At 61.6% G+C, this 55,516-nt stretch carries 61 protein-coding genes and 3 pseudogenes (2 of these 64 running past the window's edge); 57 read left to right on the plus strand and 7 right to left on the minus strand.

The features are described 5' to 3' along the window. Positions 1-234: the final stretch of a helix-turn-helix transcriptional regulator gene (locus FXB38_RS04640; RefSeq protein ID WP_246229668.1), read on the plus strand. The gene continues 285 nt to the left of window position 1, outside the view; the window shows 234 of its 519 coding nt (coding positions 286-519); its start codon lies beyond the left edge, outside the window; its stop codon occupies positions 232-234. Between the two features lie 291 nt (positions 235-525). After that, positions 526-1,404, plus strand: coding sequence for a DUF1194 domain-containing protein (locus FXB38_RS04645; protein ID WP_148749591.1), 879 nt, complete (start codon positions 526-528; stop codon positions 1,402-1,404). Positions 1,405-1,681: 277 nt separating this feature from the next. Here FXB38_RS04645 and FXB38_RS04650 read toward each other — a convergent pair whose 3' ends face one another. Both FXB38_RS04650 and FXB38_RS04655 read right to left on the minus strand, forming a co-directional pair. Continuing rightward, positions 1,682-2,068 (minus strand): hypothetical protein, encoded by a 387-nt coding sequence (locus tag FXB38_RS04650; RefSeq protein WP_148749592.1) that lies wholly within the window; start codon positions 2,066-2,068, stop codon positions 1,682-1,684. Between the two features lie 53 nt (positions 2,069-2,121). After that, positions 2,122-2,475 carry a hypothetical protein gene (locus tag FXB38_RS04655; protein ID WP_246229663.1) on the minus strand — a complete coding sequence of 118 codons (354 nt, stop codon included), beginning with the start codon at positions 2,473-2,475 and terminating at the stop codon, positions 2,122-2,124. A 280-nt stretch (positions 2,476-2,755) separates the two neighbouring features. Between FXB38_RS04655 and FXB38_RS04660 the strand changes: the two genes are divergently transcribed. The 3 genes and pseudogenes from FXB38_RS04660 (at position 2,756) to FXB38_RS04670 (ending at position 6,563) form a co-directional block, all read left to right on the plus strand. Continuing rightward, the gene (locus tag FXB38_RS04660) at positions 2,756-4,369 is read left to right on the plus strand and encodes a winged helix-turn-helix domain-containing tetratricopeptide repeat protein (protein WP_187434658.1); all 1,614 of its coding nucleotides are present in this window, start codon (positions 2,756-2,758) and stop codon (positions 4,367-4,369) included. A 570-nt stretch (positions 4,370-4,939) separates the two neighbouring features. After that, positions 4,940-5,334 (plus strand): annotated as a pseudogene (locus FXB38_RS04665) (rhodanese-like domain-containing protein). Positions 5,335-5,558: 224 nt separating this feature from the next. Continuing rightward, positions 5,559-6,563 carry an ABC transporter substrate-binding protein gene (locus FXB38_RS04670; protein WP_148749595.1) on the plus strand — a complete coding sequence of 335 codons (1,005 nt, stop codon included), beginning with the start codon at positions 5,559-5,561 and terminating at the stop codon, positions 6,561-6,563. Between the two features lie 201 nt (positions 6,564-6,764). On the opposite strand, the gene FXB38_RS04675 is transcribed toward FXB38_RS04670, so the two are convergent. After that, positions 6,765-8,210, minus strand: coding sequence for a DUF1254 domain-containing protein (locus tag FXB38_RS04675; RefSeq protein WP_210250861.1), 1,446 nt, complete (start codon positions 8,208-8,210; stop codon positions 6,765-6,767). 355 nt (positions 8,211-8,565) lie between these two features. On the opposite strand from FXB38_RS04675, the gene FXB38_RS04680 reads away from it, so the two are divergent. From FXB38_RS04680 to FXB38_RS04695, 4 genes are all read left to right on the plus strand, one after another. After that, a complete protein-coding gene (locus FXB38_RS04680) occupies positions 8,566-9,177 on the plus strand; it encodes a hypothetical protein (RefSeq protein ID WP_148749596.1) in 612 nt (203 codons plus the stop codon). A gap of 122 nt (positions 9,178-9,299) precedes the next feature. Beyond that, entirely contained in the window at positions 9,300-9,950 is a 651-nt protein-coding gene (locus tag FXB38_RS04685) for an N-acetylmuramoyl-L-alanine amidase (RefSeq protein WP_148749597.1), read from the plus strand. Between the two features lie 7 nt (positions 9,951-9,957). Continuing rightward, positions 9,958-10,143: a hypothetical protein gene (locus FXB38_RS04690; protein WP_148749598.1), complete on the plus strand. Its 186-nt coding sequence runs from the start codon at positions 9,958-9,960 to the stop codon at positions 10,141-10,143. Further along, positions 10,140-10,358 (plus strand): hypothetical protein, encoded by a 219-nt coding sequence (locus FXB38_RS04695; RefSeq protein ID WP_148749599.1) that lies wholly within the window; start codon positions 10,140-10,142, stop codon positions 10,356-10,358. The genes FXB38_RS04690 and FXB38_RS04695 overlap by 4 nt, the downstream gene beginning before the upstream one ends. A gap of 262 nt (positions 10,359-10,620) precedes the next feature. On the opposite strand, the gene FXB38_RS42565 is transcribed toward FXB38_RS04695, so the two are convergent. Further along, positions 10,621-10,770 (minus strand): hypothetical protein, encoded by a 150-nt coding sequence (locus FXB38_RS42565; protein ID WP_187434659.1) that lies wholly within the window; start codon positions 10,768-10,770, stop codon positions 10,621-10,623. Between the two features lie 694 nt (positions 10,771-11,464). On the opposite strand from FXB38_RS42565, the gene FXB38_RS04700 reads away from it, so the two are divergent. The 17 genes from FXB38_RS04700 (at position 11,465) to FXB38_RS04780 (ending at position 25,718) form a co-directional block, all read left to right on the plus strand. Then, the gene (locus FXB38_RS04700; RefSeq protein ID WP_148749600.1) at positions 11,465-12,163 is read left to right on the plus strand and encodes a ParB/Srx family N-terminal domain-containing protein; all 699 of its coding nucleotides are present in this window, start codon (positions 11,465-11,467) and stop codon (positions 12,161-12,163) included. Further along, entirely contained in the window at positions 12,160-13,014 is an 855-nt protein-coding gene (locus FXB38_RS04705) for a Mom family adenine methylcarbamoylation protein (RefSeq protein ID WP_187434660.1), read from the plus strand. Before FXB38_RS04700 ends, FXB38_RS04705 begins: the two co-directional genes overlap by 4 nt. Further along, positions 12,932-13,402, plus strand: a complete 471-nt coding sequence (locus FXB38_RS04710) for a phage terminase small subunit P27 family (RefSeq protein ID WP_187434661.1) — start codon at positions 12,932-12,934, stop codon at positions 13,400-13,402. Before FXB38_RS04705 ends, FXB38_RS04710 begins: the two co-directional genes overlap by 83 nt. Then, complete coding sequence (locus tag FXB38_RS04715; RefSeq protein ID WP_246229664.1) at positions 13,380-14,966, plus strand: terminase large subunit; 1,587 nt, start codon at positions 13,380-13,382, stop codon at positions 14,964-14,966. The genes FXB38_RS04710 and FXB38_RS04715 overlap by 23 nt, the downstream gene beginning before the upstream one ends. Positions 14,967-15,056: 90 nt before the next feature. Beyond that, positions 15,057-15,365: an HNH endonuclease gene (locus FXB38_RS04720; RefSeq protein WP_148749602.1), complete on the plus strand. Its 309-nt coding sequence runs from the start codon at positions 15,057-15,059 to the stop codon at positions 15,363-15,365. A gap of 12 nt (positions 15,366-15,377) precedes the next feature. Beyond that, positions 15,378-15,773 carry a hypothetical protein gene (locus FXB38_RS04725; RefSeq protein WP_148749603.1) on the plus strand — a complete coding sequence of 132 codons (396 nt, stop codon included), beginning with the start codon at positions 15,378-15,380 and terminating at the stop codon, positions 15,771-15,773. 4 nt (positions 15,774-15,777) lie between these two features. Further along, complete coding sequence (locus FXB38_RS04730) at positions 15,778-16,176, plus strand: hypothetical protein (protein ID WP_148749604.1); 399 nt, start codon at positions 15,778-15,780, stop codon at positions 16,174-16,176. Positions 16,177-16,227: 51 nt separating this feature from the next. After that, complete coding sequence (locus FXB38_RS04735; protein WP_148749605.1) at positions 16,228-18,345, plus strand: phage major capsid protein; 2,118 nt, start codon at positions 16,228-16,230, stop codon at positions 18,343-18,345. A 28-nt stretch (positions 18,346-18,373) separates the two neighbouring features. Then, positions 18,374-18,712, plus strand: coding sequence for a hypothetical protein (locus FXB38_RS04740; RefSeq protein ID WP_148749606.1), 339 nt, complete (start codon positions 18,374-18,376; stop codon positions 18,710-18,712). A 1-nt stretch (position 18,713) separates the two neighbouring features. Then, the gene (locus FXB38_RS04745) at positions 18,714-20,165 is read left to right on the plus strand and encodes a phage portal protein (RefSeq protein ID WP_148749607.1); all 1,452 of its coding nucleotides are present in this window, start codon (positions 18,714-18,716) and stop codon (positions 20,163-20,165) included. Continuing rightward, positions 20,122-21,750 (plus strand): collagen-like domain-containing protein, encoded by a 1,629-nt coding sequence (locus FXB38_RS04750; protein ID WP_187434662.1) that lies wholly within the window; start codon positions 20,122-20,124, stop codon positions 21,748-21,750. The genes FXB38_RS04745 and FXB38_RS04750 overlap by 44 nt, the downstream gene beginning before the upstream one ends. Then, positions 21,750-22,391, plus strand: a complete 642-nt coding sequence (locus FXB38_RS04755; protein ID WP_148749609.1) for a hypothetical protein — start codon at positions 21,750-21,752, stop codon at positions 22,389-22,391. Before FXB38_RS04750 ends, FXB38_RS04755 begins: the two co-directional genes overlap by 1 nt. Beyond that, positions 22,384-22,758, plus strand: a complete 375-nt coding sequence (locus FXB38_RS04760) for a hypothetical protein (protein WP_148749610.1) — start codon at positions 22,384-22,386, stop codon at positions 22,756-22,758. Before FXB38_RS04755 ends, FXB38_RS04760 begins: the two co-directional genes overlap by 8 nt. Beyond that, positions 22,749-23,105 carry a head-tail joining protein gene (locus FXB38_RS04765; protein WP_148749611.1) on the plus strand — a complete coding sequence of 119 codons (357 nt, stop codon included), beginning with the start codon at positions 22,749-22,751 and terminating at the stop codon, positions 23,103-23,105. The genes FXB38_RS04760 and FXB38_RS04765 overlap by 10 nt, the downstream gene beginning before the upstream one ends. A 3-nt stretch (positions 23,106-23,108) precedes the next feature. Beyond that, positions 23,109-23,762 (plus strand): hypothetical protein, encoded by a 654-nt coding sequence (locus FXB38_RS04770; protein ID WP_148749612.1) that lies wholly within the window; start codon positions 23,109-23,111, stop codon positions 23,760-23,762. Further along, positions 23,759-24,109 (plus strand): hypothetical protein, encoded by a 351-nt coding sequence (locus FXB38_RS04775; RefSeq protein ID WP_148749613.1) that lies wholly within the window; start codon positions 23,759-23,761, stop codon positions 24,107-24,109. The genes FXB38_RS04770 and FXB38_RS04775 overlap by 4 nt, the downstream gene beginning before the upstream one ends. A gap of 34 nt (positions 24,110-24,143) precedes the next feature. After that, positions 24,144-25,718 carry a phage tail sheath C-terminal domain-containing protein gene (locus FXB38_RS04780; RefSeq protein WP_148749614.1) on the plus strand — a complete coding sequence of 525 codons (1,575 nt, stop codon included), beginning with the start codon at positions 24,144-24,146 and terminating at the stop codon, positions 25,716-25,718. 212 nt (positions 25,719-25,930) lie between these two features. On the opposite strand, the gene FXB38_RS04785 is transcribed toward FXB38_RS04780, so the two are convergent. After that, on the minus strand, positions 25,931-26,728 hold the full coding sequence (locus FXB38_RS04785; protein ID WP_148749615.1) for a response regulator: 798 nt from the start codon (positions 26,726-26,728) through the stop codon (positions 25,931-25,933). A gap of 4 nt (positions 26,729-26,732) precedes the next feature. After that, positions 26,733-27,449 carry an alpha/beta fold hydrolase gene (locus tag FXB38_RS04790; RefSeq protein ID WP_148749616.1) on the minus strand — a complete coding sequence of 239 codons (717 nt, stop codon included), beginning with the start codon at positions 27,447-27,449 and terminating at the stop codon, positions 26,733-26,735. Positions 27,450-27,617: 168 nt separating this feature from the next. On the opposite strand from FXB38_RS04790, the gene FXB38_RS04795 reads away from it, so the two are divergent. The 30 genes and pseudogenes from FXB38_RS04795 to FXB38_RS43620 form a co-directional block, all read left to right on the plus strand. Further along, positions 27,618-28,454 (plus strand): winged helix-turn-helix transcriptional regulator, encoded by an 837-nt coding sequence (locus FXB38_RS04795; RefSeq protein ID WP_187434663.1) that lies wholly within the window; start codon positions 27,618-27,620, stop codon positions 28,452-28,454. A gap of 1,258 nt (positions 28,455-29,712) precedes the next feature. Then, positions 29,713-30,078 (plus strand): phage tail tube protein, encoded by a 366-nt coding sequence (locus tag FXB38_RS04805; protein ID WP_128941060.1) that lies wholly within the window; start codon positions 29,713-29,715, stop codon positions 30,076-30,078. After that, positions 30,075-30,509, plus strand: coding sequence for a phage tail assembly protein (locus tag FXB38_RS04810; RefSeq protein ID WP_148749619.1), 435 nt, complete (start codon positions 30,075-30,077; stop codon positions 30,507-30,509). The genes FXB38_RS04805 and FXB38_RS04810 overlap by 4 nt, the downstream gene beginning before the upstream one ends. A gap of 163 nt (positions 30,510-30,672) precedes the next feature. Beyond that, positions 30,673-33,189 carry a CHAP domain-containing protein gene (locus FXB38_RS04815; RefSeq protein ID WP_148749620.1) on the plus strand — a complete coding sequence of 839 codons (2,517 nt, stop codon included), beginning with the start codon at positions 30,673-30,675 and terminating at the stop codon, positions 33,187-33,189. Beyond that, complete coding sequence (locus FXB38_RS04820) at positions 33,186-33,737, plus strand: DNA circularization N-terminal domain-containing protein (RefSeq protein ID WP_148749621.1); 552 nt, start codon at positions 33,186-33,188, stop codon at positions 33,735-33,737. Before FXB38_RS04815 ends, FXB38_RS04820 begins: the two co-directional genes overlap by 4 nt. Then, on the plus strand, positions 33,734-34,402 hold the full coding sequence (locus FXB38_RS04825; protein WP_148749622.1) for a hypothetical protein: 669 nt from the start codon (positions 33,734-33,736) through the stop codon (positions 34,400-34,402). Before FXB38_RS04820 ends, FXB38_RS04825 begins: the two co-directional genes overlap by 4 nt. Before the next feature lie 2 nt (positions 34,403-34,404). After that, entirely contained in the window at positions 34,405-34,944 is a 540-nt protein-coding gene (locus tag FXB38_RS04830) for a hypothetical protein (protein WP_148749623.1), read from the plus strand. Positions 34,945-34,950: 6 nt separating this feature from the next. Next, positions 34,951-36,018, plus strand: a complete 1,068-nt coding sequence (locus tag FXB38_RS04835) for a phage baseplate assembly protein (RefSeq protein WP_148749624.1) — start codon at positions 34,951-34,953, stop codon at positions 36,016-36,018. Between the two features lie 11 nt (positions 36,019-36,029). Continuing rightward, complete coding sequence (locus tag FXB38_RS04840) at positions 36,030-36,830, plus strand: phage baseplate assembly protein domain-containing protein (RefSeq protein WP_148749625.1); 801 nt, start codon at positions 36,030-36,032, stop codon at positions 36,828-36,830. 4 nt (positions 36,831-36,834) lie between these two features. After that, positions 36,835-37,350 (plus strand): phage GP46 family protein, encoded by a 516-nt coding sequence (locus FXB38_RS04845; RefSeq protein ID WP_148749626.1) that lies wholly within the window; start codon positions 36,835-36,837, stop codon positions 37,348-37,350. 3 nt (positions 37,351-37,353) lie between these two features. Then, positions 37,354-38,481 carry a baseplate J/gp47 family protein gene (locus FXB38_RS04850; RefSeq protein WP_148749627.1) on the plus strand — a complete coding sequence of 376 codons (1,128 nt, stop codon included), beginning with the start codon at positions 37,354-37,356 and terminating at the stop codon, positions 38,479-38,481. Further along, positions 38,478-39,254 carry a YmfQ family protein gene (locus FXB38_RS04855; RefSeq protein ID WP_187434664.1) on the plus strand — a complete coding sequence of 259 codons (777 nt, stop codon included), beginning with the start codon at positions 38,478-38,480 and terminating at the stop codon, positions 39,252-39,254. Before FXB38_RS04850 ends, FXB38_RS04855 begins: the two co-directional genes overlap by 4 nt. Before the next feature lie 12 nt (positions 39,255-39,266). Further along, positions 39,267-40,571 (plus strand): hypothetical protein, encoded by a 1,305-nt coding sequence (locus FXB38_RS04860; protein ID WP_148749629.1) that lies wholly within the window; start codon positions 39,267-39,269, stop codon positions 40,569-40,571. Positions 40,572-40,585: 14 nt separating this feature from the next. After that, complete coding sequence (locus tag FXB38_RS04865) at positions 40,586-41,209, plus strand: DUF4376 domain-containing protein (protein WP_148749630.1); 624 nt, start codon at positions 40,586-40,588, stop codon at positions 41,207-41,209. A 3-nt stretch (positions 41,210-41,212) separates the two neighbouring features. Further along, on the plus strand, positions 41,213-41,557 hold the full coding sequence (locus FXB38_RS04870; RefSeq protein ID WP_148749631.1) for a hypothetical protein: 345 nt from the start codon (positions 41,213-41,215) through the stop codon (positions 41,555-41,557). Positions 41,558-41,613: 56 nt separating this feature from the next. Next, entirely contained in the window at positions 41,614-43,200 is a 1,587-nt protein-coding gene (locus tag FXB38_RS04880) for a hypothetical protein (RefSeq protein WP_187434665.1), read from the plus strand. A 2-nt stretch (positions 43,201-43,202) separates the two neighbouring features. Next, complete coding sequence (locus tag FXB38_RS42570; protein ID WP_187434666.1) at positions 43,203-43,412, plus strand: hypothetical protein; 210 nt, start codon at positions 43,203-43,205, stop codon at positions 43,410-43,412. Further along, on the plus strand, positions 43,412-43,747 hold the full coding sequence (locus FXB38_RS04890; protein ID WP_148749634.1) for a hypothetical protein: 336 nt from the start codon (positions 43,412-43,414) through the stop codon (positions 43,745-43,747). The genes FXB38_RS42570 and FXB38_RS04890 overlap by 1 nt, the downstream gene beginning before the upstream one ends. A gap of 219 nt (positions 43,748-43,966) precedes the next feature. After that, entirely contained in the window at positions 43,967-45,631 is a 1,665-nt protein-coding gene (locus FXB38_RS04895; RefSeq protein WP_210250863.1) for a P-loop ATPase, Sll1717 family, read from the plus strand. Positions 45,632-46,226: 595 nt separating this feature from the next. Continuing rightward, on the plus strand, positions 46,227-46,883 hold the full coding sequence (locus FXB38_RS04900; RefSeq protein WP_148749635.1) for a helix-turn-helix domain-containing protein: 657 nt from the start codon (positions 46,227-46,229) through the stop codon (positions 46,881-46,883). Then, entirely contained in the window at positions 46,876-47,247 is a 372-nt protein-coding gene (locus tag FXB38_RS04905; protein ID WP_148749636.1) for a hypothetical protein, read from the plus strand. The genes FXB38_RS04900 and FXB38_RS04905 overlap by 8 nt, the downstream gene beginning before the upstream one ends. Next, entirely contained in the window at positions 47,244-47,486 is a 243-nt protein-coding gene (locus tag FXB38_RS04910) for a hypothetical protein (protein ID WP_148749637.1), read from the plus strand. The genes FXB38_RS04905 and FXB38_RS04910 overlap by 4 nt, the downstream gene beginning before the upstream one ends. Further along, positions 47,486-47,995: a hypothetical protein gene (locus FXB38_RS04915; RefSeq protein ID WP_148749638.1), complete on the plus strand. Its 510-nt coding sequence runs from the start codon at positions 47,486-47,488 to the stop codon at positions 47,993-47,995. The genes FXB38_RS04910 and FXB38_RS04915 overlap by 1 nt, the downstream gene beginning before the upstream one ends. Next, positions 47,992-48,405: a hypothetical protein gene (locus FXB38_RS04920; RefSeq protein WP_148749639.1), complete on the plus strand. Its 414-nt coding sequence runs from the start codon at positions 47,992-47,994 to the stop codon at positions 48,403-48,405. Before FXB38_RS04915 ends, FXB38_RS04920 begins: the two co-directional genes overlap by 4 nt. Further along, positions 48,398-49,039, plus strand: a complete 642-nt coding sequence (locus tag FXB38_RS04925; protein WP_148749640.1) for a hypothetical protein — start codon at positions 48,398-48,400, stop codon at positions 49,037-49,039. Before FXB38_RS04920 ends, FXB38_RS04925 begins: the two co-directional genes overlap by 8 nt. After that, positions 49,036-49,305, plus strand: a complete 270-nt coding sequence (locus FXB38_RS04930; RefSeq protein ID WP_148749641.1) for a hypothetical protein — start codon at positions 49,036-49,038, stop codon at positions 49,303-49,305. Before FXB38_RS04925 ends, FXB38_RS04930 begins: the two co-directional genes overlap by 4 nt. A gap of 468 nt (positions 49,306-49,773) precedes the next feature. Then, entirely contained in the window at positions 49,774-50,430 is a 657-nt protein-coding gene (locus tag FXB38_RS04935) for a DNA methyltransferase (protein WP_148749642.1), read from the plus strand. Further along, entirely contained in the window at positions 50,427-52,025 is a 1,599-nt protein-coding gene (locus tag FXB38_RS04940) for an Eco57I restriction-modification methylase domain-containing protein (RefSeq protein WP_148749643.1), read from the plus strand. Before FXB38_RS04935 ends, FXB38_RS04940 begins: the two co-directional genes overlap by 4 nt. Then, positions 52,018-54,555, plus strand: a complete 2,538-nt coding sequence (locus FXB38_RS04945; RefSeq protein WP_148749644.1) for a DEAD/DEAH box helicase family protein — start codon at positions 52,018-52,020, stop codon at positions 54,553-54,555. Before FXB38_RS04940 ends, FXB38_RS04945 begins: the two co-directional genes overlap by 8 nt. Positions 54,556-54,630: 75 nt before the next feature. Continuing rightward, positions 54,631-54,836, plus strand: a pseudogene (locus FXB38_RS43620) (SOS response-associated peptidase); the annotation flags it as partial. A 2-nt stretch (positions 54,837-54,838) separates the two neighbouring features. Here the strand turns inward: FXB38_RS43620 and FXB38_RS04955 are convergent. Next, positions 54,839-55,361: pseudogene (locus FXB38_RS04955) on the minus strand (IS1 family transposase); the annotation flags it as partial. Positions 55,362-55,466: 105 nt separating this feature from the next. On the opposite strand from FXB38_RS04955, the gene FXB38_RS04960 reads away from it, so the two are divergent. Further along, positions 55,467-55,516, plus strand: partial view of a type II toxin-antitoxin system RelE/ParE family toxin gene (locus tag FXB38_RS04960; protein ID WP_148749645.1) — the 5' end (the start) only. It continues 250 nt past the right edge of the window; 50 of the gene's 300 nt are visible here — the first part of the coding sequence; the start codon lies at positions 55,467-55,469; its stop codon lies off the right edge, out of view.

Here is a 55,516-nt window from a genome sequence, read left to right on the forward strand (position 1 = left end):
TGGCACCTGGGGGATTTCTCGCGCGTTTACCGTCGCGTCTTTGGTGAGCTGCCTTCGCAAACGCGCGCACGGGCGAAGCAATGCAAACAATTGGACTTGTCGCCGCCACCCTGCCCAGACGAAAGCAAACTGACGCTGGTCTCGCTGTCGTCTCCGTCCTTTCCGAGACAGCATAGTCGGTCTTTTTGTCCATTATGGCCCATCGCTCCAGTTTGCGTCAGGAGCGGGAATTAGACCGGAAGTCGTTGCCCGAGGCGTAAATCTACGCAATTGACCCATCGCTGACCTATGACGTTTGGTCAGCAATTGGATGTGAAGTGGCCATTGACAAACGGAACAAAACGGGGCGTTTCGCCGCACCACCGAACCTAAGCAGCAACTGGGAGCACAGATAGAACGACCTGAAGAGTTTTTCAGGGGCCATCGTGCAGCCTTTGTCCGAGCAACGCGGCCCCTGAAAAACTATCGACGACGCCTTCGATTGAATGAGTTCCTTTCGGCATCTCACAAGCCAAAGGAGATGACATGAGGTTTCGAACTCTCAGGCTGTTAGATCGGATCGGCAGCTCCTCGGTTCCACTTGTTGCCGCTGCCCTGCTGGTCGTGGGAGCGATAGCTGGTGGCGAAGTCGCCAGTACTGCCGCCCGGAATCTCAGCTATCAATTAGTCAACGAAGATGGCCTGCCATCCGTCGATATTGAGCTCGCTATCGCTGTTGATGTCTCCTATTCGGTAGATATCGACGAACTTCTCGTTCAGCGCATAGGTTATGCGGAAGCCATCGTCTCCAAGGAATTTCTCCAGGCACTCAATGCCGGCCCGAACAGAAGATTGGCCGTGACCTATTTTGAGTGGTCTGCATCGAATGACCAGAAGATCATCACGCGTTGGAGGCTGATCGACGGTCTGGAATCTGCAGAAGCAATGGCCGCCGAGATCATGGAGACGCCGGTTCGCCAGGGCTCCCGCACTTCGATTTCAGGCGCGATCAATTTCGCAATGCTGCTGTTCGATAAAGACCCGTATCGCGGGCCGAGGCGTGTGGTCGACATTTCCGGTGATGGAGCGAACAACGAGGGAAGCCCTGTTACTGGCGCGCGCGATGCGGCGCTGGAGAAGGGGATCACCATCAACGGCCTGCCGATCATGATGAAACCAAACTCTTCTATGATGGACATCGATGACCTGGATTTATATTACGAGGATTGCGTGATTGGAGGGCCAGGGTCGTTTGTGGTGGCGGTCAGGGACCGCGATCAACTCAAACAGGCGATTCGGACCAAGCTAATACTGGAGGTCGCAGGCCGAACGATGGAGCACCGGATCATCCCGGCGGTCGAAAGAGAGCCGCGGGTGCCCTGTCTCATCGGTGAGAAAATATGGCAGAGCCGCAGCCGTTGGTGAGCGCCGGCATCGTCCTTCAGATGGTGCTCACGTAAATCCTCTCGGCGTCGAATTGCCTGATGTTCGGGTTCGCAGATGGAGCGGACCGTGAGTGGAGCGGGTCTATACGTCTGCTTCTGGCCCCGTCTGAGACCTTCCGGTCGGCACTAAAGATGTCCGCTCACCGGGGTTAACCAGAAATCACTGCGCCGGGACCAAACCGACGCGATTGCTACCCATTGCGGACCCCCGCCTAACGCCAATTAGGAGCGCAGGATCGCAAAACAAACCGCGCGCTTCACGTCATCGTTCCCGGCACGAAGCAGCGAACGCTCACGCCCATCGGGCCGTAGAGCGGCCAGACCAGCGTCACGTTAGCCCTGTTCGGCTCGGCGATGACGGCGTCGTCGGGCACGTGAACCCACTCGGTTTCCACGTTGGGGGCGCCGGCCATCGCGCGCTGGAAGCCCCCAGATGTTGTCGGCACGCGGACGCGGTAACGGTTGCCGTTAATCTCCCAATCTACCTCGGACAAATGCATCGATTCGCTACCATCGCAGCACAGATCCCCCTTTCGGTCATGAAGCTTCTCAAACCACTTCGACAGATCGGCCCGATTGTGATCGTGCGCGAGCACGGGGCCGGTCCATACCATCAGTGCGACGGTGAACAGATTACGGAACACTGGGGATCGCCTATGGCCCATGGAACAGGCTTTCGTTCGAAAACGCGAACCGGTCACATCATAACCCCGGGCATGAAACAGCGAATGTCGATCCGCAGCTGGTTGTCGAGCACCCGATAGTAGACGGGCCAGACCATCGTGCGACCGGCGCGGTTCGGCTCCTTGATCAGGGCCTCGTTTGGCACGTCCCACCATTGGCTCTCGATGTGCACGCGGTAGTGGCCGCCCGTCACCTCCCAGTCGGTGTCGGATAGCGCCTTGCCGTCGGCATCGGAACAGCATGGCCCCTTGCCACTTTTGAGGCTCTCGAACCAGCTATTGAGTTCGGGGCGACTATGATCGTGCGCGTGCGCCACGGAGTGCCAGACCGGCAGCACGATAAGCGTCGCCGCCGTGATGGCGGCCATCGAAAATATCTTCCTCATTTGCAGTCTCCTTAAAAACAAAAGAGATTTACCACTGCGGTTGCGCTCCGGAGACACTCCGCGCCTCTTAGTTGCGTTGCAGCTCCTTTGTTCTTGGGGTACCGCTGGTTCAAGGCAGCGGCTCTCCAATTGTCAACGTAGCGCAGGTCTGTGGTGAGACAGGACGAAAAGGGACGATAAAAGACGAAATCAGGCTATGCCCCCTGCCTTGAGGCGCACTCACCGGTCCGCTAAGCTAAGATGAATGGTGGGAGGCATGCTCATGGCCTGCCTGCGGCTGAACGGATATACGCTTGATTTGGATCAGGCGCAGTTGTTTGACCTGTACGGCCAAGCCGTTGAGCTGCGGCCTCAGGCTCTGGCAGTCCTGCTCGAATTGGGGCGCCGGCACGGAGAGCTGGTTACAAAGCGCGATCTAAGTGCGCGAGTCTGGCCGGGCGTTTCGGTGACCGACGACTCGCTTGTGCAATGCGTCGTCGAGATCCGGCGCGCACTCGGTGACACCCGGCAGCAAGTCGTGCGAACGATGCCACGACGTGGTTACCTTCTGATCGTCGACGCGGCGGATACGGCACCACGCGATGTGCAAAGCTTCTATCGCGTGGCCGCCGCCCTTGCGATGATCGCAGTCGCGATCGTGCTGGTCTGGCAATTTTCATTCCCCGGCGCCGCCCCCGGGCGCCGCGAGGCACACGACAGGATGGTGGTCGATGTTGCAGTTCTGCCCTTGCGCGTGCTCAACGCCTCTCGCGAAAGCAGTCCGGACGGCAACGGATTAGCCTACATGATTGCCAGCGAACTTGCGCGCAACCCCGACCTGCACATCGTCTCACCCCTCGCCACAGCTGAACTTCGCGGTAAGAACCTATCGCCGTCGCAGATCGCTGCGATGACCCACGCTCGCTACCTTGTGGACGGCAGCGCGGAGAGGCGCGGCGACCGGCTGCAGCTCCACATGCAACTGATCGATTCCAGCAACAGTCGCATCGTCTGGAGCGGCCGGTTCGAACCCACCGCGCAAGACCTCCCCGAGGTTACTGAGGCGTTGATCTCACGGATCAGCGCGTCACTTGGTGCAACCGTGCGCGAGTCGGACCGGGCCGTGTTACGAAACCGTGCGCCAGCCTCGCTTGATGCGCACTCGCGCGTGCTGCGCGCGATCGCGTTGACTATCGCGCCGAGTCCTGAGGGCCTTCGCGATGCGCGGCAAGAACTGGAACAGGCGGTCCGCCTTGATCCAAACTACGCCCCGGCATGGGCGCATCTCGGACAGGCGAAGACACTGTTGATCTTTGGCCATCACGATCCTGGGCTCGGTCGTCAGGACTTGCCGCAGGCGATCGCCGACATCGAGCACGCGACTGCGCTAGACCCGCTGCTTGCCAGCTCGTGGCGAATGCTGTCCATCGCAATCGACTCGAGCCAGAACCCTGAGGCAGCAGTGACTGCGGCCGAGCGGGCGACTGAACTCGGCCCTGGCGATCCGGACAATTGGGTCGCCCTCGCCGTCGCTCAGCACCATGCCGGTCGAACCCAAGTAGCGATTGAAGCCTTCGAGAAGGCGATCTCCTGGAGCCCGCTACGCCCACCGAATTACGCCATCGTAGCGGCAAGGCTGCGCTATTCCGTGCAGGATTACGAAAATGCGCTGCGATTCGCGCGCGAATGCATGGATCGAACGCCAGCGCTTGGCGTCTGCAAGGCGATTTGGCTGTCGTCACTGGTCCGTACCGGCCACGCCGTCGAGGCGCAGGCGGCGTGGCCCGCTCTGGTTGCGGCCGCACCATCTTTGCAGACGTATCGGATGACGCCGTACAATACGCCCATGGCTCTATCGGTTGACCAGGACCTCGACAGACTGCGCATGGCCCAGTGAAGCTCCAGGCGGATGAACCTGATGTGATCACTCCAAGTCGGCTTTTCTCGGCGCGGAAGCGGCCTTCGCGCGCATTGCATCTTCTTTGAACTTACGGGCTTTCCGATCACTCGGCATCAATTAGCAGTGCTGGGCGCGACCCAAGTGGCGGAGAATACGGTTGCGCCAACGCTAATGTTAGCTGGTATGCCGGCTTCTCCTCATCAGATTGCAGCTCTGAAGCCGCGGGCGAACACGCTGAAAATAGCTCTGGCTTCGGCGGATCTCGAGGGGCCGAGCGGATCGTCGACGGATCGACGCGTTACCACACAAGTTTCGGTGGATTGTCTGCCTTTGTGCCCATCGGCGAAGTGGCGGCACCCTCCACGAGGTCCGCTCACCGAGGCATGGCGGACCAGATTTGCTCACGTTGAGTTCTTCGCATTTTTGACCCGAAGTGGTCATTGTCCGGTCCTCGCCGCTTCTTCGATGCCTCTGCCGCACCAACGTGAGGTGTGATATCTTGGCGTACCCTGAGGCTCGGGGTATGTCCGCAGTCTGAGGGTCGTGAATTCTAGAGAGGAGGACGCCATGGCATTAACCGTCAAGCTGATGATGGAAGCTGCCAACGCCACTGTGCGCGGATAACGCCGGCGCAGGCAAGCGAGATGATCGCCAAGGGCAATACGCTGGTGGTCGACGTACGCGACGCTCCGGAAGTGGAAAAAAGCGGCAAGGTCGCCGGCGCCCTACACGTTTCGCGCGGCATGCTGGAATTCCGCGCCGATCCCGAGTCGCCCTACCATGATAAGAACTTCGCCAAGGACAAAACCGTTATCCTTTATTGTGCCTCTGGCGGGCGCTCGGCCTTGAGCGGCAATGTGCTCAAAGAAATGGGCTATGATCAGGTCTACAATCTCGGCGCCTTCAAGGATTGGGCTGAAGGCGGGGGCGCAGTCGACAAGCCTATCGAGCCTGGCATGTGAGGGCTCAGCAGTTTACGGCGGAGCGACTGGCGAGTCGGCTCTTGGCCCGTTTGAGACATACCAACGAGCACCGCGAATGTCTGCTCTCTGGGACACTTCGGAAGTCCCGTTTCAACGCTGTCAGGGCCGTTGTTGACCCCACACAGACATCGCCAAACCACCTTTAGTCTCCAAAGTGCCTGTTTTAGCCAGTAAGATGCCTTGATCTAAGCTAGGGACTGGACATGAGGCGGCGGGCTTTTCTCGGTGTCGTGTGTAGTGCGGTGGCATGGCCGCTCGCTGCGGCGGCACAGCAGAACATCAATAAGAAACGTCTTGCTATCTCCGTCCCATCGGAGCTGGGTGCGGACTGGCATGAGCGCAGCGGAAACAGATATTCTCGAGCCTTCTTCGCCGAGCTTCGACGGTTGGGGCAGATCGAGGGACAGAACCTCTCGGTCGACAGTTACGGCCGAGAGCAAAATACATCGGGCTTCGAAGCCCTGGCGGCGGAAATCGTTCGGAGCAACCCGGATGTCATCCTCGCCACTGGCCCTGGCGTAGTTATCTTCAAAAAACTGACATCGCGGATTCCGATCGTAGTAGTCACTGCCGACCCCGTTAAAGCAGGGATCGCCGAAAGTCTGGCTCATCCCGGCAGCAATTTCACGGGAGCCAGCGTTGACCCCGGCCCGTCCATTCATGGAAAACGGATTGCGCTGTTGCGCGAGATGTTTCCGGCGTTATCGAAACTTGGCTGTCTCGCGCTTCGCATTCAAAACAGCGGTCCTTTCACGGGTTCTCCAATCGCGGCGGCGGCCGAGGCAGCGGGTCTGCCTATTGCAGTGTCTTTACTGGAAATTGGTTCCAAAGAAACGGACTGGCGGGCGGCGGTCGAGAGCATCTCCCGGGACGGTGCAAATGCGGTCATGGTCGTCGATTCACCTGAGACCTTTCAAAACCGCACCATGATCGTCAAGTTGCTCGGCGACGCGAACCTCCCGTCGATTTCCGGATTTACTGAAGCCGTCGAGGCCGGGGGCTTAATGGCATATTCTTTCGACCTGATCGAACTGTATAAGCGCGTCGCCAACAATATCGACGCAATTCTCCGAGGAGCAAAGCCCGGCGATATCCCGATCTACCAAGTGACCAAATTTGAGTTGTCCATCAACCTCAAGACTGCCAAGCAGCTGGGCCTTTCCGTACCTCCAGCACTTCTCGCGAGCGCCGACAAAGTAATTGAGTAAACAAGCAAAGGTCCGGTTATGGCCCGTTTGAGACCTGCCCATCGGTTTGGTGATCGTCCGCTTCTCCGGAGGCGACCGGAAGCGCCGGTTACGCTGTCAAAACGACGAGAATGACCCAACTCGGACGTTGAACTTGTCTCCGATTTAACTGCGCAGTTGGGAAATACCGCACCGGTGCGTTTGCGCCGGCGCGGTACAAGTTTAGCTCGCTTTTTGCACCGCCGGGGGCTTCCACGAGCCGTTCAGGATCGAAGGCGACTCATCCTTCGGCCAGTACATCCTCAGCATCGGAATGAACTCGCCCTTCGGAGCCGGAAGCCAGTTCGCCTCCTTGTCCTTACCCGGCGATTCATCCTGGAGGTAAAGCGTCAGCGAACCATCGGCACTGAACTTTGGATTGTCGCGCAGGCTGACGGTAAATTTGTTCAGCGGGTTGGGAACGAACCACCAGCCCTGGTCGATCATGTACATGGTGATCGACCAGAAGCCGTTGACCGGCGGCGTCGCGTCCTTGGCGAAGGTCAAGGTGTACTTGTTTGCGCCCGTCAGCTTCTGTCCCGTCGAATCGGTCTCCGTGTAGGGATAGACCGCATCCCGCTGCTGGTTGGCGGGCCAACCGAATGCCGCCACCACAGCGCGCATCATGTAGCTGTCGGGGCCGTAGGTACCTAGTCCCTTTGTCACCACCCAGCCGTCGATGATCCCGCCCAAGGCTGCCTTGTTGTCTTCAATCTTCTTCAGGGCTGATTGCGGAATGTCCTTCAATGCAGCCTGCACAGCGGGATCGAGTTTGCTCATCTCAAACGGCTTGCCGGGTACGATACCGATCTTCGCCATGCTCGCGAGGATGGGGCCATCTCCCGCTGCTGGCGGTGCATCCCCACCCATTAGCTTCGCCAAGAGATTGAAATATCCCTCCGTTCCCATAGCTATGATGACCGGTTGCGGCTTATCGGTCATGCTGAAGCCGGGATTCGGATTCACCGGCGGCGCGACAGGTGTATACGACTTGCCCCATGAGGAAAGCGGCGTGATCTTGTACTGTGCCTGCAACTCGTTAACTGCCTTGTAATCCTGTTCGGTGCCATCGGCATAAGTTCGGCCCAGAATGACCATGTAGCGCGTCGCCATGGGGAACTGCTTCATGCCTGCCGGTACCTCGCCCTTCCAGCCAGGGCCGGTGAACAGGTAGTTGGCGGCCTTGCCGTCAGCCGTGCGTCTGCTCGGCGATGACTCGGAGTCCGACATCCAAAGGTCGGTCACCTCGAACAAATAGAAACGATTGCCCATATCTGGGTGACTGAACACCTGCGGTTCAGTGAGGTCGAGCCAACCCAGAGAATAAAGTGTGTCCGCATTTGGCGCCGAAACGCCACGATAATCCGCCGGCGGATACCGCGGAATGTTGATGAACTGTCCGGTCGGCGCCGTAAGCCCTTCAACCTTTGGCACATTGCTCATCTGAACCCGGGTGACTTCGGTCGTGATGAGCGAATAGCCGTAGATATAGGCGTCCTCAGCGATTTGCTGCGCTTCCTCAGGAGTGACTGCTTGTGCGTTTGCAGGCAGGGGCATTCCGTTGAGGATTGTGAATGCCAAGCTGGCCGCAGCCGCGCCGTTTACGAATGATCGTCGGGTCGATTTCATGGCGAACTCCGCACTTTGGTTCAAAGGGGAGACAAGCGCTCGTCGAACCTAAGGAAAATTCAGCGGCTCAACACGACGCCTAGTTGACCTTAATCTTTGAAGCATACCATTAATTGCACTCTAAAGCCAAGCGTGCCATGACCGCTGTTGGCCCAGGCGAAGTCGCCCAGAGGCTCGCCGTGGTCCGCTGTCACTAGTGAAGCGGACTCACCTGCTATGATCCTTCGACCGCCGCTGGTGGACCTTCTCGGACATCAGCGCACTGCTCTGCGTCACTTGGGGCCAGGTCCGCGCCCTATCGCCAAGGCAAGGACTGAAATAGTCTTGGTCGTGCGCGAGTTGGAGCGGAACAGCCATGGCGCTCAAATTGCCAAGGGGTGCAGAGCGTGAATATCTCGCAATCTATGGCATCGTCGCGGTCTATGTCGGCGCGCTGCCAAGCGACGAAAGCGTCGTCGGCTTCTCGCGCGATCTGCTGCACAGCCTGCTCACGCTGCGGCGACAATGGCGCGGGCTGCGCATCAGCTGCGCATACTGGGCCAGGGATCGCAGCGAGGCCCGCCTGATTGCCACCGAGGTCAACGCCAGACTGTTGCGGCATCCCGAGCGGCGCGTGCTGCTGGCCGACGCCAAGACCGCGCAGCGCCAGATCGAGAACACCGCCGCGCACATGGGCATCCCGCTCACGGACCACCAGACGGTGCTGATGCGCACGCGCAGCGCGGTCGCTTTCATCGAGGAAAGGATCGCCCAGGCGCAGGCTGCCGGCGAACTGCACGAGTTCAACCGCAGCTTTCGCGCGTGGCGGCTCGAAGCCAAGCAGCTCGGTCGCGGGATGAGCTACAGCGAGGCCCGAGCCCGCCTTCGCAAAAATTTATTTCGACAGATATTGACCAGCGAGGTCCAGATCGGCTCAGAACGGATCTTCCCCCCGTTGCCGGGAATTGATTTCTCGGTTCCGGGGTGATCTCTTCACGCGCGCTGGCGCGGCCACAGTTGTGACTGTTCAGCACCCCACTACACCGCAATGGAAAGTCTTCAACCGGCCCTCGCCCCCATCGAGGCCGGTTTTTTCGTGGAGCCCGAGCGATGAGCTACGACCGCGTCGTGATCTCGTCAGGCCATGGCAAATACGTCCGCGGTGCCTCTGGCGTGCTTGATGAAGTCGATGAGGCCGGCCGCGCGGTCGAGCAAGTGGCCGATGAGTTGCGCCAGCGCGATGCCGAGGTCACCACCTACCACGACGATGTCAGCCAGAGCCAAAGCGAGAACCTGAATCGCATCGTGGACTTTCACAATTCCAAGCAGCGCGATCTCGATGTCTCGGTGCACTTCAACGCCTATGTCGAGACCGACAAGCCGATGGGCACCGAGGTGCTGTTCGTGACGCAGAGCGCGCTTGCGGGCGAAATGTCGAGCGCTATCGCCGAGGCTGGCGATCTAATCGACCGAGGCGCGAAGAAACGCACCGATCTGTTCTTCCTCAACAACACCGAGATGCCCTCGATCCTGATCGAGACCTGCTTTGTCGATAGCGAAGCCGACGCTGCCACCTATCAGGCGCAGTTCAGCTCGATCTGTGACGCCATCGCCAGCGTGCTCGGCGGATCGCAAGAGGTTGTCGAGCCGCCGCCTGGACAGACCGAGCCGCCACCCGACAAGGCACCGCCAACGCTTCGGCTTGATGTCGAAGTGACCGGCGAGATCGCGATCATCATCAACGGCGTTCCGGTCACGTAGGCCAGCAATGACCAGTGGAGAGCTTGCGCGGCAGGTGGTCGAGCAGCTCAAGGGCACGCCCTTCGTCCTCGCTCTGCTGGTGATCAACGTCATCGTGCTCGCAGGCTTTGCCTACACGCTGCACCAAGTCAGCAATGCAATGGAGCGACGCGAAACCATCTTGCAAAGCTGCATCGAGAGGAGCCGGTCATGATCGCAGGTTTGATCTATCTGGTTGTCTGCATCATCGTCGTCGGCCTGATCCTCTGGCTGCTGAGCTATCTGGTCGATGTCGTGCCGCTGCAGGAGCCTTTCCGCCGCGTGGCCAAGGTCGCGATTCTGGTGATCGGCGTGCTGATCATCATCTTGCTGCTGCTCAACTTCGTCGGCGTGCTCGACGGCGGGCCGCCCCGGCTGGGAAGGCCATAGGCGACAGCCAAGTCGCACCGCTGGGTACTGTCCTAAGTAGGACACCATTTCGGGAAATTAGGATACCCAAGTTCCGGTACGGGAACACCGGAGTTGCCCGGACTCCACATTCGCGCCGCTCTCAGTTGAATTACGCAGGCCGGGGCTGGCATTTCATCCCGAACAAGATTTCAACCGGCAAGGGGCTACCGCGAGGTGGCCCCTTTCGATTCCGACACTCGCGGAGGGGAATTAAGACAGTGAACTTTGTCCGCGAGCGGCCTTACTCCTCGTGAAGACGGTCCCATTTATCGGTCTTCTTAGGCGTCGGGATCAAATCTTCAACTCGCTTCAGCCCAGCGGCTTTAAAGAGAACGAGAGTGATGACGATCATCATCAACACGGTCCCGGCCAGTACCAGCAGCGTCAACATGGGATGTCTCCATGTCCGCCCCGCGAATAAACACCGTCGGTCAGGTTGCCGTTCCCAAAAGCAAAATAGGACAGTCGCGAATTCAACTTAGGACACCTCGGGGTCAAATACGGACAGCACCCACCGCTGCCGCCCTATCCACCGCCGCCACCATCGATCTGCACGGGCTGCTGATGAGGGCCAAAGCGGAACACTCGCCGTCAAGCCATTGGAAACGCCACCGAATTAGGGTGGCATTTCCTTCTCTTGCGGATGAACTTGGTACAAAAGGAGCTCACATGGGGCCGTTTTGAGCCGGTTCTGACCTTGCGATAGTCCGAAATTGACCAAGCAGACGCATGGGTCGGGCCTCCGAGGCCCCCTAACCCACTGATGACATGGAGGAATATCCTTCTACGGGGCGGGGGGCTACCTGCGAACTGTTGGCGCGAAGCATCCGAGCGCTGGCGGCGCTCCAAAATTAGCGGCTGCAAATTGGAAAAATGGTTAGAGACGAAAGTTCTCGACCGTTAAAATCCAGCAATTTCAAAAGCTTCACCCGAATTGCCCGCTTCGGCCCGAACAGCTAGCCGGGACCCGCTCCACTAACTTGTACATCAGAACGGCCCTATTTTCCGCATCAAGATACCGCGTAGAACTTCCTTCTCAACGCCAAAAGCGCTGCATTTTCAGGGGCTTGACCACAGGAGCCGAAATGGCGCTCGCGCACAAAAGGCCTGTTTTCCCCAACGAAAACAGCTCATTCGCGGAGTCCGAAATCGCCAAATACTGGCCTGCCGATGCCGTCGAGCGCCGCCCCCTTGCGGAGCTGATCCCGAGCGCACGCAACGCTCGCCAGCATTCCGACGAGCAGATCGAGGAGATCGCGGCCTCGATGGCCGAGTTCGGCTGGACCATGCCGGTCCTGATAGACGAGGAAGGGTCTGTCATAGCTGGGCACGGGAGGTTGCTGGCTGCGGCGCTGTTAGGCTTCGATCAGGCGCCGACGATGGTAGCTCGCGGCTGGTCGGACGCGCAGAAGCGGGCCTATCTGATCGCCGATAACAAGCTCACCATGAACGCGAGCTGGGATGAGGCGCTGCTGCGCGTCGAGCTGGGCGATCTGGCGCAGTTGGGCATGGCCGATCTGACCGGCTTCAGCGAGACCGAGCTGCGCGAGTTCGGCATCGGCGTCGAAGGCCTCGGCGGCATGCCGGTGCTTGCGGATGGCGAGCGCTCGCCCTTTCAGCAGATGACCTTCATCCTGCATTCGGCGCAGGCCGACACTGTATCGACGGCGATTGAGCGCGCATCGGCGGCGCTCGGGCCGCCTGCGGAGGATGCAGAGAACAAAAACCAGAACGGCAATGCGCTCGCAGAAATTTGCCGCTGCTACCTGGGCGCTCTCCATTGACCAGCGCGAAAGAGATCGAGGTCCGCCCCATCGCCAAGCGCGATGCAGATGCGCTGATCAAGCGCGTGCATTACAGCGGCAAGGTGGTCCGCAATTCGACGCTATCGCTCGGCGTCTTTCTGCGCGGCCAGCTCGAAGGCGCAATGCAATTCGGCCCGAGCCTGCAGAAGTCGAACATCGTCGGGCTGGTGCGCGAGACCGGATGGAACGGTTTCCTCGAATTGAACCGGCTGGCCTTCACCGACATCCTGCCGCGCAATTCGGAGAGCCGCGCGCTCGGCATCGCGCTGCGCATGATCCGCAAGCACTACCCGCATATCGAGTGGATCGTGAGCTTCGCCGATGCCTGCCAATGCGGCGACGGCACGATCTATCGCGCGGCGGGCTTTATCCTGACCGCGATCAAGGTCAACAAGGACCTGCACATCGCCGAGGACGGCAGCGTCGTCCACAAGATGAGCCAGATCACGGGCAAGGACCGGCTGAAGCATTTCGCGGCAACGGGCGGCAGATGGCGCGGCACCGGCAAGACGCTCGAAGGCTACACGCTGCGCTACATCTACTTTCTGAACCCTGCCGCGCGCTCTCGGCTTGTCGGCGAAGAGCTGCCCTTCAGCGCGATCCAGTCGAAGGGCGCGGCCATGTATCGCGGCGTGCGTGGGAAGCAGGCGATGGCTGGGTACCACCCAGTACAGCGACGGAGCAGCACCGATCCCCACGCTCCGGCGACCGAAGAGAGGACTGACGATGAAACCCGGAAAGCGTCCGTTGCCGACGCATCTGAAATTGCTTCGCGGGAATCCAGGCCAGCGCCGGCTGCCAGACGAGCCGCAGCCCGAGCAGCTTCCTGATGTCCCCGAGCCGCCGCCCTTCATCACCGGGTATGCCGCCGATGAATGGTGGAGCACCGGCACCGAGCTGCATCGCCTCGGCCTGCTCACCAAGGTCGATGTGCCCGCGCTCGCCGCCTATTGCTACAGCTATGGGCAGTGGCGCATGGCCGCCGAGGCGCTCGGGCGGATGCAGGCTGGCGATCCGGTGATGCATTCCATGATCGTCAAATCGAAGTTCGGCGAGGCCGTGCAGAATCCGCTGGTCTCGATCGTGCGCAAGCACGCTGGCGATGTCGTCCGCTTCGCAGCGGAGTTCGGCCTGACGCCTGCCGCGCGCAGCCGCATCAGCGCGGGCATCCACGGCGACAATTCGCAGAGCAAGTTTGCCGGACTCCTCGCAGGTTAAGCGGACGCCTGACGGCAGACGCCGCGCCCTGGCGGTCATCAAATTCATCGAACGCCTGACCGTGCCCAGCGGGCACGGCATGGGCAAGCCGTTCAAGCTGGAGCCGTTCCAGAAGCTCTTCATCCGCGCAATCTATGAGCCGCATCTCGGGCTGCGCCGCGCAGTGCGCCGCGCGATCCTCTCGATGGCGCGGAAGAACGGCAAGACCGCCTTGATCGCCGCCATCGTGCTCGCGCATCTGGTCGGCCCCGAGGCCGTCGTGCATGGCGAGATATACTCGGCGGCGAATGATCGCGATCAGGCCGCCATCGTCTACAAATTCGCCCGCCAGATGGTCGAGCTGGAGCCCGAGCTGGCGAGCGAGATCGATCTGGTGCCATCGACCAAGACCATGGTGGCGCGGCGCACCGGCTCGGTCTATCGCGCGATCAGCGCCGAGGCAGGCACCAAGCACGGCTATCTGCCGAGCCTCGTGATCTATGACGAGCTGGCGCAGGCGAAAAACCGCGATCTCTATGACGTGCTCGATACCAGCTTTGGCGCTCGCGACGAGCCGCTCTTTATCGTGATCTCGACGCAGAGCAACGATCCCGAGCACATCATGAGCAAGCTGATCGATGACGGGATCAGCGGCATCGATCCGGCTATCGTCTGCAATCTTTACGCCGCCGATGAGGATTGCGAGCTGGGCGACGAGGCGCAATGGAAGAAGGCAAACCCGGCGCTCGGCAAATTCCGCGATCATGAGGACCTCGCCACCGCGATCCGCAAGGCGATCCGCATGCCCGCCGAGGAGCCGAAGGTCCGCAACCTGTTCCTCAATCAGCGCGTCTCGCCGCACGCCTCGCTGATCAGCCGCGCCGAGTGGATGGCCTGCGCGGGCGGCATCGAGCTGCAGGATGACGAGGAGGTCTATCTCGCGCTCGATCTCTCCAGCGTGGCCGATCTCACCGCGCTGTTGGTCGGCACAGTCGCCGATCCCTGCCGCGTGCTGCCGTTCTTCTGGAAGCCGCGCGAGCATCTGATCGAGCATTCGAGCCGCGACTTTGGATCGGGATCGCATCGCTACAGCGAGTGGGCCGATGCCGGTCATCTCAAGATCAGTCCAGGCAAGAGCATCAACCCGGAAGTGATCGCCCTCTTCATCGCCGAGCTGACGCAGCGCTTCAAGGTCAAGGGCATGGCCTATGACCGCTGGCGCATCAACGACATCCTGCGCGAGTTCGACCGCATCGGCCTGCAGGCTTATGAGGACAACGAAAAAGGCGGCGATGGCCTGCGGCTGGTGCCTTGGGGCCAAGGCTTCAAGGATATGGGGCCCGCTATCGATGCGCTGGAGCTGGCCGTGATGGATCGCCAGCTGGTGCATCCGAACAATCCGGTGATGAACTGGAATATGGCAAACGCGGTCGCGACGATGGACCCTGCTGGCAATCGCAAGCTGGACAAGGACAAGGCGCGCTTCCGCATCGATGGCGCGCAGGCGCTCGGCATGCTGCTCGGGCTGCGCTCGCGGGATCGCAACAAGAACAAGCCCATCGATATCGAAGCGCTGATCGGATGAGCCTCTTCAATGGCGGCAGCAACCGGCCGTGGATTGTGAGCTTCGCGCTGGCCTCGCTGCTTCTGGCAATCCTGATCGTGGTGCTGATTCATGCGTGAGGCATGGGCTCATTTTTACGACACCGCCTTCTGGCAGCGCCGCAGGCGGCAGCAGCTACTCGCGCATCCGCTCTGCAAATACTGCGCGAGCGACGGCGCGGTGACGCCCGCCAGCCATGCCGATCATGTCGAGCCGCACCGCGGCGACTGGAATCTGTTCTGCCTCGGCGAGCTGCAGAGCCTCTGCGCCAGCTGCCACAACTCGAAGAAGCAGAGCGACGAAGCGCGCGGTTACACCACGCTGGTCGACGACGACGGCTGGCCGACCGATCCGAAGCATCCTGCAAATCGCCATCGCTGAAGGGAGAGCATCATGCCGCTGATCATTGTAGACGGGCCGACCATTGCCGCCGGCGAATCGCTTTCAGATGGCGCGGACTGCTCCTCGGGCACCATCGTGCGCATCACCGTGCCGCAGGAGTTCACCCCCGCCAATCTGACTTTTCAGGTCTCCTCGGACGGCAACTTCTACAATGATCTGTTCGCCGCCAACGGCGAGGAAATCACCGTCGTCGCCAAGGGCTCAACCGGCATCGTCGTTGCCGAGGCTTGGACCAAATCGATCAACTTCATCAAACTCAGATCGGGCACGCGCAACCATCCCGTCGCGCAACAGGTCGATTGCAAATTTGCGATAGCGGTCGAAGCCGAGGGCGCGGCTGTTGCCGCCGCAGGCCATAACGAGCCGACGCGGGAAGCCGGGAGATGAGGCATTGCCGATTCTGCAGTGGCGTTGCGCGCATGGCGAGGCACCAGCTGTCACGCTGGCTTGCGCGGAAACCGTCGAGCTTGCTCCCGTTGATGAGAGTGTCGACTCGAATGTCGTCCACATCACAGGCAAGGGCAGCATCTTCTCCTTCGGCAAAGCGCCGCCCGTCCTGAAGCGCGTTCTCTTCGAGGCCGGCATCACGCTGGAGCACTCGCCCGGGCTGCAGCTGCTCTGCTGCGTCCGCCGCAGGATCACCGTGCCGTCCATCGGCCTCTATGCCAGCGACGGCTTTGGCCATTGGAGCGAAGTGCATTTCACCGAGACCGGCGCGCGGGAGCTATCGCGGCGGCTCGACAAGATCGAGCAGCGCCTGGACGAGATCGAGCGCCGCCTAGAGCTCTGAAGCAATGGACCATCAAACGCACCCAATCTGCGCCCTGCGGGAGGAGCTGTCATGCGCCCACGCACCAAGCAATCTGCACAGCGCCAAGACATCGAGCCGGAGGATGACGAGAGCTATTCCGACTTCATGGACCGTTGCACCGATGAGATCGGCGACGAGGACGTCTGCCAGATCATCTGGGACAACCGCGCTGCTGAAGGTGTCAGGCACAAGACCCATGCGGCAAAGGTCAACGGCTTCGAGTTCGTGCTGTCGGATGAGACGCCGGATCGCATGGACGACATCATCATGTCCGATGGCTGGCAGCTCTCCAACTTCAAGAAAAATCCAATCGCGCTGTTCGGTCACCAAAGCAGCTTCCCGATTGGCACGTGGAAAACTGTCCGCGTCGTAGACAAGCAGCTGCGCGGTGTTCTTGAGCTGGCCCCGCTGGGGACTTCGGAGCGCATCGACGAAATCAGGCGTCTGGTCGAGGCTGACATCCTGCGTGCCGTCAGCGTGGGCTTCCGGCCCATCGAGACCAAGCCGCGCGAGGAAACTGACTGGGGCGTGTTCTTCACCAAAGCCGAGCTGGTGGAAACCAGCGTGGTGTCGGTGCCAGCAAATCCGAACGCGCTGGCAGTGGCCAAGTCTCTGAACATCTCACCTGCGACCATCGATCTCGTCTTTGCCGGGAAAGGCACCAAGGGCGGCATCCAACGGCGTGGGCTCACTGGCGGGCAAGCCTCCACATCATCGCTAGTTCGAAAGGGCACGACTATGTCGTTTGCTCAGAGGATCACTGCTGCCGAGCAGCGGCTCGTCGCATTCCGCGACCAGCTCGCCGCACATTGGGAAACGACCGACGAAACGGACGTCAGCGACGAAGCGATCAAGATCGCCGACGAGATCAACCAGAACATCGCGCGTGAAGAGCGCACGCTTGCGGCGCTGCGCGACACCGAGAGGCATCTCGGCGCAACGTCCGACGACGCAGGCTCCCGCGCCGTCGTAATTGCTCGCACAAACAACGGTCAGCTGGTCAGGCCTCACGCCGAGCCGGTTCGCCCGTTCGCGCTGCCGAAGAAGAAGATCGAGCCGCAGGAGCTGCTCGTTCGCATGGGCGTGGTGCAGCTGCTCCAGCATCAGACCAAGAAGCCGCTCGATGTCGTGATCCGCGAAGTCTATGGCGACGATGAAACCCTCCCCGCCATGTTCGATTGGATGAGCAAGGCGGCGACTGCGCCAGCTGCGACCAACGTGGTCGGCTGGGCTCAGGAGCTGGTCCAGCAAATCTATGTCGCGTTCATGGAAACCCTGATGCCGAAGTCGGTCTATCCCCGGCTTTCCGGCTACGGGCTCAGCCTGTCCTTCGGCACCAGCGGCAAGATCGTGATCCCGACGCGCTCACTGACGCCGACCATTGCGGGCTCCTTCGTCGGTGAAGGCCTGCCGATCCCCGTTCGTCAGGGCGCATTCACGTCGCAGACCCTCACGCCAAAAAAGATGGCCGTGATCACCACTTGGACCCGAGAGATCAACGAGCACAGCGTGCCCGCCATTGAGGGCCTGCTGCGCACGGCGATCCAAGAGGATACCGCGATCTCGCTCGATACCGTGCTACTCGACAGCAATCCGGCAACTGTGGTTCGCCCTCCCGGCATCCTCAACGGGGTGGTCGGTCTGACGCCCACAGCAGGCGGCGGCTTCAATGCGCTGGTCGGCGATATCAAGCAGATCAGCGGCGCGCTGCTCACCGGCACGCGCGGCAACGTCCGCACGCCGGTCTGGCTGATGAACCCGCAGCAGGTCAACAGCATCGGCCTCGTCGCGGCTCCCGGCATGGGCATCTTCCCGTTCCGCGAGGAAGTTGCTGCAGGCCAGCTCGGCGGCTGGCCGATCATCGACTCGGGCACCGTGCCGCTCGGCACCGTGATCGCGCTCGATGCCGCTGACTTCGTGACGGCGGGCGGCGATGCACCGCGGTTCGAGATGAGCGACCAGGCCACGCTGCATTTTGAGGACACCACGCCTCTCGACATCGGCACGGCAGGCACGCCGCCCGTTGTCGCTGCTCCGGTGAAGTCGCTGTGGCAGACCGACAGCCTCGCGCTGCGCCTCATCCTACCGATCAACTGGACGATCCGCCGCACTGGCGTCGTCGCCTACGTTGCTGGCGTGACTTGGTAATTGGCGCAGGAAAAACAGGAGAAGCAGAATGGTTGACCATCAAGAGCACCGCCACGATACCAAGCAGCACGAAGAAGCAACGCGCAAGCGGCTCGCCGACGAGAAGGCGCACCGCGAGAAGCAGCAGGCCGCAGCGCGCGAGGCCTCTGCCAACGTGAAGCCGACGCCGACGCAGCAGGAGAATGACCTCGCTGCATCGGGGGTGAAGGTTGATCTGGAGCCGGACGGCTCACCGGAGCAGCCGCCCCCGCCCGACCCGCCGCCCGTCGAAGGTGGCGTGACGCGCTCGCGGCAAGTCGAAGCCGACAGGAACCGCCAAGGCTATTCGACGCGAGCCCAGCAGCCCGCTGACAGCACCAAGACGTAGAATGGACGATGCTGCCATCAAGCCGCGCTATCGCATCAAGGCGGGTCGAAGCTTTCCGCTTGCGCTGAAAGCAGAGGGCGAGCCGCATGCGGGCCCGTGGATGCTACCGATCAGCGGCGGCTGGCTGCCTGCCGAAGTCGGCAACAGCATCAACTGGTGGCAGAACGGCTACAGCGTCGTCGGGCCCTCCTCGCAATCTGCCATGGTAGAGGCTTGCGTCTCGGCCTATGCGCAGACCGTCGCGATGCTCCCCGGCGATCACTGGCGGCTAAACAGCAAGAACGGGCGAGATCGGATCACAAACTCCGCGCTCGCCCGCATCCTCCGCCATCCGAATGAATACCAGTCCATCAGCGACTTCATGCTGAACGCGAGCCGCAGCCTGTACCTGCAGGGAAATTGCTATGCGCTGGCGCTGCGCAATTCCCGCTATGAGATCGATGAGCTGCATCTGATGGACCCTTGGCTGAGCTATCCTCGGCTCGCGTCCACGGGCGACGTGTTCTATCAGCTCCTCGGCAATGACATCGTCGACAAGCGGCTTGGTCCTGAGCCGCTGATCGTCCCGCAGCGCGATGTGCTGCACATCAGGCTGCACACCGTGCGCCAGCGCTATCCTGTCCCGCTGATCGGCGAGTCGCCTATCGTATCGGTCTACGGCGACATCGGCGTGGGCAGCGCCATCGCCGCGCAGCAGCTCAAGTTCTATCTCAATGAGGCTCGGCCCTCGGCGGTGCTCTCGACCGATCTGCAGCTCGACAAGGATCAGGTCCAGGCGCTGCGGGATCGTTGGAACGAGCAGGCCAAGGGCCTGCATCAGGGCGGCACGCCGATCCTCACCGCAGGCCTGAAGGTGCAGCCATGGTCGCAAGGCAGCAAGGATGCCGCGACCGCCGACATGCTGAAGCTCACGAACGAGCACATCGCGCTCGCCTTTCGCATCCCGCTGCAGGTCCTCGGCCTCGGCGGCAACAACCTTTCATCGACCGAGCTGCTGATGTCGAGCTGGTATTCGACCGGCCTCGGCTTCGCGCTCAACCACATCGAAGAAGCAATCGGCTTTCTCTTCAACCTGAAGGGTCAGCCCGACGAATACGTCGAGTTCGATACGGAAGCGCTGCTGCGTTCGGCTCTGAAGGACCGCATTGAGGCACTGGCGCGGGGCGTTCAGGGCGGCATCTTCGCGCCCAATGAGGCCCGGCAGAGAGAGGGCCTCGACTCCGTCGAATTCGGAGATGAGCCGCGCGTCCAGCAGCAGGTCGTCCCATTGAGCGCAGCCGAGGGAATCCCCTCCGCGCCAGCCGCTCCGTCAGCGCCGCCAGCGGCTGCTGCTGGTGCCGACGCGAACAAGCCACCGCCTTCAGAAAAGGGCGACCGCGATGCGATCCAACGCGAAGTCAGAAACCTCTTTGCCTGCGCCGACCGGATTGGCCGCCGAAGAATTACTGCTTGACGCATGGCGCGAGGCGCTGGGCGAGGCGCTCGACAGCGAGCGCAAGCAATGGGCCCGGCAGCGCGAGCTGATCGAGGCGCAGACGACGGCGGCGATCCTGAAGCTGCAGGCCGAAGTGGTCGAGGCGCGATCGGCGCTGATGAGCTTTGCGAGGGATCAGCTCGAAGCCCTGCAGCGGCAGGTCAGCGCGCGGCTGGCCGAGCTGCGGGATGGCAAGGACGGCGATCCGGGGCCCGCTGGCGAGCGTGGCGAGGCTGGGGAGCCCGGTGAGCGTGGCGAGGCTGGCGCAGCGGGCGAGCGCGGCGAGCGCGGCCCGCGGGGCCCGCGCCGTGAGCAAGGACTACAGGGCGAGCGGGGCGAAGCTGGAGAGCGCGGCGAGGCTGGCGCAGCTGGAGAGCGCGGCGAGCAAGGCCCGCAAGGCCCGCGCGGTGAGCAAGGACTACAGGGCGAGCGTGGTGAGGCTGGCGAGCGCGGCGAGGCTGGCGCAGCTGGAGAGCGCGGCGAGCAAGGCCCGCAAGGCCCACAGGGCGTGCGCGGCGAGCAAGGATTACAGGGCGAGCGTGGTGAGGCTGGCGAGCGCGGCGAGGCTGGCTCAGCTGGAGAGCCCGGCGAGCATGGCCCGCAAGGCCCGCGCGGTGAGCAAGGATTACAGGGCGAGCGTGGTGAGGCTGGCGAGCGCGGCGAGACTGGCGCAGCTGGAGGACGCGGCGAGCATGGCCCGCAAGGCCCACAGGGTGTGCGCGGGGAGAAAGGATTACAGGGCGAGCGTGGTGAGGCTGGCGAGCGAGGCGAGCCTGGCGCAGCTGGAGAGCGCGGCGAGCAAGGCCCGCAAGGCCTGCAGGGCGAGCAAGGGTTACAGGGTGAGCGGGGCGCAGCTGGAGAGCGAGGCGAAGATGGCAAGCAAGGCGAAAAAGGCGAAGCGGGCGAGCACGGCGAAAAAGGCGAGCAAGGCAAAAAGGGAGAGCCGGGCGAGCCGGGTCCTGCGGGAGATCAAGGTCTCCCCGGTGGAAAGGGCGAGCAAGGCGAGCGCGGGCTACCGGGACAGGATGGCGAGACCGGCGCGACGGGCGCACCGGGGCGGCTGAGCGCAGCGAAGCGCTTTGAGGAAGGTGCCGTCCATTACGAGGGCGATATCGTCCTCCACATGGGCAGCACCTATCAAGCGAATTGCGACACCGCGCGGACGCCGCCGCATGAAGACTGGCAGCTGATCGCCGCTAGAGGCCGCGATGCCGTGATGCCGAAGATCATGGGCACATATCGCGATGGCGAGGCCTATGCCTTCCTCAACATCGTCGCGCTGCAGGGCTCCAGCTTCATCGCACGCATTGACGATCCCGGGCCGTGTCCAGGCGAAGGCTGGCAGCTGATCGCGAGCGCAGGCAGGCAGGGCAAGCAGGGACCAGATGGCCAGCGCGGGCCGCAAGGCGAGCGCGGTGAGCGCGGCCATCCCGCCGCGATCATCACCGGCTGGCAGATCGACCGGGCGGCCTATACCGCGACGCCGATCATGTCCGATGGCAGCGAGGTCGAGCCGCTGCAGCTGCGCGAACTCTTCGAGCAATTCCATGACGAGGCCGGCTGATGGCTGACATCTGGGTGAAAGTGCTGCAGCCAGCCGAGAGCTATGCGCTGCTGACGCTTGATGAGCTGAAGGTCATCCTCGGCATTTCGCCGAGCGATACCAGCGAGGATGCCCAGCTGCAGATGTGGATCGACCACTATAGCGATGTGGTCGCCACCATGTGCAATCGGGTGTTTGCGAAAGAGACGGTCGCCGAGACATGGCGCGGCGATAGCATGCCTTTCGATTGTCCCCGGCTCTTCCTCACCCACTATCCGGTCGCCGATGCCGATATCGAAAGCGTCGAGAGCCCGCGCGGCAGCATGGTCGGTGCTTCGGCTTATGAGGTCGAGAATGGCTCGGGCAAGCTGCGGATCGACGGCATATGGTCCGAGCCGGTCACCGTGACGTACACGGGCGGCTATGATCTGCCCGAGGAAGCGCCGCTGGCCTTGAAGCAGGCGACGGCGCTCCTGATACAGGCCGCGCGTCACCAAATGACGCTGGCGGCTGTGAGCGGCATCAAGTCGATCACGCATCGCGAAAGCCGCGTGCAGTTCATGGACCCCAACACTGCGATGAAGAGCAATAGCGGCGCGCTCGCCCAGGCGGGCGAGACCGTCAGCGGGCTGCTAACGGCTTACATGCGGTATTATGTTTAGCCTCGAGGTCGAGGGCACTGAAGTGCTCAGCGCCAAGATCGCGAAGATGCAGGCCCCGCTCTCCGAGCTGCCGATCACCGTGCCGCAGGAAATGGAAGCGTGGCAGCGCGATGACATGCATCGCAAATATCCGAACACGGACACCTCGACGGGCAGCAATGAAGTGACCACGAGCACCAGCATCTGGCCGCGCTCGCGGCAGCCTTCCAAGGATCAGCATCACAAGCATCAGGGGCCGAAGCAGTATCGCCCCGTCAAGCGCGGGCCCGTGGTGCGGAGCAATCGCCCGATCCTGCGCTCCGAGCTGCTGACCCGGCTTTGGGAGCGCATGCGCGCACTCGCATCCGAGGCAATGACATGGCCGTGAATCTCGATGTGCTGCTGCAAGGCCCGATCTTCGATTTTTGGGCGGTGCCCGTCACGTTCAGGCCGCTGGCCTCGCAGCCGGGCCAGCCTGACTATCAGGGGCGCGGTATCCTCAACACCTACAGCCTCGATGTTGCGGGACTCGACGGCTCGATCATCTCCGACCAGCGCACCATTCTCGACATCCGCGAAAGCGAGTTCGCGGTGCTGCCCGAGCAGAACGATCACTGCGTCATCCCGTTTGACTGCAACAAGGTGCCGCGCGGCGAGTACCAGATCGTGGATGCATCGAGCGACGGCGGCGGCCAGACCATGCTGACGATCCGCAAATATGAAACCATCATGTGAGCCATGGGCATCACCGACGCGCAGTCGTTCTCGCTGGTGATCCGCGACGTATTTTTCGATGCTCTGGCGGGCGATCCATTTTTCGCCAACTACACCATGCGCAAGACCAAGATGCTGAGCGTGCAGCATCAGCTGCTGCCTTACCTCGGGGTCTACATCATCGACGAGATCATGCTGCCGGATGGCGATGCCAACGCGGGCATGATCCGGTTCAGCCACACGCTGCGCATCGGTTTCTCGGCGGTGGTGGCGAACAATGATCAGGTCGCCGCCGAGCTGCAGATCAACGCTGCGTGGTGGCGCATCATGCAGCGGCTCTGGCCCGATCAGTACATCATGAACCTGATCGACACGATGAACCCGCACACCGGGACCGACAATCCCGACAACACCATCATCGAGGGGATCACGCGCGGCGCGGTGAGATACGTATACGGGGCGACCGCGCTAAACAACGAAACGCCGCTCGCCGAGATGCAATACGACGTCTCGATCTTCTTCCGCACCACATGGCCGCCGATCATCACGGACGATCTCGCAGAGATCGATGTGACCACCGTTGTCGGCGACGAGCCGTATGACCAGCGCCTGCCGGTCCAGAGCAAGTATCTGTTCGACATCTCCAGAAGGCCAGCAAAGAAGGGACCACGACAATGACCGGAGAACGCAAGGGCCTGAGCAAGGCCTCGTTGAAAGGGCTGCGCTCGAAGCAGCGCATGGAAGTGATGCGGCAGGCTGCAGTTGCGCCGGGCGTTCGGGTCGTCCCCGCCAATGATGACGTGCGCCGCCTGATGAAGCATCCGCACGCGGGAGGCTTCCCCGAAAGCGGCGCGACAACGTGGCCCGAGGATCGCTTCACCAAGCGTAGGCTTGCCGATGGCGCGGTGACGCGCGAGGAGCCGCCGCCCGAAGGTGAAGGCGCAGCACGCCAGCGCGATCAGCGGGAGCAATCGCGGCATCGCGTCGAGCCCCCCACCAAAGCAGAACCCAAGGACGCCGCCTGATCGGGCGGCGTTTTGCTTTTGACAGGAGGCATCAATGCCGATCAGCTTTGCCAACATTCCCGCCAACATCAAAGTGCCGCTCTACTGGGTCGAAGTCGATCCGTCGATGGCTGGCCTGCCGACGATCAATCTGCGAGCGCTGCTGGTCGGTGTCGCGACCGCTGATGCAGAAGCGCCGATGGATATTGCGCGCCCGATCGGCAGCCAGGCGCAGGCCGATCTCGCGTTCGGTCAGGGCTCCGAGCTGGCGCGGATGTTCAAGGCCTTCTTCGCCAACAACTTCGCCAACGAAGTGTGGGGCCTGCCGCTCGCCGAGCCCGCTGCCGCCGCAGCCGCGACCGGCACAATCGGCATCACCGATGCGCCGACCGCCGCAGGCACCATCCACCTGTACATCTCGGGCGAGCATATCCCGATCAACATCGCCACCACCGACACCACCGGAGACATCGCCGCCGCCATTGCTGACGCGATCAACGCTCAAGTGGACTTGCCGGTGACCGCTGCGGTCAGCGCCGTCGGCGGATCGGATGTCGATCTGACCTCGACCTTCAAGAGCATCAACGCCAACGACATCAGCGTGATGCTGAACTATTTCGGCAGCAGAGGCGGCGAGCAGACCCCGCCTGGGCTAGGCATCACGCTGCCAGCGACCGGCTTCCTCACTGCAGGCACCGGCACGCCGGTCTTCGACAACGCGATCATGAACCTCGGAGAAGAGCCTTTCGAGTACGTCGCGATGCCGTACACCGACAGCAACTCGCTGTTCGACTGGGATCAGGAATATGGCTTCACCGACATGGGCCGCTGGGGCTGGCAGCGCCAGCTGTTCGGCCACATCTTCTCGGCCAAGCGCGGCACCTATGCCGATCTGCTCACCTTCGGCGATGCGCTCAACAGCCCCGTCGAATCGATTATGGCCTTCGAGGTCGCCTCGCCTTCGCCCTCCTATGAGTGGGCGGCGGCCTATGCCGCGAAGGCACAGCGCGCCCTGATCAACGATCCGGCTCGCCCGCTGCAGGCCCTGACCCTGAACGACATCAAGGCGGCTGATGTTCATCAGCGCTTCGACTTCGTGGAGCTGAACTCGCTGGCATCGACCGGCCTCGCGATCCAGAAGATCGGCGGCGACAATCAGCCCATGATCGCGCGGGAGCAGACCACCTATCAGGTCAATCTCTACGGCCAGCCCGATGACGCCTATGAGCTGGTGACGACGCTCGCAACGCTCGCCAAGCTGCTGCGCAACCAGAAGCACGCGGTAACCTCGAAGTATCCGCGCCACAAGCTGGCGAATGACGGGACCAAGTTCGGCGCCGGTCAGGCCATCGTCACCCCCGGCATCATCAAGGGCGAGCTGATCGCGCAGTATCAGCAGGATATGTACAACGGCCTCGTCGAGGACCTCTCCAACTTCAAGCGCTATCTGCTGGTCGAACGCGATCCCAACGACCCCAACCGCGTCAACGTCCTCTATCCGCCCGACCTGATCAACCAGCTGCGCATCTTTGCGGTGCTGGCGCAGTTCCGGCTGCAATACGACCGAGGCGTTGACACCCAGATGATCGGACCCACGCAGCCGCCGTTCAACGCGGCGTCGGGTGCCTAGGGTGCGTACGCATCAATTTGAGCTTGATGGGTGCGCCTTGACCAATGCCTGCTATGCCCCGATAGCGACCAAGTTCCGCAGCGGAGCGAAATGACGCGATGGGCCAGAAACGGAAGTGAAGCGACGCGCGCTTACGGCAGTGCCATCCCGGTTGACCGTGCTGGGCGCAAGGTCCGCTTCGGATACAAGCGTGAAGCGGCTTGCCCTGACCATTAGCGATTTTGCGGGATGGTGCGCCAATCCGCCCAACGGCTTTGTTCGACGGGAATGGCAAAGACATAACCGACGCCGCGTTCTGTCTTGATGACACGTGGCGCCTTCGGGTCTGCCTCCAGTTTGTGCCGCAGCCGCAGCACCTGAACGTCGATGCTGCGATCGAAGATATCTTCGTGGAGCCGGGTCGCCTGCAACAGATACTCGCGCGAGAGTGGCCGCTCCGGCGCATCGAGGAAGGCCTGCAGCAGGGCGTACTCGCCCTTGCTGAGGGTAACCGGTCGTTCCTGCGGATCGAGCAGGCGCCGGCTGCGACGATCAAGCCGCCATCCGCCGAACTTGTACGCGCCCCGCTCTCCGTCGCGGCTGCGCAAGGACCATCCGTTTTCACGGCGCCGCAGCACGGCGCGAAACCGGGCATACAATTCGCGGATACCGAACGGCTTGGTGAGATAGTCGTCGGCACCAAGTTCAAGCCCGACCACACAGTCAACTTCATCGCGGGAACGGCCTGTCAGAATAACGACCGGTACGTCCGAACGGGAACGAATTTCCCGGAGCAGATCGAGCCAATTGTCCTGGCCGAGGTGCAGGTCGAGAATGATTGCGCTTGTGTCCCCGCCGGCTAGTTGACGGGCCACCGCCGAGCGGCCCATCGCCGAGACGGTCTGGATGCCATGCTGCCCGAAATAATCCGAGATCAGGTGCCGGACCGCCGGATCGTCATCCACGACAAGGACGTGGCCCGAGTTGCAGTCGGTGGCGACGATGCGGCTGGACTCGACCTTGGTCAGCATGTGATCAGGCCTCCGCATGGCTGCTGCGGCCCTGCAGCAGCAGGGCCGTGAGTTCATTGGGCATGTCGAGCATCACATCATGCCCACATGCAAGCTCCTCCCGCCACCAGCCGCGCTCTCCTGCCTTGGCGTAAAACTGGCCGAAAGGACCTTCAAAGCCACGCGCCAGAATGTATCCGATAGTTGCGATGCTGTCGCAGGCCCCGCTGATCTGCGCCGGCGCTTCAAGACTGGACAGCGGGTGCATCGTGCACTGGCGGTCCACCCAGGCGGCGTCTGCCGCATTGACCGCGAAGGCCGACGCGGGTCTCGGCGGAACTCTCCAGCCATCGCCATGGGCCACAGCCAGTTTCCGGTCGCCCTCACCGTTGTCGGGCAGGTAGTCGAAAAGGGTTTTGCCGTTCTCGGGAACGAAGGCGTCGAGATAGATGAGCGAGCGAATCCGGTCCGGCATCCGGTCGGCGACGTGGCGTGCGACGAAGCCGCCGTAGGAATGTCCGACCAAGACGACGTCGCGTAGGTTCTCCCAAATCATGAGATTGGCCACATCGGCGATATGGGTGTCGAGGCCAACGTCGCGGCTCAAGAGATGGGAGCGTTCGCCGACACCCGTTAGCGTCGGCGTGAACACCCCGTGCGCTCCAGCCGCCAGTAGGCGACGCACGCGTGCCCAGCACCAGCTACCATGCCACGCGCCGTGGATTAGGACGTAATCGGTCATTGCGGGTTACTCCTTGCGATATCGGCGCCGCGACGCGAGGCGACCTGAACGTGAAACGAACGATGCTGCACATCGCTGCGTCGCGCCGACATGTGGACGGGGCGCCTCGCTCTGCCAAGTCTGTTTTTCGGACTGGCAATTCCGGCCGCCGGTGACTACATCGGACACATGTCAGCAAGCTATGGTCAGTTCTGCCCGATCGCGAAGGCATCAGAGATCTTCGCCACCCGCTGGACGCCGCTCATCGTGCGCGAACTGATGACTGGCGTGCACTCCTTCAACGACATCCATCGCGGCCTGCCGCTGATTTCCCGGGCCGTCCTGATCGCGCGACTGCGTGAGCTCGAGGACCATGGTGTGATTGAACGCCGGCCGCGCGGCGCCGAGGGCGCCGGCCACGACTACTGGCTCACGCCTGCTGGCGACGGCTTGCGCGTGGTAATGCACGCGCTCGGCCAGTGGGGAATGACCTACACCCACGACCGGATCAAACGTTCCGATCTTGATCCCGCCCTCTTGATATGGGGATTGCGCAAACGTGTGGATCTGAGCTCGCTGCCGGATCGGCGCGTCGTCTTGCGTTTCGAATTTTCAGGCGTGCCGGCGAGCCGCACGAAATTTCGAATCATGTGGCTCATCCTCGGACGATCCGGCGTCGACGTCTGCATGAAGGACCCGGGATTTGCCATCGATCTTACGCTTCGCGGCAATATTCGTGACTACGTCGAAGTCTATCTTGGCCACACGAATTGGCGCGACGTGGCCGGCACTGCGCTGCAGCTCGATGGCGATCTGCAGATTGCAAGAGCATTTCCTGTCTGGCTGCGATTTGAAACGGTAAACGGCCTAAATGCTCCAGCCCCGCATTTGTCTGCTGGGCCTGCTTCCGTTCAGACCGATCATTCGGATCGGCTGCCGTCCGACCCCAGCGGAATGCGGGCTCGATCGTCCGGCGGCCCGCGCGCGACAGATCGCAGGCGTGCATATGATGCGCCTCCACGGTAGTGCCGTCCTTGGCTCGGTGCGTCTATCCAGCAAAGATGCGCGGACCAGCCCGACCTCAAGTTCCTCCGAGGACCGCTCCGGGTCATGAACGACGAATCGCGCCCGTGACGGCTCCTTTCCGGTGTACCTCCGAAAGCCGACTATGGAGATAAGCCTCCCGACCGTCGCGAAGGGCCAATGACAGACAGTAGCCTGCGGGCCGTGGTGCAGGAGCGGCCCGTCCGGGTCATCCGGATGAAGGATCGATAGCCTGGAATCGACAAGTCGACGCTTATGCACGCGGTACGATCCGAAAAATCGGACTACCAACTTGTTGGCGTACGCCAGACCCTCCAGTGCGTCGGCCAAATCAAGATCGGCTCATCGGCCCAAGCATTGTACCAAACCCCCAATTTTCGGCGGCATGGAAAACGCAGTGGCGCAACGCCAGTCTTATCGAGTTCGCCGACTTCTAAATCGCAATCTTCCGGCGCGAATTGGATGGGTAGCCACGGCACGGCTCCGCACGACATCTCGCACCTAGAAGGGGCGTGTCACTAATGCCGCCACGCGTCTCTGGAAGCCACTGATCTCTCTGAGCGCATCCCGCCGCTCTGATCCTTCAGGCAGCCGTTGCGCGGCTTCCCATAAGTTCACTAGCAGCCGCGCCATGTCTATCAATTCATTGAATTCGGGCATTCCAACCTCGCGTTGGCTCAATGTTGAGTCCTCTTGTAGGAACGGATCAATGTGAGGGAGGATCGCGGCTTGATGGCGCGATCAGTAAGGGAAGAGAGTAAGTGCAAATAGAAGTATCGATGCAGTTGCCGCCCAAGAGTGCCGACGCAGCAAAAGGTGCTCTTCTCCACTCACGTCGCCTAGCACCGATATCCGTTTTTTACTCATGTCTAATATGAGCATCAGCCAACGACTTCGGCATTTCGCTTGTCATGCAGCTGTCATATTCGAACCGGCGCAATCTGCATGTTGGGCGCTGCCAATGAATGACACAGCAAGCGTACCAGCATGCTTTTCACTCGGGGATTGGGCTGCGATCCTTGGGCCGGAAAACGCCGCTGTGGGTCATTCGCGACCTGGTCGAGCCATCCTCAAGTCCGGCCGGGTCCGCTATGCCGCCGAAAGCGGAAGTAAATTCAGAGCATTAGGGGCTCAGCGATGGGCACATTGCGGGATGGCACCGCCGTGAACGTGATTCAAGCCCCAAAAATGGAGCCTCAAATCATGCGCTATGAACTTAAAGCAAAAGGAGGACTGAGCAATGGCACAGAGAATTGCGGGCATCGCCTTCCTGACCGTGGATGGCAATCAGCTGGCGCTGCGCGGCAACTTCACCGTCAGCCCCTCGCCTGTCGAGCGAACAATGATCGCGGGACAGGACGGCGTGCACGGCTATCAGGAGCTGCCGCGCGTGCCCTACATCGAGGGCGATCTTTCGACGCTCCCCGGCTTCTATCTTGAGGACCTGCTGAACGAGACCGATGTCACGGTGGTCGCGCAGCTCGCCAACCGGATGCAGTACGTGCTGACAAGCGCGACCTGCAAGGGCGGCTTCGAGAACAATACTCGCGACGGTCAGGTCCGCGTGCGCTGGGAAGGCGTGACCTGTGAGGAGGTGAGCCTGTGAACGTGAACCCCAAGCGCGAAGGCTTCGTGGACGAGCAGAAGCCCGAGCCCGAGATCATCTCGCCGACCGGCAAGCGCACCATGCCGCCGCCCGAGATCGAGCCGTCGCCCGCCGAGCTGCCGCCGCTGGATCAGGATGAATGGCCGATCATCGTCAAGATGCTTTACAAGCCGATCCGCAACAACCGCGGCGAGGACATCAAGGAAGTCTCGCTGCGCGAGCCGCGCGCTGGCGACATCAACCGCTACGGCAACCCGATCCGCGTCAATCAGGAAGGCGACGTGATCATCGACGAGCGCAAGATGACCTTCATGATCGCCGCGCTGTCAGGCGTGCTGCCGCCGTTCATCGAAGAGATGGACCCACGCGACTGGAACAGCTGCGCCTATCGGTTGCGGCGTTTTTTTCTTCCCGATCCAGCGGCCTGGTAGGCGGCGAGGAAGAGATCATCCTCGACTGCTACCGGCTGGCGCGCTGGTTTCGCGTCAGCCCCGAAGAGTTCTTGTCGATGCCCCTCGGTGAGGTCGCGCTGCACTTGAGGCGCACGGCGCAGCTGGATCGCGAGCAGCAGGCCGCAGCAACCGATGACGACTGATGGCAACTGAACAGGAAGAACTGCGCTTAACGGTCAATCTGGCCGACAACGCTTCGGCTGGGCTGGCGAAACTGAATGAGGAGATCAAGCAGCTCGGCAGCGGCGCAGGCCAGCAGCACATCGAAAAGTTCAAGCGCGACACCGCTGAGCTGACCGGCAAGGTCAAGCAGATGGGCGGCGAAGTCGAGGGAGCTTTCAAAAATCTCGGCATGCTCCGCACGGGCTTCGCTGCAGGCGCAGCCGGTCTGGCGCTGTTCGGCTTCGAGATCATGCGGCAGAGCAAGGCGCTGATCGAGTATGCCGACAAGATCAGGGAGCTGAACGCAGCGGCCAAGACCATCGGCGTCAACCCCAGCCAATACAAGGACGTGCTGGAGCAGCTGAAGGCCTTCGGCGTTGATGGCGGCAGGGCAGCGGCCAGCCTCGCCAGCGTCTCCGAGAAGATGGCCGACCTGCAGCGCCAAGGCAGCCAAGTCGCGCAGGAGCTGCGCAAGAACGCTGGCCCCGACCGGCAGTCGGAGCAGAACATGGAGGCATATATCCAGCGGCTGCGCACTGCGAAGAGCGAAGCGCAACTGCTCAACACGATCCGCGAAGGCGGCGAGCAGGTCTATCAGAACGCCATCAAGGCGGGCGCAAGCGAGATGGAAGCCGCCAACAGGCGCAACCGCTTCTGGCAGATACAGGGCTATGACGCCGCGCTGGCGCACGCTGGCAAGCTGAAGGAGCTGAGCGCAGCCGAGCAAGCCCGCGCCAATCAACGGCAAAAGGAAGCCGTCGATCTGGCGAACGCATGGGGTCAGGTCACCAACAAATATTCGACGCTGGTCGAGAAGATGCAGCAGCCGTTCGTGCCGTATCTGACGACGGCGCTGAAGATGGCCGAGGGCATGCTCGACAGCATGACCACCAAGCTGGACGCGATTCAGGACAAGAAGCTGCTGCGGCCCGACACCGCCAAGGAAAACATCCAGGAGAAGTTCGGCAAGTTCGGTCTGGGCGGCGCTGGCCCCGACCAGTCATTCGAGAATCGCTGGAGGGATCGCGTCCCGCAGGAGCTGGAGAAGAACACCGACGCCACCAAGGACCTCACCAATCTGCTGCGCGGGCTCGGCGGCGGCGTGCATCCCACCAGCTTCGGCGGCGGGGCGATGGGCGGCGGCGGCATCGTCGCTGCAGCCTATCATCCCGATGGTGGCGGCTTCGCTGGCGGCGGCGGTGCCAGCGTGGGCAGAGCATTCGGCGGCGGCGGCTATACAAATCTGGAAACAGGGTATAGCGGCGGCGGTGGCGGCTCGGGCGGCGGCGGCAAACCTTACGGCAGCTCAACGGGCGGGGCGACCGGGTCACCGGGGCATCCCGGCGATCCGGCCGTGCCTTCGGACATTCTCGCGACGGCGCAGAAGGTCGCGCTGCAAGGCGGCCCCGGTGCCGTCGAGCGCTTCATGGCGGAGAACGGCTATCCGAAGGCGGGCAACTGGTGCGGCGAGTTCGCGGCCTCGGTGGTCAAGTCAGTGGGCGGCACGCCGCCGCAAAATCCCGCCATCGCATCCAACTGGCGCAACTGGGGCACCGAGGTTCAAGACCCGCAGCCGGGAGATGTTGCTGTCAGGCGCGGCGCGCGGACAGGATCGACCGGCAGTCACGTCACCTTTGTCGAGAGCGTCGGCAAGGGCTCGTTCACTGGCCTCGGCGGCAATCAAGGCCGCTGGGAATCGACGCAGCAGACCGGCCGCTATCAGTTCTTTCGCGGCGGCACCACGACCAACGGCGACGTGGCAGGCGGGCAAGCCATCCCTGGTGGCGGCGGCGGCGAGTTTCTGCGCCAGCAACGCGCGCCGCTGACAGCGCAGCTCGAAAACGATCCGCAGCTGAAGAAGGAACTGGCGGCGCTCGGCACCCTTGAGCACGAGGGCGATGCAACCGCAGTTGTCGAAAGCCTGTACAATCGAACCACAGCGATCAACGAGAAGCGAGCGAAGGAAGGCAAGCCGCCGCTCTCGCTGCGCCAGATGATGTACGGCGGTTTCTATGGACCGTCGAAGCAAATTCCGTCGCGGCTCGCACAGCTGGAGCGAGACCCCGCGCGCATGAAGAAGATGATGGGCGCAATCGACGCCGCATCAACCAGCAACCTCCTCAAGGGAGCGACCGATCAGGGCAGCGGCTCCGATCCGAATGTCGCGTGGCAAGGCGGTAAGCTCGTCCGCGATGGCGAAACCTACAACGATTGGGGCGGCGGCGCTGGGCACGAAGGCAACAGGCAGTGGCGGCTGCGGCAGCAAGCAGCCATCGCCGCTGCAGATCGACGGCAGATCGACGGCACTCAGGTCGCCGAGCACAAGGTGACAGGCGACGGCAAGATCAGCGTCGATGTCAACGCGCCGAAGGGCACAAATGTCGGCGCCAAGGGCGGCGGCCTTTTCAAGCGAGTCGAGATCAATCGCCAGACGCAGATGTCTGAAGCGCCCCGCGGACCAAAGGGCAGCTATGCGACGGAGGCCCTGCTGCAATGACCAATATTTTCGATCTGCCTGCAGTCTGGCGCAGGGCGCTGATGCCTGCCTCGTTCAACGGGGCGCGCTTCCATTGCGAAGCCAACAGTCGCGAGAGCGGCCGTCGCATCGTCGAGCATCAGTTTCCAAAAAAAGAACTGCCCTATGCCGAGGACATGGGCCGCGCGGCGCGCGAGTTCTCGGTGCGCGGCTATTGCATCGTCTTTCCCTATGACAGCGAGAACACGCTTTACAGCCGCGACTATCGCCGCGCCCGCGACGAGCTGATCCTGCAGCTTGAAGCCGAGGGCCCCGGCACGCTGCAGCTGCCGACGCAGCCATCGCAGCAGGTGGTCTGCCCGCGCTACCGGATGAGCGAGGAAGAGCGCTTCGGCGGCTACTGCACGTTCGACATGACCTTTCAGGAGTTTGGCCTCGATCCGCAGCAAGTCCCCGGCATCGCGACCGCAGCCGTGCTCGCCCAGGCGAGCAAGGCGCTGCGCGGTCAGGTCGTGCGCGTCCTGTCAGAGCAGCCGCTGCCAGCCCCGAGCGGAGTGATCAACGCATGAAGCGAGCTGAAGCAAATGAGGCCGCGCCGATCGTGGATCGGATGCTGCAGGCGCTGCTCGGCACCGTGCCAGCCAAGGGCCGCCCCGGCTCGGATGCGCGCACGGCCATCGGCGATACCCGCGCCAACGCTTACAAGCTCTGCATCGACGATGCGCTCGGGCCGCCGCTGGACGAATGTTTCGATCTGGCGCGGCAGGCGGGCTCGACCTTCCAGAATCTCAATTACGTGCGCGAGCAGATCGAGCTGGAGCAGCCGGTCGGGCTTGGCGGCACGCTGGTCAGGGACGCTGGTATCCGGCTCTGCCTCGCCACGCAATGCCGCGTGATCGGCAGCATGACATTCGTCAGCAGGCAGGATGTCGCCGAGATCAAAGCCGAGCTGCTGCAGCCGTTTCAGGATGCCGAGGAGATCGCCGCCGACGGCATGGATCAGATGACGTTCCAGATGCTGGTCGCGCTGCACGGCGCAGTGACAAACCATCTGGTCGTGACCGCGCGCCCGCTGCCGCGAATGACCAGCTTCGAGTTCTTCGAGCCGCTGCCATCCTTGGTGATGGCGTATCGGCTCTATGACGATGCCTCTCGCTGCGATGAGCTGCGCGAGGAAAACAAGGTCGTGCATCCGGCATTCTGCCCGAGGCTTGGCCAAGCCCTGTCGGCCTGACCATGGTCGATCTCCAGCGCGTCGAGATCGTTTTCGGCAACGTCCTGAAGATCATGGAAGTGGCCGAGGAGCCCATCGCTCGCGGCCAGCAGTTGCTCACCGTCTCGTTCGATGAGTTCACCATCACCGCAGAAGGAAGCCACGTTATGTACAATTTGCCCATCGACCACACCGTCAAAATGCAGGTCTCCTACGTCGACTCCGCTGGCAACCCCGCGAAGGTCGATAGCGTGGAGTGGTTCACTGCGAACGCCGAGATTGCCGCCATCGAGGTCGATCCCAGTGACGGCACCATCTGCAAGGTGATCCCCGTCGCGCTGGGGCGAACGCAGGTCAGCGCAAAGGCCGATGCTGACCTCGGCGAAGGCGTGCGCGAGCTGCTTACCGTCTGCGACATCATGATCGTGGCCGGCGAAGCCGTCGCTGGCTCGATCCAGCCGGTCGGCGAGCAAGAGCCGATCAGCGGCGGCGGAGAAGGCAGCGGCGGCGGCGATCACGCCGATAACACGCTGCCGCAGGGCGAGCAGCACGGGCGCCAGTGATCCTGCATGCCGAAGCCGGAAGAGATCGCCGTTCTGGAGGTCAACGGCGCGAAGTTCGACGACTGGGAATCGGTCTGGGTGCAGGAGCGCTGGGCCGATTCCTCGACGGTGTTTCGCTTCACCGCCGCCGAGCGCGACCCGATCTTCAGCATGTCGGGCATCTTCCCGATGATCCAGAAGCTGCAGTTCAAGCCGGGAGATCAATGCACCGTCACGCTGGCGGGGCAGCTCGCGGTCACCGGCTACGTCGAGACGCGGCAGGTCGCCTATGACGCGCAGCAGCACGGCGTCATGCTGATCGGCAAAAGCTTCACCGCCTGGCCCGCGCGCTCCAGCGTCGATACCAAGACCGGCAACTTCGACAAAAAGAATATTCAGCAGGTCGCGCAGGAGGTGCTGCAGGGCTACAACGTCGGCCTCAAGGTGATCGGGCAGCTCGATCTCACGCCGTTCGCAAAACTGCAGAACGAAAAGGGCGAACTGATCTGGGACTTCCTTGAGCGCATCGCGCGGCCGCGCGGCGTCGTGCTGGGCTCCGATAGCCACGGCAATTTCCTCCTGATCGGCGAGCATGCCGGTGGGATCAAGGCGCAGCTGGTGGAAGGCCAGAACATCAAGAGCTGCCAGTGCATCATCACCGAGGAGCACACCTATACCGAGATGCGCGTCGATGGGCAGGCTCCTGCCAGCGATGACAACTCGGGCACCGCTGCCAGCGAGATGAAGGCCGTCGTCGGCGGCACCTCTCCAGTGTTCTGCAAGCTGATCACGCCTTGCGAGCAGCCGGTCAAGACCCAGGCCGAGCTGCAAGCCCGCGCCGCCAACGAGAACATCTGGCACGAGGGCACCAAAATACAGGCGACCATCGTCGTACAGGGCTGGCTGCGCGACGGCTCCAGCCTCTGGCATGCGGGCGATGATGTCTCGGTCTACTCGCCGATGGCGATGCTTAACAACAATCTGACCGCGCAGAACGTGACGTTCACCCAGGACAACAACGGCGGCTCGCTGACCACGCTCGATCTGGTGAGCCCGAACCTTTTGCGATCCAGCCTTGAGTTCAATCCCGGCTAGAGGAGCCAAGCATGCACCGCGCAACGCCGCTCAATACTTCAATCCGCGCCTATACCGCAGGCGGCTCTCGCAGTGTCGTCGATAAGGTCGATGACCAGAAGCTGATGCAGGAGATGGGCGGCAACTTCATGGCCAACGAGACGCGGGCCGAGATCGAGGCCCCCCAGAACTACGGCTTTACCTCGGTGGTATTCGATGCTGAGAAGGGACAGGACGGCAAGGTCACCGCCAGCGCCGAGACCTTCATCGGCTTCATGGGCGGCAACCGATCGTTCCCGGTCTCTGGCCCGATGGATGATCGCCGGCACCGGCTTTACAAGCTGGACAAGGGCGACACCGCGCTGTTTCGCGGGCGCGGCGACAAGCAGCAATTTCACCTCACCACGGACGGCGGCTTCTGGAGCGCACCGCAGGACAAGACGCTGCGCATGGCGATGCTCGATCAGGACAGCGAGAGCAATGACAGCCAGCAGAGCGGCGGCAGCTCGGGATCGGGCGGCGCTGGAGCTCGCACGCGGGACAGCAGCGGCGGCGGCAGCAGCTCATCATCCGGCCAGCAAGGCGGCCAGAAGCGCGGTCAGGAATCGGTGAAAAAGGACAACCAGAAGGCCAAGCGCTTCGTCGAAGTCACCGCCGACAAGACCCGGCTCGCGGGCAAGACCTCGCACATGATGCTCGATGACGATACGACCTATGTCCACGTCAACACCGACAAGAACGTCTATCTCGGTGCGGAGGCTGGCAAGGGCAGCTTCGACTTCTTGGCGACGATGAGCGGGCCCTGCGTCAACACCAAGGGCAAGATCGGCTGAGCCCATGCCGAGCTACAATGTCCCCGACATTCGGCTGGTGCAGAACAACATCTTCCCGAAATACTCCGTCACGCTCGACTGGAGCCTGCTGCCGAACGGCACGCTTGACGATACCCAGGCGCTGGCGACTGCGGTCTGCGTGGCGCTCGGCACCAATGCGCTCGCTGGGAAAAATGATCTGCTGCCCGATCCCGATTCCAGCGACCGCTGCGGCTGGTGGGGTGATCTCGACGCCGAGCTGATCTGGAACGGCTGGCCCATCGGCTCGAAGCTCTGGCTGCTGCGGCGCTCCAAGATCGCGCCAGCATCAGCGCAGCAAGGCTCGACGCTGACCGCCGTCGAAAATTATATCCGCGATGCGATGCAGCCGTTCGTTGATCGCAGAATCTGCACCAGCTTCGAGGTGATCGCCACCCGCGTGGACAAGCAGCGCATCGACGCACTGCTGCGCATCTTTCGCGGGCCGCTGCAGCCCATCGAGCTGCAGTATCAAATCCTATGGGACGCAATGGGGCCCTAGAGCATGCCTTGGTCAACTCCGACGCTGCGAGACGTCCGCTCGCTGGTGCGCGATGCCGTCAACGCATCGCTGCCGGGAGCCGATGCCAATGTGCCGAACAGCGTGCTGCGCGTGCTCAGCGACAATCAAGGCGCGCTCTGCCATCTCACCCTGCAGTATGTCGACTGGCTCTCGCTGCAGCTGCTGCCCGACACCGCCGAGACCGAATGGCTGGATCGGCACGGCAATATCTGGCTGGTCAATTCCGACGGCTCGACGGGCCGCAAGATGGCCACGCTTGCATCGGGCACCGCCAGCTTCCAAGGCACCATCGACGGCTCCGTGGTGCCAGCGGGCACGCAGCTGCAGAGCGGCGTCGGGATGCCGACCGGCAGCGATTCCGCGAACCAGGTGGTCACCTTCGAGACTATGGAGGACATCACCACTTCGGATGCCTCGCTCGTCACCGGCAGCATCCGCGCGCTCGATCCCGGCTCGTTCGGAAACCTCATCGATGGCACGTCGCTCTCGATGGGACAGAACCCGGTCCCCGGTGTTTCGACGCAGGTCAACGTCGTGCATATGGCAGGCGGGGCCGACACCGAGACCGACGACCAGCTGCGCATGCGCATTCTGCAGCGCATCCGCAATCCGCCGATGGGCGGCGCGCAAGCTGACTATGTCGCATGGGCGCTGGCCGTCCCCGGCGTCACCCGAGCATGGGCCGCGCCAGAGCAAGGCACCGGCACCATCACGGTGCGCTTCCTGATGGATGATCTGCGCGCCGATGACGACGGCTGGCCGACGCCCGAGGATGTCCAGATCGTTCACGACTACATCAATCTGAAGCGGCCAGTCACCGTGAAGGACTGCTATGTGCTCGCGCCGATCAAGGAGTTCATCGACATCACCATCGCGAACCTCGTGCCCGATACCGATGAGGCGAAGGCCGAGATCGAGCAGAGCGTGCGCGACATGCTGTTCATGATGGCGGCGCCTGGTCAGACCATCTTCGCGGCGTGGGTCTCTTACGCGATCATGAACGCGCCCAGCGTGCAGTCCTTCCAGCTGGTCACGACCGACGATTACGTGATGCCGTCGCTCGGCCACATGGCGGTGCTGGAGACCATCCTTTACGAGACGCTGCCGTGAGCGACCGCCACATCCGGCGCAGCGGCAGCAACTACACTGACAGCTTCCTCTCGTTGCTGCCGCAAGGTCAGGCTTGGCCGAAGCACGCACCCGACAGCGTGCTGGTGCGCGGGACCGACGGCCTCTGCGACTACTGGGGCTTTGTCGATGGCCGCGCCGCCGATCTCTTGGAGATCGAAAGCGATCCGCGCCTGACCGTCGAGTTGCTGCCGGATTGGGAACGCAACTGGGGCCTGCCCGATCCCTGCTATGAGGCCCCGCAGACCATCGGCGAGCGCCAGCTCGCGCTGGTGATGCGGATGACGATGCAGGGCGCGCAAAGCCGCGAGTTCTTCATCGCCGTCGCCGCGCAGATCGGCTACTCGATCACGATCACCGAATATCGGACCTTTGTCGTCGGCATCGACCGCGTCGGCGATGCTCGCGTCTACGGCGCAGCCGGTGCGCCCGACCCGATCATGTACAACGAGGGGGGCAACCCATGGATGAACGCCCTCGGCGATGCTCCGGTCGCCGAAGGCGAGCTGTCGGAGTGGCCCTATTACGGGCTCGGGCCCGACACCAACCGCTTCTTTTGGACGGTGCATGTCCATCAAGCCTCGCTGATCTGGTTCCGCTGCAGCAAGGGGCAATGCGGCGTCGATCCGCATTTGAAGATTGGTCTCGCTGACGATCTGGAGTGCCTGCTGAACCGATGGAAGCCAGCGCACACGCAAATCATCTTTGACTACACGAATCTGCATCCAGGCGATCCGATGGAAGGGACGCCCTAGCGGGGAAATCAAATGCAGTACAATCAGCCCTATGGCGTCAGCGATCCGAACGCGCCGTACATCAACGGCAACCCCTCGACTGGCACGATGGGCTCGATCCCGCCAGCGGCCTCGATTGAGTATCCGCAGCGCGAGATCGTCAACCTGATCGCCGCCACGGGCCGCGCGCCGTCGAATGGTGATCTGTTCCAGCTTGGGCGCAGCGTGCAGAGTGGCATGCTGATCGCGTCCGACGACACCGGCACCGCCAATGCCTACGCCTGCGCGCTGAGCCCGGCTCCGACTGCCTATAGCAAATATCTCACCATCGTCATCCAGATCGGCAACGCCAACACCGGGGCCTCCGTCCTCAACGTCAACAGTCTCGGCAACAAGCCTATCATTCGCGCGGACGGCTCGGCGCTGCAGGGCAACGAGATGAAGACGGGGAATATCTTCGCCTTCGTCTACGACGGCAGCGCCTTCCGCATCGCGTGGCCACTGACCTACACACTCGGCGGCTTGGTGCTGTTGCAGGCCCCGCTCGATCTCTACGTCAACGCAGCTACCGGCAACGACTCCACCCTCGACGGCCGCAATCCAACATCCATCGGCAGCGGGCATGGCCCGTTCCGGACCATCAGCCGGTCGATGAACGAGGTGATCAAGTACAATCTCAACGGCTTCAGCATCTCGGTTCATGTCGCGGACGGCGGATACACAGAGAATGTCGTTTGCCCTGCGATCAACGGCTCTGGTGTCGTCAACATCCTCGGCAACCACGCCAATCCGAGCAACTGCACGCAGACCGCCGCCGCAGGCTCGACGTTCGATATTGCGCCGTTCGGCAACTACTACATCGATGGCTTCCGCGTCTCGGCTCCGCTGATCTCGGGCGGCGATCCTGGCTCGGGCATTCTCTGCCAGAAGAACGGCACTGTCGTCATCGGGGCGCTCGACTGCGGCGTTTGCAGAAGCTCGCACATCGAAGGGTCGGGCTCCATCACGACGATTGGGCCGATCCGCATCTTCGGAGGAGCGTTCCAGCACTGCATGGCAGCGCTTGCCGGCGTCATCGCGCACAGCACAACGCCGACGCCGTTCCCGCCGCCGACGATCTCGATCATGAACCCGGTGACGTTCACCAACGGCTTCATCTATGCGACCGAGATCGGGATGTTCTACGGCTGGTATCAGTCGATCACAGGTGCGGGCAATGTCACCGGGCCGAAGTTCCTCGTCAGCTTGAACGCGCTGCTCTGGACCAATGCGCAAGGCGTGAACTATTTCCCCGGATCGTCTGCCGGCGTCGTCAACACGGGCGGTCAGTATTCCTGACGGAGATCATCGAGATGGACAGGTTCAATCCGACCAACTGGTTCTGGTTCGTTGGCGACAACACGAAGGTCTATGCCTCCGCGCGCAACATCTACGTGACCAAGGACGATCCGGCTTACGTCGCGTGGAGCGAGAGCAACCTCACGATGACGATGCCGGACGAGGCAGAGCTGTGGTACTACATGAAGGCCGTGCTGCCGCCTTGGGTGTTCGACGGCACCACCTTCGTGCAGCCCGGCGAAGGCGCGTACACCCAGACGCAGCTCAAGAGCTACAGCGGCGTGGTCGAGGACGTGGCGGCGAACAGCGGCATGGTCGCAGCCGGAATCCCGATCGGCACCGACCCGATCACAAAGCGCAAGATCGCGGACGCTCGCACGGCGGCCGAGGCGGACCCGGAATACACCACGACGGTCGTCGGCTCTGACGGCAATCTCTATCCGGCTGATGCTGCCAAGCTGATCGAAATGTCCGACGCCGTGATCGCCTTCGGCACGGTGCTCAACGACACCTATGCGACGCTGCACACCGACATTGATGCGGGGACGGTCACCACGCTGCAAGAGATCGACGCCGCCTTCGCAGGCGTTGCGCGCGACATCAAGCACGGCAGGCGAAACCATTATCGTGGCGGCTGAGAGATGGCGATCGTCAACATCACCACAGAGAACGATGCGGACTTCTACCGCACGTTCATCTGGCAGACCATCGACGGTGCGCCCATCGACCTTTCTGGCGGGTTGCTCGAAATGATGCTGCGGCGGCGGGCCGAGGATGAGACGGCGCTGCTGCGGCTCGGCAGCGACACCGGGGAGATCAAGCTGACCGATCCGGTCAATGGCCAGTTCACCGTGCGCATCGATCAGCTGACGCTGGCGCGGCTCGGGCTCGGCAGCTTCGATCAATCGAACATCTTCAACCGCAATGGCTACAAGGTCCGGGTCTGGAGCGGCACGCTCATCAACAATGCGGGGCCGACGCGATGAGTGAAGTCGAGGTCATCAACAGGGACAATGTGAGCCTCGCGAGCAGCGACAGCAACGTGATCGTCGTGCTCGACAACGAGGTGGAGGTGATCCAGACCTTCGAGCAGGGCCCGCCTGGGCCGCAAGGCATCCCCGGCATTCAGGGCCCAGTGGGGCCGAACGGCGAGGATGGCAACACCGTTCTCTACGGGCCCAACGATCCTATCTTCGAAGGCGTGGACGGCGACTTCTGGATCAACACCACGACGCACTTTATTTTCGGCCCGAAGGCCGCAGGCGTATGGCCCGCAGGCACGTCGCTGGTCGGGCCGCAGGGCGTCGCAGGGCCGCAGGGACCGCAGGGCCCGCAAGGTCCGGCTGGCCCGACGATCAATCCCGCGACCGCGGTCCCGCTGATCGACGGCGTCGGCGCGGTCGGCAATTCGGTCAAGTATGCGCGGGAGGATCACGTCCATCCCTCCGATGTGGCGGCGTCGGCGGTGCGCTTCGACGCCGTGCAGGCACTGACCGGCGCGCAGTTGCTGCAGGCGCGGCAGAACATCTGCGCCGCGCCGGGCGATGCGATGAGCTACAGCGGCATTCAGGTCAACGGCTCTGGGGAGGTCAGCCAGCGTCTCGGCGCCACTCCGGTGACACTGGTCAGCGGCACTCCTCGCTACATCGTTGATAGTATACGCGCGGGCTACTTCCATGCGGCCAATACCGCCATCATGTCCGCACAGCAGCTCGGCGCCGGTCCTCCCGGCTTCTCCGCCGGCATTCAGTTGACATCGGCTGGTGCGCCGATGTCGGCGCCCGGTGCCGGCGACAATGCCAGTTTGAGTGTTCCGGTCGAGGGCTATCGCTGCCAGCGCTTGGGCTGGAACACGGCGGGAGCGACCCAGCCGCTGACTGCGTGTTTCTTTTTCTACTCCAACGTCGCCGGGACCTTCTCTCTCAACGTGCGCAACGGCGCCAACGACCGCAGCTACTCCAAGAGTTGCGCGTATTCCAATGCTGCGAATTGGACGTTCTACAAGGTCACCATTCCACCACCGCCGAGCGGCAATTGGGCTACCGGCTTCAACACGTCGATCGATTTCAGGATCACCGCGGTCTGCGGCACGACTTACCAGCAGCCTGACGGAGCTTGGGCTAACGGCAACTTCCTCGGCACTCCCGCCACCACCAACTTCTTCGCGGCGTCTGGCAACTTCTGCGCCGCGACCGGGTTCGCCCTGCTGCCGGGTAGCGACGGGCCGAAGGATTGGCAGTCGCTTGCTGCCTGCCAGCGCTCGTTCGTAAATGAGTTCCATCTGTGTCAGCGCTACTATGAAAAGAGCTTCCAATATCTGACGGTCCCGGCGCAAGGCACCGGGTTCACTTCAAACTCGCTGTTCCTCCAAGCGGGGGGAGCGGGCACCCAGTCGGTTCAACCTACTTTCTTCTTCAAGGCGTCGAAGCGCGCGATCCCGACAATTACCTTGTTCAATCCTCAGAACGGCAATGCCTTGGCGCGCAATGTCTCGCGCGCCAGCGATTGGGCGGCGACAGCACTCAATTCGGCTGACGTTGACTGCTTCCAAATCTACGGCACCAGTCCCGGCTCGTCGGCGATCTTCGACACTTGCGGCATCCACTGGACCGCTGAGGCGGGGTTGTGATCGTGGCCGATTATCAGGTCACCGCGACCGACATCGTACAGCGCACCGAGGACGGCGCGTTCATTCCGAACGATCCCGGCAACGCCGACCGCATCGAGTACGAGGCGTGGCTTGCGGACGGCGGCGTGCCCGATCCCGCGCCGGTCGCGATCAACCCGACGCTCAGCGCCAAGCCCGCCATGACGACAGCCCAAATACTGGGAGCAACCTGATGTCTTCAGTCGATCAGATCGCCGCTGCGTCCGATCCGACCTTCTCCGGTCGCGTCATGATGATCATGTTCAAGGTGGCGCAGAATGTCGCCAGCGAGGACCCAGGCACCGAGCACCATGCCGAGCGGCTCGACTATTCCGGCTTGGTGATCCGTGGCGAGGAGAAGCCGCAGATCGTCGCCGCGCATGTCATCTCCTCGAATCCGACCATCGGCGCGGCCATCGACAGCGATCCGGCAGCGCTCGGCAGCAACGTGCCGGATGGCGATATCGAGTTCGCGCTGGCTTCCATCTGGACTTCGCGGTCGCTGGCTTTTGCGGCAGCGCCGCCCTAGCGGCCAAGCCGTCTGCCCGGGCGCAATAAGTCCAATACAGCTCTTGCTGCACTGCCACCGTATCAAGCTTTAGTCTTTGGTCTACCCGGCCCCTGCCGAGATGGTTGGGTCACGCCTGTATTATGCGCACAACTAAGAACAACCCGGCAACGGTCCCTTGCAACCAACAGTCCCTATTGCAAATCTCGAACACAACAAGCGACTGATTCGTGGGGATGGATGGCGAAGGCCGGCAAACGTACAAATCCGATTATCCTTCAGGCTGGCATGTCGATCGGCACGAACGCTGCCGAGATGGACGACGATTTCCTCCTACCGTGCTTCGTGCACTATCCGCCCGTCGATCTTTGCCTGAATGTCGCTTCGAGGGGCATGGTCGTTGAAGGCCGGACAGGCTCCGGCAAGACAGCCATATTGAAGTATATCGATGCCAAAACGACCAACTCGGTCACCATCGATCCGACCGAAATGGCAATGAGCTACGTCACTAACTCAGACGTGCTTCGGTTCTTGCAGGCAATCGGGGCTGATCTCGATCTCACGTTCCAGGTTTTGTGGAAACACGTCCTGTGTATCGAATTCATTCGCCTTCGATACAACGTCCAGAGTGAGACAACCTCCAAGTCAGTTTTCGGATCAATCTTTGACCGGTTTTCACGGGATGACCGAAAGAAGCGATCCGTCACCTATCTCAAGAATTGGGAGGGGAAGTTTTGGATCACTATGGACCAGAACATCAAAGAATTGACTGAAAAGGTCGAGAACGAGGTCAAGGCTGAGGTTGGCGCAGAGGTAGAGAAGTTCAAGCTCGGCGGCCAATACGAGAAGCGTCTAAGCTCCGATAAAAAGTCAGAAATCGTCGCAAGGATACGAAAAATTATTCACGCCGATCAGCTCGCCGAGTTAGCAGGCGTGATCGACATCTTAGCAGAGCTGGAACGCGAGGATAAAAAGCACTTCGACGAAACCAAGTACTACATCATGATTGACCGCCTAGATGAAAACTGGGTGGACGTATCAATTCGCTTCAAACTTATCCGCGCGCTCATCGAAACCCTGAAGTCGTTCCGCAGAATAACTGACCTGAAAATCCTTGTTGCGCTCAGATCAGATGTCTTAGAGCGGGTTATTCAAGAGACCGCGGACATAAGCTTCCAGCGCGAGAAGTTGGACGATTACTTCATCCGTCTGAAGTGGGATAAGTCACTACTAAAACAACTAATCGATACGCGCATCCAAACCTTGTTCAAGCAGCGATATACGCAGAATGCCATCCATTTTGCCGACGTATTTCCCTACAACGTGGGCAACGTCGATCCTTTCGAATACATGATTGAGCGTACTCTCATGCGACCGAGAGACATAATCGCTTTCGTAAATCAGTGCCTCAAAACTGCCGAGGGCACGTACGAGGTCACCGGCCAGACCATTCGTAAAGCAGAAATAGAGTTCTCTCGCATCCGGCGAGACGCCCTAGAGCAGGAGTGGCAAAGCGCCTTCCCTACCATAGAGCGGCTTCTCGACTTCATCGGTAAAAAGCAAAAGCCTGTTATCGGCCTTTCAGAGTTCGTCGACGGAAACGAGCTCGACGAGTTGGCTCTGGCGATTGACTCGGATGCTTCTCTTTCAGAGGACCCACTGCACGTCGCGGCGAAAAACTACTGCGCATCTAGCAAGCCTGACCACTACGACTTACTCAGGGTATTGGTCGGGACGCTGTATCGCGTCGGCGCCGTCGGCGTTAAACTGCGCAACGGCAACAGATATTTGTACTCACACAACGACGAGCCAATCCTGTCGATTGCGCAGATAACTGAGGACACACGTATACGTATCCATCCCATGCTCTGGGGCTCATATCGATTTCCCATGAAGCACGATTGATGGCCGACCACTGTGGCACTAGGAAGTCAGCTTAGCTGATGACCCTGCGTACGAAAACTGCTATCGGCAAGCCTTCGACTTTGGGGCCTTTACAATGCCCTTCCCGCTCTACAAAAACCGCCAGGGCCATGAGCAGTTTACTTGCCAGTGGCGCCGTAGAAACCACTGAGCTTCGAGTTCAAGGATTCAAGGTGACTAGATTTTGACTGGCCATTTTGGCCATGTACTTTCGGACTATGCCGATGTGCGCGGCCCTGCTTCGGCGGGGCCTTTTTCATTTGTCTGAAAAACGCCTGCTCCGGTTCTTTTCCGAAGCAGGCCAAGGTCATCACTCATGCTCGGGCGAGTGTGCACCGCCCAAGGAGCGTATGGTAGCACGTTGCGATGGTTTCGCTATACAACCGCCATCATCTCATTTATTTTAACACTCCCGGTTCTTCGTGGTCGCTGGGGCCATCACGAAGAGCCCTTGGACAAGAAGTGTGTGCGACCAAGGGCGAGGAAATGCTGAGCGGCGGCTCAAGCCGCCTTTGCCACTGCCCCGAACTCTCACATCGCTGATCTTGTGTGCCCCTTCGCGAAGGAGATCAAAGCGATGCCTAAACCATTTCCGGTGCTCGTTCATATCGAAGAGATCGCGCTCGGCACGGTGCTGCGCAAGCTGCACGAGACGCCTGGCGTGATCAGCGTTGACCTGCAGTTCGGGCTCGGCGGCCAAGGCGCAGGCAAGCAGCAGCTGCAGCAGGCGGCGCAGTCCAAGCGTGGCAGCTCCGAGGAGATCGTCGTCAAGCTGCTGCTGCAGGGGCCGAAGCACATCAGCGAGATCAGCGCAGCGGTCGGCGGAAAGAAGACCCGCGCCTATGGCGTGATGACCTCGCTGCGCAAGCAGCAGCTTGCCGAGCCCGGCCAAGGGCGGGCGGTCTGGCAGCTTACCCACAAGGCCCGCGCCCAGCTCGGCAATGTGAAGGCCTTGCCAGCGCCTCCTGCTGCCGCCCCAGCGATCAAGCGTGGCCCTGCAGACCGCGCTGCTCCCGGCTCGGGCAATATCCTGCTGCGCTCGGCGCTGGACGGCGGCACCAAGCCGCCAAAGGAGCTGCGCGAGATCATGGGCTCGAAAGGCATGTCGGCGAAGAGCATCAGCGGCGTGCTGGAGCGCGCGAAGAAGCGCGGGCTGATCAAAAAGAATGGCGCGGGTTACGAGCTGACCGCGAAGGGACAGAAGATCGAGATGGGAGCATCCGCAAATGGCTAGGGGATTTGTCAGAGTCTATCGGACCTATAATTACATCGATAAGAACCCGGTGATCGATAAGGTCCGCACCCTCGTTCGGGACGAGGGCCTCATCAAAAATTTGAAGGCGGTCCACGAGATCAGCGGCGTTTCGACATCGACGCTTGACAACTGGTTCAACGGAACGACGCGCTCGCCGCAGCACGCGACCATTGCAGCTGTGATCACTTCGCTCGGCTATCAGGAGGAGTTCGTGCGGAAAAAGGAGATCGATGTCGAGCGCGAGCGCAAGATCGGCGCGGACTGGCTGGTGAAGCAGGCCGAGAAGAAAGAACGGGCTGCGCCCCCGAAGAGCAACGGCCACAGGCGGAGCAAGCGCCGATGAAGCCGCTGATCCACGATGCACCCAACGAGGCGGTGATCACCGAGCTGTATGCCTATCTGTCTACGGATGCCACAGGCGAAGGCATTTGCGCGGGGATGCTCGGCGCATTCTGGACGCCGCTGGTCACATCGAAGGCGCGGGTCGCGGAAAGCATGCGACCGCTCGCGGCAGAGATTGCGCGGGCCTCGGGCAAGCGCGTGAGGCTGGTAAAGTTCACAGCCAGAGAGGAGGTCCCGTGATGAGCGAGCGCGAGCTGCGCAAGATGCTCGACTGTGCTTCCGCGTTCTGCGAGCGGCATTTTGCGGCAAAAGGCGAGATCGCGCCGATGTGGCACGCGGTCACTTCAGATGGACGGACGCTGATCGAGGCGCATCCGGTCGAACTGGGCAAGGACTTGGCAGCGGCCATGATCCGCACCTTCTTCGATCTGCGCGACGTGGTTCGCTACGTCTATATTGGCGAAGCGTGGACCCTGAATCGAATGATCAGACCAGAGGAGCATGAGGAACTGTTCCGCAAGGGGCTCTCACAGCACCCTGATCGCGTCGAGGTGGTGCAGCTGCAGGGCGAGGATCGCGACTATGGCCAGATCATCATGTCGCGCGACATCATCAGGCCGAACAAGGGCAAGCCCTATCTCGGCCCGCTGCAGGACATCAACGATCTGCCCCACATTCCGGCAGGCGCGCACGTCCAATCCGAAGGCCGCATGATCGGCATGCTGCCGGTGCGAGGAACGAGACAATGACCCGCGACGATGCAGCGTTTACCTGCCCCGATTGCGGTGGCTTCCTTTTCCGCCCCGGCCCTTGCGGCGGGGTGTCACAGAACATCGAATGCGTCGGCTGCGGCTCCCGCTTCAACGTCGCACTGGCGCGGCCTGCAGGTGTCAGCCGAGCGCATTCCGAGCGATTGCAAGTGGCGGGAAGACCTCTTCCCGAAGGTGCTGCAATGAGCCTGCGCGCCATGATCATCGAGCGAATCCAGGCGAGAGGCGCCGGACCATTCTGGCTGTTCGACTGCTATCACCATCTGGTCGAAAGCGGCGTCTGTCGTGACGAGGCGCTCGAGGCCCTGACGGCCTTCACCGACGATATCATCGCTGCGAAGAAGCGGAAGCGACTTCAGCTGGTCACAAGCGGAGAAGCTGATGGATGAGGCGAATGCGCTCGGCGATCTGGCGATCATGGCCGCACCGCCAGCGAAGATGTGGAAGGCCTTGGCGACGATCAGCGCCCGCGCTCATCAGGCCTACGACGAATGCTCGGGCACAGCCCCCGGCAGCTCGCACGACAAATGCCTTTTCATGTCGCTGGCTGTGCGCGATTTCCTTGTCGAGATCGGCTACCGCGATGCAACGGTCAAGGCCTGCAGCCTTCTGATCCGCGCCGGTGATCCGCAGGAAAACGAGATATGGTCTGTCGGGCTCGGTGCGCCTGGACAACGCGATGAGCCGGATAAATTCAACGGCCATGCGGTCTGCGCCGTGCCGTCGCTGGAGCTGCTGATCGACACCACCATCTATCAGGCGATCAGGCCGCACTGGGGCGGCGCGGTCGGCGGCATGGTCGCGATCAACTACTGGCGCAATCCTTCAGCGGAGCGGCTGTGGGGCCTCGAAGTGATCGCCGCAGCCGAGTGCGCGCTGTCGGATCGCTTGGTCCGCGTGCTCTGGCTCGACCGGCCCGAGGTCAACTGGAAGAGCAGCGAGGACTTCCGCGTCAAAAACGAGCGCCGCCGCCACGTCACCAAGGCGCTCATCAATGCCTTCGGCGGATGGAGGGAGCATTGAGCGACGAGCAGGCATGGGACGCAACAGCGACGGCTGATGAGCTGGTCGAAGCGCTGAAACCGCTGTTCGCCGATCAGGCTCCCGAGGTCGTCGGCGCGGTGCTCGGCCAGCTGCTGGCGGTTATGGTCGCCGGTCATTGCCCCGAGCTGCGCGACGAGGCGATGAAGCTGGTGATCGACATGGCGCGCGATCTAGTCCCCGTCGAGGTCGAGCAGCTGATCGAACAGGGTCGCGTCGGCGAAGAGTGGCGAGGCACCAAGCAATGACTGCGCTGTGGGCCATGGTCTCTGGCCGGCGGGGTCACGGCAGCATCCCCTTTCCGGCCCGGGTGACCACGCCGCGCGGACAATCAGTCATTGGTAGAACGTTGGTGCTTGCGAACCGGGCCGCATCTAAGTGACAAGAGGGGCGCCGATTCTGCCGATTCCTCTCCCTTTCCAAACGGTCGGGGCAAGGCATTCGAGGACCGTTTAGCCGATCAGGGCTGATCTCACCGCGGAAGTGTTGGAAAGAACCGGTTTTGGGGTGCCCCCCCACGTCCGCGCGGATATGCTTCCTCCGTTATTGTTGAAATCGAAGGATTCGTGGGGCATAGAAGCGCGATACCTGCACCAAGTTCGTCACGCGCTGCTTACAGCATGCCTGGCGGGTCAAGCTTGTAAATGCCGCCAGCAGGTCGGAAAAGCGAAGCGGCAGCCGATTCGTGGCGAAATAAGTCCGAGTGCATTTGACCAATGAGCCTGATCAAATCAAAGAAACGCGTCGCCGACCACGGAGAGGTGTTCACTTCTGCTTGGATCGTGGAAGCGATGCTCGACCTCGTTAAGGGTGAGACCGAGCGCATTGACTCGCGCTTCTTGGAGCCAGCATGTGGCAGCGGCAACTTCCTGGTCCGGGTCCTACAGCGGAAGCTCGCCGCCGTTGAGCTCAAGTTCGGAAAGTCCGAGTTTGAAAAGCGGCACTACGCTCTTCTCGCGCTGATGTGCGTATACGGCATCGAGCTGCTGGCGGACAACATCGCCGAGTGTCGCGCGAACCTGCTCGAAATTTTCGCCGACTATCTGAACCTGAATAAATCCGACGATTCGTATCGCGCCACGTCTTACGTGCTGTGGCAGAACCTCGTGCACGGCGACGCGCTAACGATGCGCACGCATGACGGCCAGCCCATCACCTTTGCCGAGTGGGGCTACATCGGCAAGGGTAAGTTCCAGCGGCGCGACTTCCGCTTCGACGTTCTCACTGGATCATCGGCTTTCAGCGCGGAGGGTTCGCTCTTTGCCCATCTGGGCAAGCACGAGATATTCACGCCGATCAAGACCTATCCGCCGATGACGGTAAGCGAACTGGCCGCCGCCGCTCACGGCGGCACACCGAAGGAGGCCGCATGAGCACGCAGGCTGGTTTTGCGCTGCGCGGGCGCAACCCGGATGTGCTGACGTGCATCGCGAACCTCTCGAACGACGAGGTGTTCACGCCACCGGAGCTTGCGAACCGGATGTTGGATACGCTGACCGAAGCGTGGGCGGCCGACCACAACGGCGCGAACCTCTGGGCGGACAAGACGGCGAAGTTCTTGGACCCGTTCACGAAGTCGGGCGTGTTCTTGCGCGAGATCACCAACCGCCTCACGAAAGGACTGGCGAACGAGATTCCGGACCTCGAAGAGCGGGTCGATCACATCTTGATGGAACAGGTGTTCGGCATCGGCATCACCTACCTCACCAGCCTGTTGGCTCGGCGCAGCTTGTATTGCAGCAAGTACGCCAACGGCGAGCACTCCGTCGCCAGATCGTTCACTACAGAGAGCGGAAACGTCTGGTTCGAGCGGATGGAGCACACCTGGGATGTGGCGAAGTGCAAGTATTGCGGCGCGCCGCGAACGATCTTTGAGAACCGGAAGGGACTTGAAACCCACGCTTATTCGTTCATCCACACCGACGATATCAAAACTCGGGTCGCCGAGTTGTTTGGAGACGACATGCAGTTTGACGTGATCATCGGCAATCCTCCCTATCAGATGACAGGTGGAGGCGGTGGAACAAACGATTCCTCAATCTATCACCTGTTCGTTGAACAGGCGATGCGGCTGGAGCCGCGCTATCTCAGCATGGTCATTCCTTCGCGCTGGATGGCAGGTGGACGCGGCATGGACGATTTCCGTGCGACGATGCTCGGCGATCGGCATGTCCGCACTTTGGTTGACTATCCCGACTCAGCACAGGTGTTTCCCGGTGTGGATCTCAAAAGTGGCGTTTGCTTCTTCCTATGGGACAGCGAACATGACGGAAACTGTGCGGTAACGCTAATTCGCGGCGACGACATAGTTGGTCCGACAAACCGCAAACTCGACGAATACGACGTGTTTATCAGAGACGCGCGTGCCGCTGCCATTCTGAAGAAGGTCCTCAAGCATAAAGAAACCAGTTTCTCTGACTTGCTCACGGGTGACACGCCATTCGGCTTAGCAACGAACTTCGCGGCGTTCAAGCCGGGCGAACCCGGCGATCGAGAGGTCAAGGTTTATGCGAGTTCAAATGCCGGTAGACGAAGCGGCAGAATGAAGCGCGCACTCATAACGAAGAATACGCATCTCATTGACAGTTGGAAGGTTCTCGCACCGAAGGCCGGTCCCGGGAATAGCGGCGGACACGTCCTGCCAGATGCTGTTCTAGGCAAGCCCGGCGTTGCCGAACCGAACTCTGTCTGTACGCAGACGTGGATCGTTGCCGGGCCGCTTAAATCTAAAAAGCAGGCAGAGATCGTTGCTCGCTACCTTCAGACGTCGTTTGTCAGATTCCTGGTGTCTTTGCGGAAGATAAGCCAAGACGCAATGAAGGGCGTTTATCGGTGGGTGCCACAGCAGGATTGGAGCCAAAACTGGACCGACGAGACGCTCTACAAGAAGTACGGCATTACCAAGGATGAGAAGGCGTTCATCGACAGGATGATCCGCCCAATGGACGCTGAGCTCTTCGATGTCTAAGACCATCGACGATATTCTCGCGCCGAAGCCAGAAGCACGGCCGCGCATCTACGCCTATTCGATTGCCGACAATGCGCATGAAGGGCTCCTCAAGATCGGCCAAACAACCCGCGACGTGAAGCAGAGGGTCGCCGAGCAGTTAAAGACCGCCGCCATCAAGAACTACAAGATCGAGCTGGACGAATCCGGCGAGCGCGACGACGGCTCGATTTTCACCGATCACCAAGTGCGCGCAACCCTAGTCAAGAAGGGCTTCAAGAACGGCCAGTTGGAGTGGATGCGCTGTTCGATCGGGGACGTGAAGACCGTCCTCACTGAACTCCGGACCGGCCAAAAGTTCACGGGAACGCATTCCGAGACGTTCCCGACGCGCCGGGAGCAAGCCGAAGCCGTGAACAGGACGCACGCCTACTTCCTCTCGCGCTGGGCGGAAGACAAGCATGCCGTTCCGCGCTTCCTCTGGAACGCGAAGATGCGTTTTGGCAAGACCTTCACCGCCTACCAGCTCGCCAGGAAGCTTGGCGCCAAGCGCGTGCTCGTGGTAACCTTTAAGCCTGCGGTGGAGGATGCGTGGCAGACGGACCTTGAGAATCACGTGGACTTCGACGGCTGGCAGTACCTCTCGCGCAATTCCGACAGCGACCCGACCAAGATCGACAAGAAGAAGCCGGTGGTCTATTTCGGCTCCTTTCAGGATTTGCTGGGTCGCGACGCGGCGGGGAACATCAAACCCAAAAACGAATGGCTCCACGAGGTGAATTGGGACTTGGTGGTGTTCGATGAGTATCATTTCGGCGCGTGGCGCGACACCGCGAAGGAACTGTTCGAGGGCGAGGAAGAGGCGGTCGCGAAGAAAGAGGCCAAGCTCGAATACGCCGCCGGTCTGGAGGATGTGAACGAAGACCTCAGCGTACTCTCGGAGAAAGAGACCGAGTTCCTGCCGATCACGACCAAGGCATACCTCTATCTCTCTGGCACGCCGTTCAAGGCGCTGGCCACGGGCGAGTTTATCGAGGAACAAATCTTCAACTGGACGTACACCGACGAGCAGCGCGCCAAGGAGGAGTTCGCCACCAAGAATCCCGACAAGTGGAATCCCTACGGCGCGCTGCCGCAGATGCGCCTGCTGACGTACCAGATGCCGGACGAACTGGTGGCAATTGCGAGCGGTGGGGAGTTCGACGAGTTCGACCTCAACGCGTTCTTCGAGGCAAAAGGCACAGCCAAGGATGCAAAGTTCAAGCACAAGAGCGACGTGCAGAAATGGCTGGACATCATCCGGGGCCAGTACGCTCCGAAAGCCGTCGAGAGCCTCAAGACGGGAACACGGCCGCCGTTCCCGTACTCGGACGCTCGCCTGCTGCCCTACCTCCAGCATTCATTCTGGTTTCTGCCCAACGTCGCGGCCTGTCACGCGATGGCGAACCTGTTGGCCGAGAAGCACAACACCTTCTGGCACGAGTACGAGGTCGTCGTCGCGGCTGGCGCCTCGGCGGGCATTGGGCTCGACGCGTTGCCGCCGGTACGCAAGACCATCGGGAGCGGGTTCGAGACGAAGACCATTACGCTGTCGTGCGGCAAGCTCACCACCGGCGTAACCGTGCCGCAGTGGTCATCCATCCTGATGCTGCGCAATCTGAAGAGCCCTGAGACCTACTTTCAGGCCGCGTTCCGCGTGCAGTCGCCATGGTCGATCAAGAACCCGAATGGCGACAACCCGAACCAGGAAGAAATCCTCAAACCCGCCTGTTTCGTGTTCGACTTCGCGCCCACACGCGCGCTACGGCAGCTCTCCGAATATGGGATCGGTCTCTCGCCCAACGAGCCGAACCCGGAAAACGCCGTCAAGGACCTCGTTTCGTTTCTGCCCGTGCTGGCCTATGACGGCGCGAATATGACGCAGATTGACGCTGGCGGTATTCTCGACATCGCGATGGCGGGCACCTCGGCGACGCTGCTCGCGCGCAAGTGGGAGAGCGCACTGCTGGTGAACGTGGATAACGATACGCTGCGCCGCATCCTCGACAACCCTGAGGCGATGGCCGCCGTGGAGCGCATCGAGGGCTGGCGCTCGCTTGGCGACAACATCATCGAGACCATCATCAACAAGAGCGAGAAGGTCAAGGAACTAAAGAACAAGGCGAAGGAGCGCGAGCTGACGGAAAAGCAGAAGAAGCAGCTCACCGACGAGGAAAAAGAGTACAGGTCCAGGCGCAAGCTTGTGCAGGAGAAGCTCATCAAGTTCGCGACGCGCATTCCCGCCTTCATGTACCTGACCGACTTCCGCGAGAACACGCTGCAGGACGTGATTACCAAGCTGGAGCCGGATTTGTTCCTGGCTGTCACCGGCCTGACGGTGAAAGATTTTCACCTGCTCGTGCGCCTAAAGGTGTTCAACACCGAACAGATGAACCAGGCGGTGTTCGCGTTCCGCCGCTACGAAGACGCCTCGCTACGCTATACGGGCATCGAGAGCCACGAGAGACTGACCCACTACGGACTCTACGACACCGTCGTTGCGAGGGAGTGAAAGGGCGGCAAGGTGCTTGGCGCAGATCATCTGCTCGCCTGAAGGAGATCCCTATGTGCAACGAACCAAGAGGCCATCCGCGCGCTGTTGCGCGTCGTCAATCGGTACGTCGGCAACCTGTCGCCGATGCCGGGCGTGTTTCCTGATTATCCGGCTCCGGTCGTGCGCAATGCGGCGATGAGCGCGAGTTGACCATGATGCGCTGGGGCATGCCGCCGCCACCGCGCACTGGCGGGCCGCCGGTCACCAACATCCGCAACACGTCGTCGCCCCACTGGCGGGGATAGCGCGTCTCAGCTTGCGGATCGGCTCCGTACAGCTTCACGAGCATGGCATAATCAACGTCCAGCCCAAACACATCGTCAACCGCCGCTAGGTAGGGTTTGTAGCCGTCGCTGGTAAGCTGGACGCGGTTAGCAAATCTGCCCCTCAGGTCCGCCACAAATTCAACCGCCGCACTCGAGCTGCGGTCCGCAAGCAGCCAGCTGACAAGCAACTTGGTGTCAGCACAAAGAGCGGTCCAAGTCCAAACGTCGCCAGCGGCAGGCGGGGCGTTCTTGGCAGCGCTCACGTTGGCGTTCTTGGCGTAAACGAACGACCAAATCTCATCCATCTGCACACGCTTGCACGGCAGGTTGCGGAGCGCCTTGTCCTGATAGGCAGTGCAGGCGTGCCCAGCATCAACGAGTAATTTTGCAACCGTGTTATTGCTCACACCCGTAAGACGTGTAATTGCCCGAATAGACTGTGTCCTCGCAAAGGAGGTGCAGAATTTGAGCGCGCGCCTGTCTGGTCAGCTTGTTCATACTGATCCTTACGCTCGAGAACAACGGCGCCGTCAAAACGAATGTTACACTATGTGTGAAAATGGCATTGACGAGACGTTTGGTTAGATTATATAGGGGTTGTCCATGGAACCTGCCTTCAAAGACCCGTCCTTGGACCGGCTGGAAACCGACGC

It is taken from the genome of Bradyrhizobium cytisi (assembly GCF_008123515.1).
GTDB lineage: Bacteria > Pseudomonadota > Alphaproteobacteria > Rhizobiales > Xanthobacteraceae > Bradyrhizobium > Bradyrhizobium cytisi.

Excerpts from the sequence above, each read along its gene's own strand:
- FXB38_RS04645 (WP_148749591.1), top strand. The coding sequence starts at position 526 with ATGAGGTTTCGAACTCTCAGGCTGTTAGATCGGATCGGCAGCTCCTCG.
- FXB38_RS04655 (WP_246229663.1), bottom strand. The coding sequence starts at position 2,475 with ATGGCCGCCATCACGGCGGCGACGCTTATCGTGCTGCCGGTCTGGCAC.
- FXB38_RS04660 (WP_187434658.1), top strand. The coding sequence starts at position 2,756 with ATGGCCTGCCTGCGGCTGAACGGATATACGCTTGATTTGGATCAGGCG.
- FXB38_RS04670 (WP_148749595.1), top strand. The coding sequence starts at position 5,559 with ATGAGGCGGCGGGCTTTTCTCGGTGTCGTGTGTAGTGCGGTGGCATGG.
- FXB38_RS04675 (WP_210250861.1), bottom strand. The coding sequence starts at position 8,210 with ATGAAATCGACCCGACGATCATTCGTAAACGGCGCGGCTGCGGCCAGC.
- FXB38_RS04680 (WP_148749596.1), top strand. The coding sequence starts at position 8,566 with ATGGCGCTCAAATTGCCAAGGGGTGCAGAGCGTGAATATCTCGCAATC.
- FXB38_RS04685 (WP_148749597.1), top strand. The coding sequence starts at position 9,300 with ATGAGCTACGACCGCGTCGTGATCTCGTCAGGCCATGGCAAATACGTC.
- FXB38_RS04690 (WP_148749598.1), top strand. The coding sequence starts at position 9,958 with ATGACCAGTGGAGAGCTTGCGCGGCAGGTGGTCGAGCAGCTCAAGGGC.
- FXB38_RS04695 (WP_148749599.1), top strand. The coding sequence starts at position 10,140 with ATGATCGCAGGTTTGATCTATCTGGTTGTCTGCATCATCGTCGTCGGC.
- FXB38_RS42565 (WP_187434659.1), bottom strand. The coding sequence starts at position 10,770 with ATGTTGACGCTGCTGGTACTGGCCGGGACCGTGTTGATGATGATCGTC.
- FXB38_RS04700 (WP_148749600.1), top strand. The coding sequence starts at position 11,465 with ATGGCGCTCGCGCACAAAAGGCCTGTTTTCCCCAACGAAAACAGCTCA.
- FXB38_RS04720 (WP_148749602.1), top strand. The coding sequence starts at position 15,057 with ATGCGTGAGGCATGGGCTCATTTTTACGACACCGCCTTCTGGCAGCGC.
- FXB38_RS04725 (WP_148749603.1), top strand. The coding sequence starts at position 15,378 with ATGCCGCTGATCATTGTAGACGGGCCGACCATTGCCGCCGGCGAATCG.
- FXB38_RS04735 (WP_148749605.1), top strand. The coding sequence starts at position 16,228 with ATGCGCCCACGCACCAAGCAATCTGCACAGCGCCAAGACATCGAGCCG.
- FXB38_RS04740 (WP_148749606.1), top strand. The coding sequence starts at position 18,374 with ATGGTTGACCATCAAGAGCACCGCCACGATACCAAGCAGCACGAAGAA.
- FXB38_RS04745 (WP_148749607.1), top strand. The coding sequence starts at position 18,714 with ATGGACGATGCTGCCATCAAGCCGCGCTATCGCATCAAGGCGGGTCGA.
- FXB38_RS04755 (WP_148749609.1), top strand. The coding sequence starts at position 21,750 with ATGGCTGACATCTGGGTGAAAGTGCTGCAGCCAGCCGAGAGCTATGCG.
- FXB38_RS04760 (WP_148749610.1), top strand. The coding sequence starts at position 22,384 with ATGTTTAGCCTCGAGGTCGAGGGCACTGAAGTGCTCAGCGCCAAGATC.
- FXB38_RS04765 (WP_148749611.1), top strand. The coding sequence starts at position 22,749 with ATGGCCGTGAATCTCGATGTGCTGCTGCAAGGCCCGATCTTCGATTTT.
- FXB38_RS04770 (WP_148749612.1), top strand. The coding sequence starts at position 23,109 with ATGGGCATCACCGACGCGCAGTCGTTCTCGCTGGTGATCCGCGACGTA.
- FXB38_RS04775 (WP_148749613.1), top strand. The coding sequence starts at position 23,759 with ATGACCGGAGAACGCAAGGGCCTGAGCAAGGCCTCGTTGAAAGGGCTG.
- FXB38_RS04780 (WP_148749614.1), top strand. The coding sequence starts at position 24,144 with ATGCCGATCAGCTTTGCCAACATTCCCGCCAACATCAAAGTGCCGCTC.
- FXB38_RS04785 (WP_148749615.1), bottom strand. The coding sequence starts at position 26,728 with ATGCTGACCAAGGTCGAGTCCAGCCGCATCGTCGCCACCGACTGCAAC.
- FXB38_RS04790 (WP_148749616.1), bottom strand. The coding sequence starts at position 27,449 with ATGACCGATTACGTCCTAATCCACGGCGCGTGGCATGGTAGCTGGTGC.
- FXB38_RS04795 (WP_187434663.1), top strand. The coding sequence starts at position 27,618 with ATGTCAGCAAGCTATGGTCAGTTCTGCCCGATCGCGAAGGCATCAGAG.
- FXB38_RS04805 (WP_128941060.1), top strand. The coding sequence starts at position 29,713 with ATGGCACAGAGAATTGCGGGCATCGCCTTCCTGACCGTGGATGGCAAT.
- FXB38_RS04815 (WP_148749620.1), top strand. The coding sequence starts at position 30,673 with ATGGCAACTGAACAGGAAGAACTGCGCTTAACGGTCAATCTGGCCGAC.
- FXB38_RS04820 (WP_148749621.1), top strand. The coding sequence starts at position 33,186 with ATGACCAATATTTTCGATCTGCCTGCAGTCTGGCGCAGGGCGCTGATG.
- FXB38_RS04825 (WP_148749622.1), top strand. The coding sequence starts at position 33,734 with ATGAAGCGAGCTGAAGCAAATGAGGCCGCGCCGATCGTGGATCGGATG.
- FXB38_RS04830 (WP_148749623.1), top strand. The coding sequence starts at position 34,405 with ATGGTCGATCTCCAGCGCGTCGAGATCGTTTTCGGCAACGTCCTGAAG.
- FXB38_RS04835 (WP_148749624.1), top strand. The coding sequence starts at position 34,951 with ATGCCGAAGCCGGAAGAGATCGCCGTTCTGGAGGTCAACGGCGCGAAG.
- FXB38_RS04840 (WP_148749625.1), top strand. The coding sequence starts at position 36,030 with ATGCACCGCGCAACGCCGCTCAATACTTCAATCCGCGCCTATACCGCA.
- FXB38_RS04845 (WP_148749626.1), top strand. The coding sequence starts at position 36,835 with ATGCCGAGCTACAATGTCCCCGACATTCGGCTGGTGCAGAACAACATC.
- FXB38_RS04850 (WP_148749627.1), top strand. The coding sequence starts at position 37,354 with ATGCCTTGGTCAACTCCGACGCTGCGAGACGTCCGCTCGCTGGTGCGC.
- FXB38_RS04860 (WP_148749629.1), top strand. The coding sequence starts at position 39,267 with ATGCAGTACAATCAGCCCTATGGCGTCAGCGATCCGAACGCGCCGTAC.
- FXB38_RS04865 (WP_148749630.1), top strand. The coding sequence starts at position 40,586 with ATGGACAGGTTCAATCCGACCAACTGGTTCTGGTTCGTTGGCGACAAC.
- FXB38_RS04870 (WP_148749631.1), top strand. The coding sequence starts at position 41,213 with ATGGCGATCGTCAACATCACCACAGAGAACGATGCGGACTTCTACCGC.
- FXB38_RS04890 (WP_148749634.1), top strand. The coding sequence starts at position 43,412 with ATGTCTTCAGTCGATCAGATCGCCGCTGCGTCCGATCCGACCTTCTCC.
- FXB38_RS04895 (WP_210250863.1), top strand. The coding sequence starts at position 43,967 with ATGGCGAAGGCCGGCAAACGTACAAATCCGATTATCCTTCAGGCTGGC.
- FXB38_RS04900 (WP_148749635.1), top strand. The coding sequence starts at position 46,227 with ATGCCTAAACCATTTCCGGTGCTCGTTCATATCGAAGAGATCGCGCTC.
- FXB38_RS04905 (WP_148749636.1), top strand. The coding sequence starts at position 46,876 with ATGGCTAGGGGATTTGTCAGAGTCTATCGGACCTATAATTACATCGAT.
- FXB38_RS04910 (WP_148749637.1), top strand. The coding sequence starts at position 47,244 with ATGAAGCCGCTGATCCACGATGCACCCAACGAGGCGGTGATCACCGAG.
- FXB38_RS04915 (WP_148749638.1), top strand. The coding sequence starts at position 47,486 with ATGAGCGAGCGCGAGCTGCGCAAGATGCTCGACTGTGCTTCCGCGTTC.
- FXB38_RS04920 (WP_148749639.1), top strand. The coding sequence starts at position 47,992 with ATGACCCGCGACGATGCAGCGTTTACCTGCCCCGATTGCGGTGGCTTC.
- FXB38_RS04925 (WP_148749640.1), top strand. The coding sequence starts at position 48,398 with ATGGATGAGGCGAATGCGCTCGGCGATCTGGCGATCATGGCCGCACCG.
- FXB38_RS04935 (WP_148749642.1), top strand. The coding sequence starts at position 49,774 with ATGAGCCTGATCAAATCAAAGAAACGCGTCGCCGACCACGGAGAGGTG.
- FXB38_RS04940 (WP_148749643.1), top strand. The coding sequence starts at position 50,427 with ATGAGCACGCAGGCTGGTTTTGCGCTGCGCGGGCGCAACCCGGATGTG.
- FXB38_RS04945 (WP_148749644.1), top strand. The coding sequence starts at position 52,018 with ATGTCTAAGACCATCGACGATATTCTCGCGCCGAAGCCAGAAGCACGG.